We start from the raw sequence: 54,974 nt of genomic DNA, 5'->3' as shown, positions 1-54,974 counted from the left end.
CCTGGACATCAGCGATGTCACGGCGAACTGGGTCAACGCCGCGGTGCTCGCCCGTCAGATCGACGACCGGATCAAGGCGCTGGCCGACCTCAGCGACACCCCGCTGTTCTTCGGCCGGCTCGACTACCTGCACGCACCGGGCGCGGAGCAGGCCGAGGGCGCCGAAGGGGAGCAGTTCTACATCGGGCGGCGGCATGTGCACGACGCCGACGGCGACCCGATGGTCATCGACTGGCGTGCGCCGGTCTCGCAGCCGTTCTACCGGGCGTCCAAGAAGGACCCCATGGACGTCGGGCTGCGCCGCCGCTTCGGTTACACCGGCGGTGAGCTGACCGCGTACGAGGACGAGCACCTCTCCGACCCGGCCGAGGCGGCGACCACCAGCAAGCTGCTCCAGCAGGAGATCGAACGGCCGCGCGTCGGCCCGATGCGGGACATCGTCGCCACCATCCAGCCGGAGCAGGACGAGATCGTCCGCAGCGGCCTCGGCGGCACGGTCTGCGTGCAGGGCGGCCCGGGCACCGGAAAGACCGCCGTCGGCCTGCACCGGGTCGCGTACCTCCTGTACGCCCACCGGGAGCGGCTCGCCCGCACCGGCACCCTGGTCATCGGGCCGAACCGATCCTTCCTGCACTACATCGAGCAGGTCCTGCCCGCGCTCGGCGAGCTGACCGTGCAGCAGGCCACCGTGGACGACCTGGTCGCGCACGTGGAGGTGCGCGGTACGGACGAGGCCGCCGCCGCGATCGTCAAGGGCGACGCCCGGATGGCCGAGGTCCTCAGGCGCGCCCTGTACTCCCACGTGACCCTGCCCACCGAGCCGGTGGTGGTCGTGCGCGGCTCCCGGCGCTGGCGGGTCCCGGCGTACGAACTGGAGGAGATCGTCCGGGAGTTGCTGGCCCGGGACATCCGCTACGGCGCCGCCCGCGAGGCCCTGCCGCAGCGGATCGCGCACGCGGTGCTGGTGCAGATGGAGCGGGCCGGGGAGGCGCCGGACGACCGGGTGCAGGACGCGGTGGCCCGCAACAGCGCGGTGAAGGCGGCCGTGAAGGCGGTGTGGCCGGCCGTCGACCCGGCCAAGCTGGTGCTGCGGCTGCTGACCGACGCGGAGTTCCTCGCCGAGCACGCCGGCGGTGTCCTGGACGAGGACGAGCAGAAGACGATCCTGTGGGCCAGGCCGGTGCGCAGCGTGAAGTCGGCCAAGTGGTCGGCGGCGGACGCCGTGCTGATCGACGAGGCGGCGGACCTGATCCAGCGCACGTCCTCGCTCGGTCATGTCGTCCTGGACGAGGCGCAGGACCTGTCCCCCATGCAGTACCGGGCCGTCGGCCGCCGCTGCACCACCGGCAGCGCGACCGTGCTGGGCGACCTCGCGCAGGGCACGACCCCCTGGGCGACCCGGAGTTGGGCGGAGGCCCTGAGTCATCTCGGCAAGCCGGAGGGGGCCGTCGAGGAGCTGACCGCCGGTTTCCGTGTGCCGACGGACGTCATCGCGTACGCCTCCCGGCTGCTGCCGCACATCGCGCCCGGCCTCACCCCGGTCGCCTCCGTCCGGGAGAACCCCGGCTTCTTCGAGGTCCGTACGACCACGGAGACGGCCGAAGTCGTCGCCGCGTGCGAGGAGTTGCTGCGCAACGAGGGCTCGACCGGCCTGATCGCGGCCGACGCCCGCGTCCCGGCTCTCGCCGAGGCCCTGGCGAAGGCCGGGATCTCCTGGCTCGCCCCCGGTGAGGAGACCACCCGCGAGACCCGGCTGACCCTGGTCCCGGCCTCGCTCGCCAAAGGTCTGGAGTACGACTACGTGGTGCTGGACGAGCCGCAGGCCGTGGTGGACGGCGAGCCGGACGAACGCACGGGCCTGCGACGCCTGTACGTGGCGCTGACCCGGGCGGTGTCCGGCCTGATCGTGACGCACACGGCCCCGCTGCCGCCGCAGCTCGCCGGGTAGGGTGCTGTGCCGTTCCGGCATGTCCCCGTGGAAAGGCCCCTGTTGAGCACGCCGTACCCGCCGCATCCGTTCCCGCAGCAGCAGCCGGGGCCGTACCCGTACCAGCAGCCGCCCGGCCCCGGCTGCGAGGTGTGCGGTGCGATGCCCGCCGCACCGGTGACGGTGCGCGGGCATCAGGGCATGGTCGTGATCATGCGGTTCCTGCGGCGCCAGGGCGTGCTGTGCCGCACCTGCGGGCTGGCCGTCGCCCGGAAGATGCAGGCGGACACCCTGGTGCGGGGCTGGTGGGGTGCGCTGTCGATGTTCATCACCCCGGTCACCCTGCTGCTCAACCTCGGCGCCCTGTCCCGCATCCGCAGGCTCCCGCCCCCGGCGACGGCCGCCTGGCGCCCGCCGCTGGACCCGGGCCGCCCGGTGCTGCGGCGGCCGGCCGGGCTGTTCGCCCTCATCCCGCTCGCCGGGCTCGCCGTGCTGCTGGTCGGCGTACCCGTGCTCGTGGTGATCGGCACGTCGTCCGAGCCGACCGGGGTGCACTACCACCACCGGCAGAACCGCGAGCCGCTCGCGGTCGGGGCGTGCGCGCACAACGACGGCGACTGGACCAACCAGGACCTCCGAAACGTCCCCTGTGGTTCCCCGGACGCCCAGTTCGAGATCACCGAGCCGAAGGACGGCTACTGCGCGGACGGCGACTACATGGCCCGCCTCGAGTACAGCGTGAACGGCAGGACCTCGCTGTGCCTGCACCCGGTGAAGAACTAGCCGGCCACCCCGTCCAGCGTCGTACGCCACTCGGCGACCGCGGCCGCCGAGACCGGGCCCCGCCAGCCGTCGGGGCGGGCCGCGCCGCCGATGTGGAAGGCCTCGATCCCGCCGGCCCTGAGCCGCGGGACGTGGTCGAGGCGCAGTCCGCCGCCGACCAGGATCTGCTGCTCGTACCCCGGCTCGCCGTCGTGGGCCGCCTCGGCGAGCAGGGTGGGCAGGCCGTCGTCCACGCCCGAGGCGGAGCCGGCGGTGAGGTAGGTGTCGAGGCCGGGCAGGTCGGCGAGCTGTTTGCGCAGGGCGTCCCGGTCGGCGGCCCGGTCGATCGCCCGGTGGAAGGTCCACCGGCAGCCGTCGAGCGCGCCGACGACCCGCTCCACCGCGGCCAGGTCGACGCCGCCGTCCTCGGCGAGGAAGCCGAGCACGAACTGGTCGGCGCCGGCCTGCCGCAGCTCGCCCGCCACGCCGACCAGCCGGTCCACGTCACCGGCGGCGAACCCGTCCGCGAGCCGGAGCATCACGCGCAGCTCGATGTCGACGGCGGCACGGATCGCGGCGACGGTGGCGGGGGCGGGGGTGAGCCCGTCGGCCGCCATCTCGGTGACCAGCTCCAGCCGGTCCGCGCCTCCCGCCTGGGCGGCGACCGCGTCCTCGACGTCGAGGGCGATCACCTCCAGGACCGCACGCTTGCTCATGGCACCCCATTCCTCGGCGTTCTCGGGCGACTACAGGTCTAGTCCAATTCAAGAGTACGCCGGAACCGGAGCGCCATGGTGTCGCCGGTCATCCGAAGATGTTCAGCTCCTGCTCCCGCACCCCCGCCAGCTCGTAGTCCGCCGCCGTCACCGGCCGCCCCGCGTACAGCCGTACGAGGGTGGGGGCGTCGCCGATGTACCGGGCGGGCGGACCGTCCGCGGCCGGCGCGCCGAGCCGCAGCGGCTCGTCCAGGTCGTCCAGGTCGGCGTGGAGCGGCACGTGCTCCCTCAGCCGGGTGGACCGCACCAGCAGGGCCAGCGCGTCCCGCAGTCCCGCCCCGGCGTACGCCCCCGGCTCCCCCAGCACCTCCCGCACGTCCCCGGCGTGCACCCACTCCCCGAGCGCGAGCAGGTCCAGCCGCCCGTCACCCCGGGCGATCACCGGCCCGGCCTCGGTCATCCCCCGCTCCAGCTCGTCCACGACCCGCGCGTTCGTCCAGTCGGCCCGCTCGGCGATGTCCCGCTCGTTCGACTCGGGCGAGAAGACGCCCTTCTCGAACCGGTTCTCCACCACCCGCGTCAGCGCGGCGGAGCAGTGCGCCAGCACATCCCGCACCGTCCACCCCGGACACGCGGCCGTCGGCAGCGCGAAGTCGGAGTCGGGCCGGGACCGCAGCAGCGGCACGAGGGCGTCACGCTCGACGGCCAGCAGCCGTCCGGGGAGTTCGGGATCGCGCACTTCCAGCGTGTCAGTCATGACGGCCACGCTAGGGGCGACCCGGGCGGGCCGTCACGCGGGAAACGGACGGACAGCCGCCCCGGGGAAGCAGCCGGCCGCCGCCCGGCGCGGAAGAATGGTCCCCATGGCCGACCTCGACGCCCTGCGCCTCCGCTTCGCCCGCGCCCTGGAAGCAGCCCGCGCCCCCGGCGGCCCCGACCCCGCCCCGTACGCCGACAACCTGCTCGCCCGCTGGCAGGAGCCGCAGCGCCGCTACCACACGCTGGCCCACCTCACCGCCGTACTCGACCACGTCGACACCCTGGAGGCGTACGCGGACGACCCGGACGTGGTCCGGCTGGCCGCCTGGTTCCACGACGCGGTCTACCTCCCCGAGCGGTCCGAGAACGAGGAGCGGTCCGCGCGGCTGGCCGAGCGCGCCCTGCCCGAGGCCGGGGTGCCGGACGCGAAGACGGCCGAGGTGGCCCGGCTGGTCCGGCTCACCGTCACGCACGACCCGGCCGACGACGACCGCGACGGCCAGGTGCTGTGCGACGCCGACCTCGCGATCCTGGCCGCGCCCCCGTCGGCGTACGCCGTGTACACCGCCGAGGTCCGCGAGGAGTACCACTTCGTCCCGAGCGACGCCTTCCGCCAGGGCCGTTCGGCGGTGCTGCGCCAACTCCTGGACCTGCCCCGCCTGTTCCGCACCCCGTACGGCCGGGAGCACTGGGAGGCCACCGCCCGCTACAACCTCGCGTCCGAGCTGGAAATGCTGTCGACCTGAGGGCCTCGCCCCCGTACTGTGCGCGCATGCGGACCATGAGCGGGGACCAGGTGGAGGCGGCCGTCGCGGGCTGCACGGCGGCACTGCGCGCGGGGCTGGACCGGGACTGGGAGGCCGTCGACGCCGCCGGCATGGAGTGGAGTTGCCGTACCACCGCCTTCCACATCGCCGAGGACTTCGTCGCGTACGCGAGCCGCCTCGCCGGCCGTGCCCAGGACCGCCTCCCGCTGGGCATCACCCTGCCCGAGGGCACCGACAACGCGGGCCTGCTCCAGGTGATCGAGGCGACCGGCGCCCTGCTGGCCGCCACCGTCCGCGCCACCCCGCCCGGCGTACGCGCCTTCCACCCCGCCCGCTTCGGCAGCGCCGACCGCGAGGGCTTCGCCGCGATGGGCGTCGCCGAGACGCTGCTGCACACCCACGACATCGCCCGCGGCCTCGGCCTGCCCTACGAACCCCCCGCCGACCTCGCCGAATCCGTCCTGACCTGGCTCTTCCCGCACGTCCAGCCCGGCCCCGCGCCCTGGCCGACCCTGCTGTGGGCGACCGGCCGCGGCGAGCTGCCCGGCCGCGCCCCGGTCACCGACTGGAGCTGGTACAACAACCTCGTCATCCCCGCCGGACGCGTCACCCTCACCGGCATCCGCCCGGCCGCCGCCGACGATCTGCGCCTGGGCGGCACGGGCGGCTTCGACTGGCTCGACGGCGGCCCGTACGAGGGCACCCGGGAGGCCTGCTCCCACCTGATGAAGGCGTACGAAGCCGGAGTCCACCGCCCCGAGTTCGGCGTCTTCGCCCTCGTACGGCCCGACGACGGCCGGGCGGTCGGCGGCATGGGCTTCCACGGCGCCCCGGACGACGAGCGCCGGGTGGAGATCGGCTACGACCTCGTCGCCGGCGCCCGCGGCAACGGCTACGCGACCGAGGCGCTGCGCACCCTGACCGAGTGGGCCCTGGCCCGGGACGACGTCGACACGGTCATCGCCACGATCGAACGCGACAACCTCCCCTCCCAGCGCGTGGTGGACCGGGCGGGCTTCACCCGGGCGACGGTGGAGGAGGAGCGCACCGCCCGCGACGCCTACGACCTGGACGCGGGGCTGCTGCTCTACGTGCGCCGCTGAGCCAGACCCTTGGGCCGGCGCAGTCCGGAGGACCGCAGCAGCCGGACCACCTCGCGGCTGCTGACCTCCACCGCCCCGGCCGCCACCGCGTCCGCGTACCGATGGGACGGGACGTCGTAGTGGTCGCTGTCGAAGGCCCGGCGGGGGACGCCCAACCCGGCGGCGAAGAGGTGGAGTTCGTCGTAGGAGACGTCGCTCACCAGGTGGGACCACAGGCGGCCGTGGCCCGGCCAGGTGGGCGGGTCGATGTAGAGGGTCACCGGCGCCTCACGAGGACGTCATCCCGCCGGTGGCCGAGGACAGGGAGCCGACGGAGGCGACCTTCACGCCCGCCTTGTGGCACACCCAGTGCGGGTCCGGGCCCAGTTCCGGTTCCACGTCCAGGGCGTGCGGGTCGCCGGAGCCGCACACCGGGCACAGCGGCCAGCGGCCGTACCGCTCCAGCAGGGCGTCCTGCACGTCCTGGGCGACCAGTCCGGCGACGAAGGCCATGCCGTCCGGCCACTGCTCGACCCACCAGCGCCGCTGCGCGATGGACTCCTCCACCAGCGACACCACGTCCGCCTCCGCGACCTGGCCCGCGACCAGGTCCGCGAGCACGAGGGCGCGGGCGGCGTGCAACGCCTGTTCCAGGGGGCTGATGGGGTCCATGCACCCCATTGTGCGCACTCTTGACCGCGACACCGAACCGAAAATATCTTTCATTCGTGACCCAGGACGTGAAGGAAAGTTTCGGCAGCCCGGGCGGGTCCCTCGCCGCCAAGGTGCGCACGCTCGCCCCGTCCATGACCCGGTCCATGCAGCGCGTCGCCGAGGCCGTCGCCGGCGACCCGGCCGGCTGCGCCGCGCTCACGGTCACCGGGCTCGCCGAACTCACCGGCACCAGCGAGGCCACGGTCGTCCGCACCGCCCGGCTGCTCGGCTACCCGGGCTACCGCGATCTGCGGCTCGCCCTCGCCGGGCTCGCCGCCCAGCAGCAGTCCGGCCGCGCGCCCGCGATCACCACCGACATCGCGGTGGACGACCCCATCGCCGACGTCGTCGCCAAGCTGGCCTACGAGGAGCAGCAGACCCTCGCCGACACCGCCGCCGGGCTCGACACCGTGCAGCTCGGCGCGGCCGTCACCGCCCTCGCGGGCGCCCGCCGCACCGATGTGTACGGCATAGGGGCGTCCGGGCTGGTCGCCCAGGACCTCACCCAGAAGCTGCTGCGGATAGGGCTCATAGCCCACGCGCACAGCGATCCGCATCTCGCGGTGACCAACGCCGTGCAGCTCCGTTCGGGTGACGTGGCGATCGCGATCACCCACTCGGGATCCACGGGGGACGTCATCGAGCCACTCCGGGTGGCCTTCGAGCACGGGGCGACCACGGTGGCCATCACCGGCAGGCCCGACTCGGCGGTCACCCAGTACGCCGACCTGGTGCTGACCACGTCGACCTCGCGGGAGACCGAGCTGCGGCCCGCCGCGATGTCCTCGCGGACGAGTCAGCTGCTGGTGGTGGACTGTCTGTTCGTGGGGGTGGCGCAGCGGACGTACGAGACCGCGGCGCCGGCGCTCGCCGCGTCCTACGAGGCGCTGGCCCACCGGCACCGGAGCGCTTCGCGGTAGACCCTAGGGATCACACATCCCCGTACTGGAGAGAGCCACCCCCCTCATGACCTCTCAGGACCTGCGCAGTCAGCTGGCTTCCCTGACCACCGAAGCCTTCCGGCCCGACCTCGCCGAGATCGATCAGCTGCCCACCCTGGACATCGCCCGTCTGATGAACGGTGAGGACGCGGGCGTGCCCCAAGCCGTCGAGAGGCGGCTCCCGGAGATCGCCGCCGCCATCGACGCCGTGGCCGAGCGGATGAGCCGCGGCGGTCGGCTCGTCTACGCCGGTGCCGGCACCGCCGGGCGACTGGGCGTGCTGGACGCCTCCGAGTGCCCGCCCACCTTCAACACCGACCCGGACCAGGTCGTCGGCCTCATCGCGGGCGGCCCCGCGGCCATGGTCACCTCCGTGGAGGGCGCGGAGGACTCCGGGGAACTGGCCCGCCGGGACCTGGACGCGCTCAAGCTCACCCCGGACGACAGCGTGGTCGGCGTCTCGGCGTCCGGTCGTACGCCCTACGCGGTCGGGGCCGTCGAGCACGCCCGTGCGCTCGGCGCGCTGACCGTCGGCCTGGCCTGCAACGAGCACAGCGCGCTGGCCGCCGCCGCCGAGCACGGCATCGAGGTCGTCGTCGGCCCGGAGCTGATCACCGGCTCCACCCGCCTCAAGGCCGGGACGGCCCAGAAGCTGGTCCTGAACATGCTGTCGACGATCACGATGATCCGGCTCGGCAAGACGTACGGGAACCTGATGGTCGACGTGCGCGCCTCCAACGCCAAGCTCCGCGCCCGCTCGCACCGGATCGTCTCCCTGGCCACGGGCGCGAGCGACGCCGAGATCGACAAGGCCCTCACCGAGACCGGCGGCGAGGTGAAACACGCGATCCTGGTCCTGCTCGCCGGCGTCGACGGCAAGACGGCCGCCCGCCTGCTGGAGGAGTCCGACGGCCACCTGCGCGCCGCACTGACCCACGCACCTCACTGACCCGCGCGCTTCGCCGGCGCCCGCCACACCAGCGTGTACCGCCAGAAGACCCGGCGCCGTAGCCGGGCGCCGGGCAGGAGGCGGCGGGCCGCGCGGGAGATCTCGGGGTAGGTCTCCCGTGGGTCCCGGGTGCGGGCCGTCATGGACGCGGGCCGCCGCGGGACCGGCCGGCCACGGTTCTTCGCCCACCCCACCATCGGGTTGAGCGCCACGGCCACCAGCCCGAGCGCGTGGTCCAGGACGCCCGACGCCCGCGCACAGCCGACGACGACCAGCGTGCCGCCGGGCGCGAGCCGCTCCCGGAGCCGCGTGAGGGTCTCGACGAGAGGGAGGTGGTGGAGCACGGCGACGCAGGTGATCACGTCGTACGGGCCGTCGGGGAGCGCGCGCGAGGCGTCGGCGACGGTGTAGGTGACGCAAGCGGAGGCGGGCGTCGTCTCCCTTGCCCGGCCGAGGATTTCGGCGTCGGCGTCCACCCCGAGCACCTCCCGGGCCCGCCGGGCCAGCAGCCGTACCAGGTCGCCGCTGCCGCAGCCGACGTCCAGCGCGGTACCGAAGCGGCGCGGCAACTGCCGTAACAGCCAGGGGTGGTAGTGGGCGTTGTGGTCCCAGGGGTGGGCCGCGTTGAAGCGGTGCAGCGCGTCGAGGAGGCGGGGCGTAAGGGTCGTCGTCACGGCTCCCACTCCACCAGACCCGTCCCGGGCCGTCCCAGCCCGGTGGGCCAGGGCACCATGGAGGGGAGGAGGCAGCGACCGATATGAACCACGCCCAGCTCACCGCCCTCGGACGGGCTCTTCGGGTGCTCGGGGAGCACGGGGAGGCACTGAGCGCCGACACGCCGGACGCACGGCTGCACGAGATCAAGGACGATCTGCGGCGGGCCCTCGACCTGCTGGACGACACCGTCGCCGCCGGTGCGCCCGCCACCCGGTGCCCCGAGCACCCGCAGGGCCCGGTGGACGAGAGCGCGCCCGATCTGTGCCTGCTGTGCGAGACCCGGCGCCGGGCCGCCCGCCGCTCGGAGTTCCAGGGCAGCAGGCCCCGTCCGGGCGAGCCGGCTCCCACCGCCCCGTCCCGGTACGGGGTGCGCGGTGACCGTCCGCAGCCGCAGCAGCGGTGGCTGCCGGAGCTGTGGAACGGCCAGGAGTGGCAGCTGTGCGGCACGCCGAGGCGGGACCGGCACGAGGCGGAGGCGTATCTCGCGGCCCAGCGGCGCGGCTCACGGCCCGCGATGGCCTACCGGCTCGTGCACGAGTTCACCGACTACGAGGTGCTGCGGGTGTGGGGCACGCCGGTACGGGTCGACATCGAGCCGCTGGGCAACCTGTAGCGGCGGGTCAGCTGAGGGTCTTGACGGCCGCCGCGTCGTACGGCTCCAGCTCGTCGAAGCGGTCGGCGAGCACCTTGGCCGCCCACTCCGGGTCCTGGAGCAGCGCGCGGCCGATGGCCACCATGTCGAACTCGTCGGCCTCCAGGCGGTCCAGGAGGTTGTCGATGCCCTGGACCGGGGAGCCCTCGCCCTGGAACGCGTTGATGAAGTCGCCGTCGAGGCCGACCGAGCCGACCGTGATGGTCTGCTTGCCGGTGAGCTTCTTGGTCCAGCCGGCCAGGTTCAGGTCGGAGCCGTCGAACTCCGGCAGCCAGTAGCGGCGGGTGGAGGCGTGGAAGACGTCGACACCGGCCGCGGCGAGCGGGGTGAGGATGGCCTCCAGCTCCTCGGGGGTCTCGGCGAGCCGGGCGGTGTAGTCCTGCTGCTTCCACTGCGAGTAGCGGAAGATGACCGGGAACTCGGGCGAGACCGCCTCGCGCACGGCGGCCACGATCTCGGCGGAGAACCTGGCACGGGCCACCGGGTCGCCACCGTAGGCGTCCGTACGACGGTTGGTGCCCGCCCACAGGAACTGGTCGAGCAGGTAGCCGTGGGCGCCGTGGATCTCCACGCCGTCGAAGCCGATGCGCTCGGCGGCGGCAGCGGCCTCGGCGAACGCGGCGATGACGTCGTCCACGTCCTTCTGGGTCATCTCCTTGCCGGTGGGCTCGGCGCCGGCGGTCTCGATGCCGGAGGGGCCCATGGCGGGGGCGTCCGGGAAGGGGGCGTCGCCCTGCTTGCGGACCATGCCGATGTGCCACAGCTGCGGGACGATCCGGCCGCCGGCCGCGTGCACGTCCTCGGCGACCTTCGCCCAGCCCGCCAGCTGCTCCTCGCCGTGGAAACGCGGGACGCGGTCGCTCTGACCGGCCGACTCGTGGCCCACGTAGGTGCCCTCGGTGACGATCAGGCCGACACCTGCGGCGGCGCGGCGGGCGTAGTACGAGCGCACGTCCTCACCCGGGATGCCGCCCGGGGAGAACATCCGGGTCATCGGCGCCATCACGATCCGGTTCGGGACGGTGAGGCCGTTCAGCGTGATCGGCCGGGAGAGGACGCGGGCCGCGCGGGAGGCGGGGGTCGTGGTGGTCACGTGGGGGCTCCTCGTTCGGGGGGCGGACGGGCAGGGCTACCGCCTGGTATGTGCGTGCGCATTGTTGCAGCACCTTAAGCAATACCGGAAGCCAGTCCCGCATTCCCGAACCGGGCGGGGGCGCCGTGTGATCCCGGACATAGGCCGCCGCCACCGGAGCGGGCCCCGCCTTCCCCGGCGACGGCGGGCGTACCTCCATCGCCGGGGAAGGCCTTACGTCGTCAAGGGGTGTAGCCGATCCACGCGTGCGCGGGGTCGGTGGAGTCGCAGGTCCACTGGGTCGCCTGGGCGCCGTCACCGACGCCGGCCCCGTAGATGGTCAGACACTTCCCGCTGTTGCCGTTGACCAGCATCGAGCCGCCGCCCGCGCCGGCGGCACGGGTCCACTGCTGGGCAGCGCTGCCGTTGCACGTCCACTGCACGGCGTTCGCGCCGTTGCCGGTGCTGCTGCCGTAGACCGTCAGACAGCGGTCGCTGAGGAAGCTGCGGATCTCCGAACCGTTCCAGTACCAGTTCTCGCCGCTGTGGCCGTTGCACTCCCACTGGACGACGTTCGCGCCGTTGTTGAGGCTGGCCCCGTACGGCGTCAGGCACCTGCCGCTGTTGACGTTCCGGAGCCGCACGGTGGTCAGGGCGCGGGCGGTGGGGTTGAAGTCGAACACCAGCCGCTGGGGGTTCGTCTGGTCGGCCTGCGCCACCTCGTTCACCCCGCGGATCCGGCCCGTGGAGGCGTCCCAGTCCAGGTTCTGCGCCATGTCCGGCACCTGGGTGAGCACGGACGGGGCGGTGTCGACCGCACCCTTGTGCACGCAGGCGGGCTCCCGGTAGCTGTTGTCGAAGGAGGACGGGCACGCGCCGCTGATGTAGAACGTCCCCCCGGTCTGGACGACACCCTGCATCTTCCACACCGGCGAGGACCAGGCCGCGTCGGCCGTGGCGTCACCGGGAGCGGTGCCGCTGTCGGCCTTGGGCAGCCCGGCGGCCGTGTCGAAGTCCCACCGGATGATCCGGGCACCGGAACCGTCGAGGAACTCGTTCGTCGTCAGCGCCGTGTGCTCGCGGTCGAAGCTGATGCCGTTCAGGCAGGGCTCGGTACCGCTGGCGACCGCGCACGTGTCTTTGGTGTCCGCCGTCGCGGTCGTCCGGTAGGTGTAGCGCACGGGCAGGACGTACGAGAACCCGTTCGGCTTGTCCGAGTCGTACTTCAGGTCGCCCAGGTCGAAGACGTCGAGGTAGCGCCCGTGGGCGACCAGCAGGCGGTTCTCGTACCAGACGACACCGTCGGCGTGGTTGCCGGACTGCGCCTGGACCGAGCCGTCGGTGCCGGGGACGACCAGGAGGACGTCGAAGTAGGTCGGGGTGGCCGTGTCGCGGTTGGTGAAACGGAGCTTGGCCAGGTCGTTCGACGTGCCGTGGTGCCAGGAGGTCACCTCCCACCGGTGGGAGTGCCAGACACCGTCGCTGGCGGCGGTGTGCGGGACGGAGAACCCCTGAGGGGCCCAGCCGTTGCTGCCGCTGTCGTCGCCCGCGTTGTTCCAGCAGTAGCCGTCGGCGTCGACGCCCGGGTTGAAGGGCGTCGGAAAACACAGCCCGGCCTTGCCGGAGGCGCCGGTGCCGGCCAGGTCCGTCAGGTCCCGGCCGGCGAGCGACGGGTTCGGTGTGTCGGGCTTGTCGATCGCGGTGCTGTAGTTCGCCACGGCCCGCATCGTGAGCCCTGACGTGCTGACGCCGGTTATCGCGGTCGCCGCGGACGCCGTACCGCTGCCCAGTCCCACGAGCGCACCGGCGAACAGCACCGCACCGGCCGCCGCCGAGGTGACCGAACGCAGGGTGCGCCGCCGGGGGCGGTGATCTTCTCTCGTCATCCGGCACATGTTAGGGAGGCGGCTCACCCGCGCCCAGAAGCCGGGCCTCCCGGTTCAACCGCCGCACCCGCTCCCGCAACACGTCACCCGGCGGCGCGGCCCCTACCGCCTCCGGCGGACAGTCCCACTCCCGCCCGCCACCTACCGGCCGCAGCTGCACGTACCCGCCGAGGTGCCCCATCACCTCGCCGATCCGCCCGGTCCGGACGTCGACGACGTACGCCCCGGTCACAGCCCCGCTCACCCCAGCCCCCTTTGTGCCGCACCCCGCAGGGCCGCGGCCAGCCGCGAGGCCACGCCCAGGTTGCAGCGCCCCAGGTCCACCAGGGCGTACGGCTCCTCATGCGCCGCCGACACGGGATCGACCCGGAGCGAGGGCAGGCTGATGCCGACGCCGTACAGGGCGGCACGCAGTTCTTCCACGGCCTTCTCGGTCTCGTCCACCCGGTTCAACCTCCACGGTGAGTTCTCGATTCGTCACACAGGGTGTCGGGGTGCGGTCTAGCCTGGCCAGATACGACGCCCCAACAAGCTGTGCTGGTGAACCGGGAGTTGCTCATGCCTGGACCCAAGGACCTCGACCCGTCGTCGTCGCCCCGTGCGCTGCTGGGAGCGGAGCTGCGTCACGCGAGAGAGAAGGCCGGCCTGAGCCAGGAGGAACTGGGCCAACGGCTGTTCGTGAGCGGATCGTTCATCGGACAGCTGGAGGCGGGGACCCGGCGGATGCAGCCGGAGATGGCCCGGGTGTTGGATGAGGTGTTGGGGACGGGGGACTTCTTCACGCGGAACTGCACGGCGGCGGCCAAGTCGAAATATCCGGAGCACTTCGCGGAGGCGGCGGAGGCCGAGGCTCAAGCGACGGCGATCAGGCAGTACGCGTCGCTGCTCATCCCGGGACTGCTCCAGACGCCCGCTTACGCACGGGCCGTGTGCCGGGCTTACCAGCCCACGGCACCCGAGAACGAGATCGACAAGCTGGTGACCGCTCGCATAGAGCGCGCCCAGATCCTCGACCATCCAACAGACCCTTTGTTGTGGTCGGTGATCGATGAGGCTGCGCTGCGGCGGGTGACGGGTGGGCCCGACGTGATGGCAGAGGCTCTGCGCCATATCGCCGACCTGGCCCGCCGGGGGCGTGCCATCGTGCAGGTGCTGCCGTTCGGGGCGGGGGCGCACGCGGCGATGGAGGGCTCCATCAAGCTGATGGACTTCGAGGACGCCCCTCCGCTGGTGTACTTCGAGGGGGTGGGTACCGGACGGCTGGAGGACGACCCGGCCATCGTCAGGCACCAGCGGTTCACGTACGAACTCCTCACGGCGTGCGCACTCTCGCTGGAGAAGTCCCTGGTCCTCATCGAGACGATGGCGCAGGATTACGCACATGAGGACCATCCCTGAGCACCTGCTGGACACGGCCACCTGGCGCAAGTCCAGCTATAGCGGTGGTGACGGCGGCGATTGCCTGGAAGTCGCCCGCTGGCGCAAGTCGACCTACAGCGGCGGCAGCGGCGGCGATTGCCTGGAAGTCGCCGACGGCCACCCCGCCCTCGTCCCCGTACGCGACTCCAAGGTCCCCCACGGCCCGAAGCTCGTGTTCCGGGCCGAGGCCTGGGCCGCCTTCACCTCTTCCTTCAAGTGACCGTTGGGCCGCGGCCCGAAAGAGCAGTGGCCCACCCCGGCACCGGGCCCCTGGGTCGGCCGAACACACCCGGTCGGCAAGGGCGCGCGGTCGCGCCTCGCCAGCACGCCGGGGCGGCTTCGCGGCTTCCCCTGGGACTCATGGGCCTCACTGACCCTGCTCTAGGCGGTGATTGGCAGATTTGTGCCACGGTCCGCAGCAAAGGTGCAGGTCAGGGGGACGGGTGACCGGCGGAGGTGGCCCAAATCCGCCAATCACTGCCTTCGTGTGACCTAAGGGGCTGGTGGGAAACCGCAGCAGACCCCAGCGGACCCAGTGTGCAACTCCTGCCCCGCGGCAGCCCCAGCCCACAACCGCAGCGCGCCCCCAAGCCCGCAGCCACAAGCCGCCCCGGCCGCATCCCCACCGCGCCCGGCCGCTCCCACCCAGCCCCCCGGCCCACGCCCCACCCCTCGCCCCACCGGCCGCAAGCCGCTATGCCGACCCGGCGTGCAGGCGAGACGCGACCGCGCACCCCACCCACCCACCGCTCGCCGCCAAACCCACCCGGCGTGCTGGCGAGGCGCGGGCGCGCACGCCCCACCGGGCGGAAGCCGCTGAGCAGACCCGGCGTCCATGCGAGGTGCGAGCGCGTGCCCTCGCCGACGGTGCGCAGCCAGCCCACCCAAGGGCCCGGTGCCGGGCTGGGCAACCGGCTTTCCGGGCCGCTCGCTCGCTTCTTGCCCGGGCTGGAGCGAGGTGTGTCAAGGGTGGGCCGGAGGCCCATCGGCGAAGCCGACGCGCAGCGCCCTTGACTCGCCTCGCGGAAGCCCGACACTGGCCGAGAAGCGGGCGGCCCCAACAGCCACGTACCAACTCCCGGGGCTCAAGTCCCCAGCTCCGAGCGCCCTTTACAAGGAACGGGTGTGGGTCCCAACCCACCCACCCACCCCGCGAGTTGACTTCACGCGTTCGACTTGTGACGCACTGTCACGACGCTCTAGCGTGCCCGCATAACGAACAGCCCCCGCCCGGTGCGGCAACACCTGCGGGGGCTTGACCGACGAGACCGGAACGGCCCCGATCCCATGGCTGAAGCCAAGCTTAGTGCCGCCTCCCTCCCCGCGCACGCGTCCCCGCACCCCATGTCCAATCCGGGTTACGGCAAGCGCTCCGCGCCCGACCGACTTCCGCGCACGAAGCACGACTTCACGCATCTCCCGCCCCGCGAAGCCGCCATCGCCGCCTACATCGACCGGCTCCCGAACGGCGCCGACATCTCGGTGAAAACGCTGGCCAAACACCTCCCCTACGGCCAGTGCGCCCTCCGCACCGCCCTCAACCGCCTCCAGCAGGCCGGGCACTTGAGGCGGGGACGGGAGCGGCTGGAGACGAAGACAGGCGGCTCGCGCTGGATCACCCGATCGTGGTGGTCTCGTACGGCACGTGACGACAGCTGGTGGGCGAGGTTCACCCGGGGCGACGTACCGGAACCGGAGCCGCCGCCGGGGGCGCCGGGCGAGCGCGCCCGTCCCACCCGCTCCCGCGCCCACATCCTGCTCGCCGCGCTGGGGCGTACGGCCCCGGTGCTGTCCCTCTCCGCCGCCGACTGCACCGCCCTCGCCCCGCTGCTGACGGAGTGGTTCGTGCGCGGTGCCACCGACGAGGGCGTGATCCGCACGCTGACCGAGGGCCTGCCCGCCTCCGTCCACCACCCCGCCGCCCTGGTCCGCCACCGCCTCACCGCCAAACTCCCCCCCGGAACCGGAACCGGAACCCGTCCCCCGCCCACCCCGCCGCGTCCTGGAGTGCGCGGAATGCGGCGTGCCGGGGCGGCCGGAGGCGCTGCCGGGGGGCGTGTGCAGACGGTGCCGGGGTGAACGCGCCCCCGCCCACCCCCATACGCCCCTGCCAGCCCCCGCAGTCCACGCCCGCGCGGGTGAGATCCGGGCTGCGATGTCTCTGAGGCGACAAGAGAGGACACCCGTGTGACCGCACCTACGGTCCGACGACACCACTCCGGGGCACGATGGAGGGGAGGAGGCGACGCCATGACCCCCAGCACCGCCCAGCGCCCGCAGATGTCCGTCGAGGACTTCGAGGAGCTCGCCCGCAGGGCACCGGAGAACGTACAGCTCGAACTCATCAACGGACGGCTGTACGTCAAGGGCGACCGTATCTCGCCCGAGGACTTCGAGGAGCTCGCCCGTCAGGCACCCGAGGGCGTCAAGCTCGAACTCATCGACGGAAAGCTAGAGGTCAAGCCGTTGCCGGACCAGCGTCACCGGGCCATCGTCGTATGGCTCAGCCGGCTGTTCATGCAGCGACGTCCCGACCTGGCTCTGTACCCCGAACAGGGACTCAAGGTCGGGGCCTACCGCAAGGGGCACGCCTGCGCTGACGGTGCGCTGGCACCCTTCGATCACTTCATCGCCCAGGAAGGAGACTGGGCGGACCCCGACGGCGTCCTCATGGTCGTGGAAGTCACCTCTCGCGACCGCGACACCGACCGACGCGACCGCATCGACAAGGTCCGTGGCTACGCCGAAGCCGGCATCCCCGTCTACCTGCTGATCGATCGGGACGTCGACGAGCTGGTCGTACACAGCAACCCCGTGGGCGGTGTCTATCAGCAGCGCCCCTCGTACCCGTACGGCGCCACCGTCCAGCTTCCTCCGCCCGTGAGCATCGACCTCGACACCGAGAAACTCAAGGACTACGCCGACTGAGCCACCCGGAAACGCCCGAAGGCGGCACCCCCAGCCAGAAGCTGGACGTACCGCCCTCGGTCCGTAGGACAGGCGATCAACCCTCAGGTCGATCAGAAGTCCATGTCACCGCCCGGCATGCCGCCGCCGGCCGGCGCGGCGGCCTTCTCCGGCTTGTCGGCGATGACGGCCTCGGTGGTGAGGAACAGCGCGGCGATGGAGGCGGCGTTCTGCAGCGCGGAACGGGTCACCTTCGCCGGGTCGATGATGCCCTCGGCGACCAGGTCGACGTACTCGCCGGTCGCGGCGTTCAGGCCGTGGCCCGGGGTGAGGTTGCGGACCTTCTCCACCACGACGCCGCCCTCGAGGCCGGCGTTGACGGCGATCTGCTTCAGCGGGGCCTCCAGGGCGATGCGCACGGCGTTGGCGCCGGTCGCCTCGTCACCCTCCAGCTCCAGCTTCTCGAAGACCTGGGAGGCCTGCAGCAGGGCCACGCCACCACCGGCGACGATGCCCTCCTCGACGGCCGCCTTCGCGTTGCGGACGGCGTCCTCGATGCGGTGCTTGCGCTCCTTCAGCTCGACCTCGGTCGCGGCACCGGCCTTGATGACGGCCACGCCGCCCGCGAGCTTGGCCAGGCGCTCCTGGAGCTTCTCGCGGTCGTAGTCGGAGTCGCTGTTCTCGATCTCGGCGCGGATCTGGTTCACGCGGCCGTTGACCTGCTCGGAGGAGCCGGCACCGTCGACGATGGTGGTCTCGTCCTTGGTGATGACGACCTTGCGGGCGCGGCCCAGGAGGTCCAGGGTCGCGTTCTCCAGCTTGAGGCCGACCTCCTCGGAGATGACCTCGCCGCCCGTGAGGATGGCGATGTCGCCGAGCATGGCCTTGCGGCGGTCGCCGAAGCCCGGGGCCTTGACGGCGACGGACTTGAAGGTGCCGCGGATCTTGTTGACGACCAGGGTCGACAGGGCCTCGCCCTCGACGTCCTCGGCGATGATCAGCAGCGGCTTGCCCGACTGCATGACCTTCTCCAGGAGCGGGAGCAGGTCCTTGACCGAGGAGATCTTGGAGTTGGCGATGAGGATGTACGGGTCCTCGAGCACCGCCTCCATGCGCTCCATGTCGGTCGCGAAGTAGGCGGAGATGTAGCCCTTGTCGAAGCGCATGCCCTCGGTGAGCTCGAGCTCCAGGCCGAAGGTGTTGCTCTCCTCGACGGTGATGACGCCTTCCTTGCCGACCTTGTCCATGGCCTCGGCGATCAGCTCGCCGATCTGGGTGTCGGCGGCGGAGATGGACGCGGTGGAGGCGATCTGCTCCTTGGTCTCGACGTCCTTCGCCTGCTCCAGCAGGGCGGCGGAGACGGCCTCGACGGCCTTCTCGATGCCGCGCTTCAGGGCCATCGGGTTGGCGCCGGCGGCGACGTTGCGCAGGCCTTCCTTGACCAGGGCCTGGGCGAGCACGGTCGCGGTGGTCGTACCGTCACCGGCGACGTCGTCCGTCTTCTTGGCGACTTCCTTGACCAGCTCGGCGCCGATCTTCTCGTACGGGTCCTCGAGCTCGATCTCCTTGGCGATGGAGACACCATCGTTGGTGATCGTGGGGGCGCCCCACTTCTTCTCGAGGACGACGTTGCGGCCCTTGGGGCCGAGCGTCACCTTCACGGCGTCCGCGAGCTGGTTCATGCCGCGCTCGAGGCCGCGCCGCGCCTCCTCGTCGAACGCGATGATCTTGGCCATGTGAAGTGGTCCCTCCAGGACTGGGGGTGATTCCTTCGGACCGCGCCCGCGCCCGCGACGGACGGCTCGCCGGCCTCGTGGTTCCTTGCCCCACCTGGCCCGCGGGCCTCACCGACCCGGTCCTTCACTGTCACTCTCACCTTCAGAGTGCTAACGCCAATGATTAGCACTCGGCATGGTCGAGTGCAAGCGCCTAGGGGGGTACGGCGCCCCCGTCAGCCGCCCGCGAACAGAGGCGTCCGGGGACGGCGAAGGGCCCGCACCCTCTGCGAGGTGCGGGCCCTTCGTACAAGAAACGTTCAGGCGGTGACGCGAACCATGTCGGCCTGCGGGCCCTTCTGGCCCTGCGAGATCTCGAACTCGACCCGCTGGCCCTCTTCCAGGGTGCGGTAGCCGTCCATCTGAATCGCGCTGTAGTGGACGAAGACGTCCGCACCACCGTCGACCGCGATGAAGCCGTACCCCTTCTCCGCGTTGAACCACTTGACGGTGCCCTGAGCCATGCCTAACTCCCCTATTACTGGCCCTTGCACAGATCCACACTTCGCGGACCCGGGTCAGACCTCACCCCCCATTGGTCGGGGGCGTGCGCCGGAACGCGTCGACCGCGGCTGAATGTATCTGTCCAACTGCCGTCTGCAACAGGTCAATCGGACGAGAATTCTGGACGCGAGCGGTCCGGAATCTGGGGAGAATTCACCCGAATTCGGGGCAAGTCGGGCCCCATAAAAGCCGCAAAAGCCACAGAGAACCCCCACACTTTGGCTACTTCTTGTCGGGGCGCGCGGCATGTTTCCAGGGCCCGTGACTCGAAGGTCCAGCCCGTGTTCCCCAACTCTACCGCGCTCAATCACACAGAATTGCCCCCTCCGCTTCTCTCACGGAGGGGGCAATCCGATGAACAGCCGGTAATCGGCGTTACCGACGGTAATGAGCGGACATATGGACGGGCTCAGCCGCCCGCGACCGCCGGAATGATCGACACGCCGGCGCCGTCGGGCGTCGCCGTCTCCAGGCCCTGCTCGAAACGGACGTCGTCGTCGTTGACGTACACGTTCACGAACCGGCGCAGCTTGCCCTGGTCGTCCAGCACGCGCGCGGCGATGCCCGTGTGGTTCTTCTCCAGGTCGGCGATGACCTCGGCGAGCGTCGCGCCCTCGGCGGCGACCTCGGCCTGCCCGCCGGTGTAGGTGCGCAGGATGGTGGGGATGCGAACGGTCACGCTCATGCGGTGAGACCTCCGGTCGGGTTCACGGGTACGGCGGGGCAGCGCCCCAGGGGCTCGGGGCTGTGGTGAGTGTGCGGCTGCCGCCGCGCGGGCGCGACCGGCCACCACCGGTACGCGGGCCCGGTTCGGCCTTCCGGCGGAGCGCCTGTCATGCGAGGCCGGCCTCTCGGAAGGAGTCCAGGGTCGGGCGGATGGTGGCGGTGAGGCCGGTCCCGGCCACCGCGTCCAGGGTCTTCAGGCCGTCGCCGGTGTTGAGGACGACCGTAGTCTTCGCCGGGTCCAGCAGGCCCTCCTTGAGCAGCTTGCGGGTGACGCCGACGGTCACGCCGCCGGCGGTCTCCGCGAAGATGCCCTCCGTGCGGGCCAGCAGCTTGATGGCGTCCACGACCTCCTCGTCCGTCACGTCCTCCACGGCACCGCCGGTGCGGCGGGCGATGTCCAGGACGTACGGACCGTCGGCCGGGTTGCCGATGGCCAGGGACTTGGCGATGGTGTTCGGCTTCTGCGGGCGGACCACGTCGTGGCCGGCCTTGAAGGCGGTCGACACCGGGGAGCAGCCCTCGGCCTGCGCCCCGAAGATCTTGTACGGCTTGTCCTCGACCAGGCCGAGCTTGATCAGCTCCTGCAGACCCTTGTCGATCTTGGTGAGCTGGGAGCCGGAAGCGATCGGGACCACGATCTGGTCCGGGAGCCGCCAGCCGAGCTGCTCGCAGATCTCGTACGCCAGGGTCTTGGAGCCCTCCGCGTAGTACGGCCGCAGGTTGACGTTGACGAAGCCCCAGCCCTCGCCGGCCGGGTCGCCGATCAGTTCGGAGCAGAAGCGGTTGACGTCGTCGTAGTTGCCCTCGATGCCGACCAGCTCGCCGCCGTAGACCGCGGCCATGACGACCTTGCCCTGCTCCAGGTCGTGCGGGATGAACACGCAGGACCGGAAGCCGGCCCGGGCGGCGGCGGCGCCGACGGCACCGGCCAGGTTGCCGGTGGAGGAGCAGGAGAGGGTGGTGAAGCCGAAGGCGCGGGCGGCCTCCAGGGCCTGGGCGACGACCCGGTCCTTGAAGGAGTGGGTCGGGTTGCCGGAGTCGTCCTTCACGTACAGCCCGCCGGTCACGCCCAGCTCGCCCGCCAGGTTGTCGGCCTTGACGAGCTTGGTCCAGCCGGGGTTCAGGTTGGGCTTGTCGGCGACGTCCGCGGGCACCGGCAGCAGCGGCGCGTACCGCCAGATGTTCGCGGGACCGGCCTCGATGCGACGGCGCAGTTCCTCGGTGTCGTAGGCGGAGAAGTCGTAGGCGATCTCGAGTGGGCCGAAGCACTCCTCGCAGGCGAAGACCGGGCCGAGCGGCACGCGGTGACCGCACTCGCGACAGCTCAGTGCCGCGGCGGGGCCGAGGTCGACGGTGGATTCGCTGGAGGTGGCAACTGTCTGCACAGCCATGTGAGGCGAGGCCCTTTCTCCTCATCTTCCTCACGACGCATCTCGCCGTGAGACGGATTTGGCACCTTCCCTAGCCGGGAGCCTCGCTTGGAAGACGAGAATCGGCTGGAGGGTTGCCGGGGCTTCATCGGGCCGTGTCCCTCTGCCCCTCTGGATGAGCGGTATGCGGTTGTGGACGCCGGTCGACCCCCGACATGCGATGGTCATCGGCGTTGTTCAAGACTGTAACCGAAGGCCAGGACAGTTGAGATAGTCGTCCGAACCGCGAGATGGATCACACGGTGACGTGTGGTCGTGACAGTGAGGAGCCGCCGACCGTGCTGGAAGAAGTCGAGCGCTGGCTGAGCACCCGCTCCTGGTCCGTGGCCGACCGCCCGCTGCACCAGGTCCTGGCCGCCAAGCAGCGCACGGGCCAGACGATCAGCGTCGTCCTGCCCGCCCTCAACGAGGAGGAGACCGTCGGCGACATCGTCGCGGTCATCCGGCACGACCTCGTGGAGCAGGCGCCGCTCGTCGACGAGATCGTGGTCGTCGACTCCGGCTCCACCGACCGCACGGCCCAGGTCGCCGCGCGCGCCGGCGCCCGGGTCGTCCACCGCGACGACATCCTGCCCCGCATCCCGGCCGTCCCCGGCAAGGGTGAGGTGCTGTGGCGCTCGCTGCTGGTGACCAGCGGGGACATCGTCTGTTTCATCGACGCGGACCTGAAGGAGTTCTCCTCCGACTTCGTCACCGGGATCGTCGGCCCGCTGCTGACCGACCCGGACGTCGACCTGGTCAAGGGCATGTACGACCGCCCGCTCGCCGGCAGTGCGGGGCAGGGCGGCCGGGTCACCGAACTCATGGCCCGCCCGCTGCTGAACATGCACTGGCCGCAGCTGGCCGGGTTCGTGCAGCCGCTGGGCGGCGAGTACGCGGCCCGCCGCTCCCTGCTGGAGCAGCTGCCGTTCCCCGTCGGCTACGGCGTGGAGCTGGGCATGCTGGTGGACGCGCTGCACCTGGTGGGCCTGGACGCGCTGGCCCAGGTCGACGTGGGCGTGCGCAAGCACCGGCACCAGGACGGGCAGGCGCTCGGCCGGATGGCGGCGGCGATCTACCGCACGGCCCAGCTGCGGCTCGCACGCGGGCACCTCGTCCGGCCCTCCCTCACCCAGTTCGAGCGGGGCGAGGACGGGTTCGAGCCACGCACCTACTCGGTGGACACCGAGGAACGGCCGCCCATGGTGGAGATCGCGGAGTACGCCGAGCGGAAGGTGGCGTGAACAGGCCGTATACGGTCGCCCCGCCGGGCGGGCGGCACGTTTGAGTGTTTCCGGGCCGGGCTAGGTTGAGGCGTATGGCTTCCACGCGTGGTGCTGTCGACAAGGCTCAGGTGCTGGTCGCGTCGAATCGCGGCCCGGTCTCCTATCAGGTGGGCGAGGACGGTGCGCTGCACGCCAGGCGAGGCGGCGGCGGACTGGTCTCGGGACTGTCCGCCATCGGGTCGGACGCCGGCTCGGTGTGGGTGTGCGCCGCGCTCGGCGACGGCGACCGGGCGGCGGTGCGGCGCGCCGATGGCGGGCTGCTGCCGGCCGAGGACACCGGCGGGCAGCGGGTGCGGATGCTCGACATCGACGCGACCGTGCACGCCGAGGCGTACAACGGGATCGCCAACTCGGTGCTGTGGTTCGTCCACCACATGCTGTACCAGACCCCGCTGGAGCCGGTCTTCGACGCGGAGTTCCGGCGGCAGTGGGGGTCGTACGAGGCGTACAACCGGGCGTTCGCCGAGGCGCTGGCCGAGGAGGCGGCCGAGGGCGCGGCGGTGCTGATCCAGGACTACCACCTGGCCCTCGCCCCCCGGATGCTCCGCCGGCTCCGTCCCGACCTGCGCATCGGCCACTTCTCGCACACCCCGTGGGCACCGCCGGACTACTTCCGTGTGCTGCCCGACGACATCGCGGCCGAGCTGCTCGGCGGGATCCTCGGCGCGGACCGGGCGGCGTTCCTCACCCGGCGGTGGGCGGACGCGTTCACCGACTGCTGTCACGCGGTGCTCGGGCCCGGCATCCCGTCCGGCACCCGGATCGGGGTGCACGGGCTCGGCGCGGACGCCGACTTCCTGCGCGAGCGGGCGCACCGGCCGGACGTGGACGAGCGGATGGCGGCGCTGCGGGAGGAGATCGGGGAGGGCCGCCGGACGATCGTCCGGGTGGACCGCACCGAGCTGTCCAAGAACATCGTGCGCGGGCTGCTGGCGTACGAGCAGCTGCTGGAGGACCACCCCGAGTGGCGGGAGAAGGTCGTCCACGTGGCCTTCGCCTACCCGTCCCGGCAGGACCTCGCCGTGTACCGCGAGTACACCGCCGAGGTGCGACGGGTCGCGGACGAGATCAACGAGCGGTACGGCACGGCGGGCTGGACGCCCGTCGTGCTGCACGTGAAGGACGACTTCGCCCGCTCCCTGGCCGCGTACCGGCTGGCCGACGTGGCGCTGGTGAACCCCATCCGCGACGGCATGAACCTGGTCGCCAAGGAGGTCCCGGTCGTCTCCGACGCGGGCTGCGCGCTGGTGCTGTCGCGGGAGGCGGGGGCGTACGAGGAGCTGGGCGAGGACGCGTTCACGGTGAACCCGTACGACATCGCGGGGACGGCGCGGGCCCTGCACGAGGCGCTGACCCTGCCGGCCGGCGAACGGGCGGAACGCTCGAAGCGGCTGGCGGCCGCGGCGACCGCGCTGCCGCCGGCGCGGTGGTTCCTGGACCAGCTGGACGCGCTGACCGATCAGCCGAGCTGAGCGGTCAGCCGAGCTGAGCGGCCAGCGTCCTGAGCAGCTCCACGACCCCCTCCGGGCCGTTCACCACCAGGTCGGCGCGTTCCGCCAGTTCGGTGACCTCGGTGCTGCCGCTGCAGACCAGCAGGCCGGGGGTGCCGTCGGCGCGGAGTTCCTCGACGGCGGCGAAGGCGGGCAGGTCGCCGAGGTCGTCGCCGGCGTAGACGACGCAGCCGGCCTGGAGGGTGCGGGCGTGGTCGAGGAGGGCCACGCCCTTGTCCATCCCGGGCGGGCGCAGCTCCAGGACCATGCGGCCGGGCTCCACGATCAGGCCGTGCCGGCCGGCGAGGTCGGCGAGGGGGGCGCGCAGGGCCTCGAACGCGGCCTGCGGGTCGGCGGCGCGGCGGGTGTGCACCGCGAGCGCCCGGCCCTTCTCCTCGATCCAGGTGCCCTCGCCGGCGCCGGCGCGCCGGAGCAGTCCGGGCAGCTCGGCGCGGACGGCGGCGACGCCGGGGTGCGGGGGCGGCGCGGTGACGGTGCCGGTGGCCGCGTCCCAGCGTTCGGCGCCGTAGTGGCCGAGGACGGTGAGGTGCTCCAGGCCGGGGACGCCGGCGAAGCCGCCGTAGCGGACCGCGACCTCGGGCGGGCGGCCGGTGATCACGGCGACGGAGGCCACCTCGGGCGCGAGCGCGGCCAGCGCGGGTACGGCGCCGGGGTGCGCGCGGGCCTGCTCGGGGTCGGCGACGATCGGGGCGAGCGTGCCGTCGAAGTCGAGACCTACGAGGGCGGTGCGGGGCTTGGCCAGCAGTGCGGCGAGTCCGTCCCGGCCGGCTCGGGTGCGCGGGGTCGGCAGCGGGTGCCGGGGGTCCGTGGTGTGGGTGCCCATACGGCGACCCTATCCACGAGGCACCCGGTCCACTCCTCAGCGCTCGGCGCGGCGGGCCTCTCTCATGCGGCGGAGGCGGTTGACCGTGACCGGGTCGTGGGCCAGGGCCCGCTCGTCGTCCAGCAGGGCGTTGAGGAGCTGGTAGTAGCGGACGGGGGACAGGTCGAGTTCCTCGCGGATGGCCCGTTCCTTCGCGCCGGGGCCGGGGAAGGCCCGGCGCTCCAGCGCAAGGATCGCTTTTTCGCGGGTGCCCAGTTCCATGCCCGCCACCGTAGCGGCGGGCACGGACAACGGGCCTAGGGGGTTTCCCCCTAGTTCGCGTTGCTGCTGTCGGCCGCCGTGGCCGCCGACTGCAGGCGGGTCAGCACGCCGGCGGGGCTGCCGCCGGGGGCGACGGCCTGGCCGATGTCCTGCTTGACGGAGGCGCTGACCGCCGCCCAGGAGGTCTTGCCGACGGGGTACAGCTCGGAGGTGGGCAGCTGCTCCAGGAAGGGGTGCAGGGCCTTGTCGGTGGACGCGTTCGACGCGGCCATCGTGTTGGAGGCGGAGCCGGTGACCGGCAGCAGCCCGTACGTGCGGGAGAAGTCGAGGACGTTCTTCTCGGTGTAGACGAAGTCGAGGAAGTCGCCGATCTGGTCGGCGTGCCCGTTCTGCTTGAAGCCCATCATCCAGTCGGCGACGCCCATGGACGCCCTGGCCTTGCCGGTGCGGCCCGGCATCGGCACCATGCCGAACTTCACGCCCTTCTTGGACGCCTGCTGGATCAGGGTGGGGTGCCCGTTGAGCATGCCGACCTGGCCGTCGGCGAACGCGGCGAAGGCGTCCGCGCGGTTGAGCTTGCCGGGTGCGACCGGGCCGGTCAGGCCCTTGCCGACCAGCTCGTCCTTGAGCCAGGTGAAGGTCTCCACGTTCGCCGCGGAGTCGATGGTGTAGGTGCCGATCTCGTCGGTGTAGCCGCTGCCGCCGCCGAGCAGCCACTGCATGGTCTCCGCCTGGGCCTCCTCGGGCCCGAGCGGCAGGGCGTACGGGTACTTCACGCCCTTGTCCTTGAGCGCCTTCGCGTCGGCGGCGAGGTCGTCCCAGCTGGCGGGCGGGGTGATGCCGGCCTTGGCGAACAGGGTCTTGTTGTAGAAGAGCACGCGGGTGGAGGCGGCGAAGGGGATGCCGTACTGCGTGTGCTTCCACTCGCCGGCGTCGGAGAGCTGGGAGAGGAAGTCGGCCTGGGTGCGGATGGAGAGCAGGTCCGAGGCCGGGTAGAGCTTGCCCGCGGCGGCGTAGTCGGCGTAGGCGCCGATCTGGGCCATGTCGGGGGCGTGGCCGGCGTCGACCATCTCCTTGACCTTGCGGTCGACGTCGTTCCAGGAGTAGACGCTGACCTCGACCTTCACGCCCGAGTGCTGCTTCTCGTACTCCTTGACCAGGGCGTCCCAGTACTTCTTGGAGCTGTTCGCGGCCGAGTCGCCGTAGTCGGCCGCGACCAGTCTGAGGGTCACGTCGGAGGAGCCCGTGCTCCCGCAGCCGCCGAGGACCGCCGTCATGCCCAGTGCGGACACCACCGCGATCGTTCCTGCCGTACGCCGACGCACGCTCAAAGCCCCAACCCTGCTGTCTGACCGTTCAATATGTGGACACATAAGGTCTACACCACGTGAGTGGACTAGACCTCTCCCGGGTAGGAGGGTCACACTAGGCCCCGTGGTGAGACATGTCATCGCCCTCGACGTGGGCGGTACCGGGATGAAGGCCGCCCTCGTCGGCGACGACGGTGCGCTGCTCCACCGCGCCCGCCGCGCCACCGGCCGCGCACGCGGCCCCGAGGCCGTGCTCGCGGGCATCCTCGACTTCGCCGCCGAGCTGCACGCCCACGGCGTCGAGCAGTACGGCGAGAGCGCCGGCGCGGCCGGCATCGCGGTCCCCGGCATCGTCGACGAGCGGACCGGCACCGCCGTCTACGCGGCCAACCTCGGCTGGCGGGACGTACCCCTGCGCTCCCTCCTCGCCGACCGGCTCGGGGTGCCCGTCGCCCTCGGCCACGACGTGCGCACCGGCGGCCTCGCGGAGGGCCGGATCGGCGCGGGCCGCGGCGCGGACCGGTTCCTGTTCGTGCCGCTGGGCACCGGGATCGCCGGCGCCATCGGCATCGACGGGCGGGTGGAGGCCGGCGCGCACGGGTTCGCGGGCGAGATCGGCCACATCGTCGTACGCCCCGGAGGCGCCCCCTGCCCCTGCGGGCAGCGCGGCTGTCTGGAACGGTACGCCTCCGCGTCCGCCGTCAGCGAGGCCTGGGCGGCGGCCTGCGCAGACCCGGACGCGGACGCGGCGGACTGCGCCAGGGCCGTCGCGTCCGGCGACCCGGACGCCGTCCGGGTCTGGCGGGAGGCGGTGGACGCGCTCGCCGACGGACTGGTCACCGCGCTCACCCTGCTGGACCCCCGCACACTGATCATCGGTGGCGGGCTGGCCGAGGCGGGGGAAGTGTTGTTCCAGCCGCTGCGGGACGCCGTCCGGCGACGGGTCACCTTCCAGAAACTGCCGGCCATCGTCCCCGCCGCCCTCGGCGACACGGCCGGCTGCCTGGGCGCGGGGCTGCTCGCCCGGGATCTCCTCGACACCCCTGACCCCTCGGAGGTAACCGCCTGATGGCTTCCAGCTTGGTTCTCGCAGGTGCCCGGGTGGTCCTGCCCAGCGGCGTGGTGGACGACGGACGCGTGGTCGTCCAGGGTACGAAGATCGCGGCCACGGCCGCCGAAGACGCGAAGGACGCCGTGGGTGCCGGGACCCTCGACGTCTCCGGCCACTGGCTGGTCCCCGGCTTCGTCGACATCCACAACCACGGCGGAGGCGGAGCCTCCTTCTCCGGTACCGCCGAGGGCATCCTCACCGCCCTCCGCACGCACCGCGCGCACGGCACCACCACCCTCGTCGCCTCCACCGTCACCGACGAGATGGACCTGCTGGTCCGCCAGGCCGGCCTGCTCAGTGAGCTGGCCGAGCAGGGCGACATCGCGGGCATCCACTTCGAGGGGCCGTTCATCTCCCCGTGCCGCAAGGGCGCGCACTCCGAGGCGCTGCTGCGCGACCCGGACCCGGCCGAGGTCCGCAAGCTGATCGACGCGGCGCGCGGCAAGGCGAAGATGGTCACCCTCGCGGCCGAACTGCCCGGCGGCATCGACTCCGTACGGCTGCTCGCCGAGCACGGCGTCATCGCGGCGATCGGACACACGGACGCCGGCTACGAGCAGACGGTCGAGGCGATCGACGCGGGCGCCACGGTCGCCACCCACCTCTTCAACGCCATGCCCGCCCTGAACCACCGCGCGCCCGGCCCGATCGCCGCCCTGCTGGAGGACGAGCGGGTCACGGTCGAGCTGATCAACGACGGCGTCCATCTGCACCCCGCCGCGCTGGAGCTGGCGTTCCGTCACGCGGGAGCGGACCGGGTCGCCTTCATCACCGACGCGATGGACGCGGCCGGCACCGGCGACGGCCGCTACATGCTCGGCCCGCTGGAGGTCGAGGTCAGCGAGGGCGTGGCCCGGCTGGTCGAGGGCGGTTCGATCGCGGGCTCCACGCTCACCCTGGACCGCGCCTTCCAGCGGGCGGTGACCGTCGACAAGCTCCCGGTGGAGGACGTCGTGCGGGCCCTCTCCGCCACCCCGGCCCGCCTGCTCGGCCTCTCCGACCGCATCGGCTCCCTGGAACCCGGCAAGGACGCCGACCTGGTCCTGCTGGACGCGGACTTCGCGCTGAAGGGCGTGATGCGGCAGGGCGAATGGGTGGTAGCGCCCCAACTGCCCTGATCCGTACCGGTGTCGAAGAGACGGTGGCCGACCCGCGCTCTGGGCCGACCGCCGTCTCTTTGGCATGATCGTGCCCCCGGAAACCGAGACAGGCGCACAGACTTCGAGGGAGGTCGGCCCGGGTGATCCTCACGGTCACGCTGAACACCGCTCTCGACATCACCTATCGCGTACGGTCGCTGCGCCCGCACACCTCGCACCGGGTCTCGGAGGTCACCGAACGCCCCGGCGGCAAGGGCGTGAACGTCGCCCGCGTGCTGGCCGCGCTCGGACACGCGGTGACGGTCACCGGGTTCGCGGGCGGGCCGACCGGCGAGGTGCTGCGGGCCGGGCTCGCGGACGTGCCCGGGCCCGTGGTGGACGCGCTGGTGCCGGTCTCCGGGGCGACCCGGCGCACCATCGCGGTCGTGGACGAGCTGACCGGGGACACCACCCAGCTGAACGAGCCCGGGCCGCAGATCACCCCCGCGGAGTGGGGCACCTTCCTGGACCGCTACGAGGAACTGGTGCCCGGCGCCTCGGCGGTGGCCCTGTGCGGCAGCCTGCCGCCGGGGGTGCCGGTGGGGGCGTACGCGAACCTGGTCCGCACGGCCCGCACGGCCGGCGTCCCGGTGCTGCTGGACACCAGCGGCGAACCGCTGCGCCGCGGGGTGGCGGCCAGACCCGACATCATCAAGCCCAACGCGGACGAACTGGCCGAACTCACCGGCTCCCACGAGCCGTTGCGCGCCACCCAGGACGCCCGCCGGCGCGGCGCCCACGCGGTCGTCGCCTCCCTCGGCGCGGACGGCCTGCTCGCCGTCACCCCCGAGGGCCGCTGGCGCGCCGCCCCACCGGCCCACGCCCACGGCAACCCGACCGGCGCCGGCGACTCGGCGGTGGCCGGCCTCCTCTCCGGCCTGGTGGAACACCTCCCCTGGCCGTCCCGCCTGATCCGCGCGGCCGCCCTGGCGACGGCCACGGTACGGGCGCCCGTGGCGGGCGAGTTCGACCGGGCGGCGTACGAGGAACTGCGGGAACGGGTGACGGTGACCGGAGGGGTCAGCGCGGCCTAGCTGTCCTTCTTGACCTGGCCCGGCTTCAGCTTGACGTTGCTGATCAGGGCGTTGCACTTGTCGCCGGCGCCGCAGGAGATGGAGATCGTGTTGGGGCCCTGCTTCAGGGTCGGCCACACGTAGGAGTAGGTCCAGCCGTTGGCGAAGTCGCCGTCCTTGGCGTGCCGGTAGTTCTGCATGTCCAGCTTGCTGCCGAACGGGGTGCCGTTGACGGTGACCGACATCGACTGATCGTCGCCTGCCGCGCTGTAGTACACGAACAGGGTGTACGTGCCGTCCGACGGGGCGTTGACGTTCCAGGTGACCGAGGCGCCGGGCTGGTTGAGCCCCGTCACATAGCTGCCGTCGGAGGAGGTCGCGCCCTTGACGTCCGAAGCTTTCGACGCACCGCCGACCGGCGTGAGCGCCGAGGCGTCCGACTTCATCGAGTCGCTCGCCGCCGAGTTGCTGCTGGACGGGCTCGGCTTGCCGCTCTGGGACTGGGTCGGGGTCGGCTGGGCCTCGTTGCCGGACTTGTCGTCGTCCGTGTTGCCGTTGATCATCGCGACGCCGATGCCGATGACGACCGCGGCGACCACCGCGATCGCGCCGATCAGCAGACCCTTGGTGTTGGGACCGCGACGGCCGGGCGCGGGGGGCGCGGGGTGGCGGGAGGACGGGGCGCCGCCGGGCAGCGTCTCCGGGGCCTGGTAGTGGGCGTTCGGGTGGCCGTAGGCACCCTGCTGCTGAGGGGCGGTCGGCTGCGCACCGTAGGGTGCCTGCTGCGCGCCGTAGCTGCGCTCGCCGACCGTGCGCACCCTGCTGACCGAGTTCGGGTAGCCGTAACCGCCGGACGGCGGCTGGGCTCCCCGGGCCTGGCCGTCTGCGTACAGGTAGCCGAACGGGTCGTCGTCCTCGGGCGTGCTCGCGCCGTTGTCGCCGGGCGTCATCCCTTGGTACTCCTCAACAGGTGCGGGCGGATGCGGTAGGGGTTGGAATGGCGAGCCTACCCGCTCTCACTCGTCCAAACGGGTGACTGGGACCGCATCAACTCGCTGACCTGCGCTTCATCCGGCGCGGCGGTGCTGTTTGGGACGAGATCGTTTCTCTACGTACATCCGTTCGTCAGCGGATTTCAGCACCTCGTCCGCCGTCATCCCGCAGTGTGCCCAGCCGATGCCGAAGCTGGCGCCCACCCGGACGGCCCGGCCCTCGGCCCGGATCGGCTGGATGATCTCGTTGCGCAGCCGTACGGCGAGGTCCTGGGCGTCGGCCCGGCCGAGGCCGTCGGCGAGGATCACGAACTCGTCGCCGCCGAGCCGGGCGACCGTGTCGCCGTCCCGGACGCCGTTGCTCAGCCGCCGGGCGACCTCGATGAGCACGGCGTCGCCCGCGTTGTGCCCGAACCGGTCGTTGATCGACTTGAAGCCGTCGAGGTCGCAGAAGAGGACCGCGAGGCCCTTGGTGCCGTCGTCGCGGCCGTCCTCGGGGGCGACGGTGTGCACATGGTGGTCGTAGGCGTCGTACCCCTCCGTGCCCGGCGCGAAGTCGAAGCCGTGGCCGGCCGGAAGGTCGAAGACCGGGTGACTGTAGGCGGCGTCCAGGGAGTCCACGGAGTCCGGGCCGCCGGCGTGGGCGGGGCGCTGGCAGAGCCGGGCCGACAGGCGCGAGCGCAGCTCGGCGGAGTTGGGCAGGCCGGTCAGCGAGTCGTGGGAGGCGCGGTGGGCCAGCTGTAGCTCGCGCCGCTTGCGCTCCTCTATGTCCTCGACGTGGGTGAGGAGGAAGCGGGGGCCGTCGGCGGCGTCCGCGACGACGCTGTTGCGCAGGGACACCCACACGTAGGTGCCGTCGCGGCGGCCCAGGCGGAGTTCCGCGCGGCCGCCCTCCGCCGAGGTGCGCAGCAGGGTGCCGATGTCCTCGGGGTGGACGAGGTCGGCGAAGGAGTAGCGGCGCATCGCGGAGGCGGGGCGGCCGAGCAGCCGGCACAGGGCGTCGTTGGTGCGCAGGATGCGGCCGTGCTGGTCGCCGCCCATCTCGGCGATGGCCATGCCGGAGGGGGCGTACTCGAAGGCCTGCCGGAAGGATTCCTCGCTGGCGCGCAAGGCCTGCTGCTCGCGCTCCAGGCGGACCAGGGCGCGCTGCATGTTGGCGCGCAGGCGGGCGTTGCTGATCGCGATGGCGGCCTGGAAGGCGTACATCTGGAGGGCCTCGCGGCCCCAGGCGCCGGGTCGGCGGCCGTTGCGCGGCCGGTCGACGGATATGACGCCGAGCAGCTCTCCGCAGGCGCCGCCCTGTACGCCGGGGGTGTACATGGGGGCGAAAAGCCGGTCGGAGGGGTGCCACTCGTCCTCGAAGCGCGGCGCGGGCCCGTCGGTGTACCACTGAGGGACGTCGTCGTCGTCGAGGACCCAGCCCTCGGTGTGCGGTATGAAGACGAGGTCGCCCCAGCGTTCGCCCATGTTCAGCCGCCGCTCCCAGGACTCGCGGGAGCCGACCCGGCCGGTGATCAGGGCCTCGGCGGCGGAGTTGCCGGAGAAGGCGGCGACCACGAGATCGCCGTCCTGCCGTACCAGGTTCACCGCCGCCATCTCGTACCCGAGGGCGCCGACGACGCCGTCGGCGACGGTCTGCAGTGTGTCCGCCAGGCTGCGTGCCGTGTTCATGTCGGCCATGACCTGGTGCAGCTGTCGCAGGGACGCAAGACGGACATACGGCTCCGACTCGGTCTCCATGCTCGCCCCTCCCCCCGAGACCTCGCAGCGAATGAAGGGTTGTCCCGCCACTGAATCACAGCGCGCTGCCCACTCGGTACACAGGGTCAACAATTCCTGCCCCTTGTGACTCAAGTCACAGGAGAACGTGAACAATTGAGTAGAGTTTCTGCGTTTTGCCTGTGCGTTTACTGAACGCATGGCGTGCACGCGTGCCCACATCATGCACGCCTGAAGCATGCCCGTGTGCGCCCTTGGTCCTAGGACCCGGCTCAGGCGGAGGGCCGATGCGGCCGGCGCGCGGCGGAGACTAGCGTTTCCGGCGTGCTGAAGACTCCCTCCCCCACCGCCCCCCTGCCCACCGGGCATGCTGAGGGGGTGAGCAACGACGAGTTCCGGGCCGCGATGTCCCGGCTGGCCGCGGGCGTGGTCCTGGTCACCGCGCAGGAACCGCCGCTGGACCCGGACGACCCCGAGGCGCCGGGCATGGAGGACGTCGGCATGACCGCCACCGCCTTCCTGTCCGTCTCCCTCGACCCGCCGCTGGTGATGGTCAGCCTGCGCGAGGGCTCCCGCATGGACGACCTGCTGGACGAGCAGCCGCTGTGGGCGGTGTCGGTCCTCGCCGAGAGCCAGCGGCACATCGCGGGCCGCTTCGCGATGAAGGGCCGCATCAGCGACCGGCTGCTCTTCGAGGACATCCCCTACGCCCGCGGCGAGGCCACCGGCGCCCCGCTGGTCGGCGGCGCGCTGGCCACCCTGGAGTGCCGGACCGAGCAGCGGGTGACCGCCGGCGACCACACCCTCGTCATCGGCCGCGTCCTCACCGCGCGGGTGCCCAGCGCCGAGGGGGGCCCGCTGCTGTACTTCCGCGGCCGGTACCGGCAGCTGGGCTGAGCGCCCGCGACGGGTACCGGCGGCCGGGCCGAGCCGGGAAATGCCGTGGCGCGGGCGGGGCGCGCGTGCCCGCGGTGCGCGGATGAGCCCACGTCCGCAAGACGTCACCCCGCAGAACCTCGCCACCGCCGTCGGCATCCGCGTCCGCCCCGGCCACCGCGCCGCTCGGGGACTGTGGCGGCTGGACATCGCCGCCACAGTCCCCGAGGAGTTCCACCTCCGCCTGGGCCTGCTGTGGGCTAGACCTCCTCCAGCGTGAGGCCGGCCAGCCGGGACGCGTCGGTGATGATGTCGATCACCGAGATGCGGTCGGCGACGAAGGTGAAGGCCAGGACCCGCTCCGGGCGGCCGTCGGCGAACACGGCCAGGCCGGTCGCGCCGTCCACCAGCACCGGACGCGCGATGCGCGCCAGGTGGGCGAAGCTCGCCGCACCGGCGGCGACCCGGGCCGCACCGCTGTTCACGCCCGCCTCGGTACGGGCCACCACGTCCGGGTCGAGCACCGCGAGCAGCCCGTCGAAGTCACCGCCCCGCGCCGCGGCCAGGAACGCGTCGACCACCTCCCGCTGCCGGGCCAGGTCCGCCTCCGGCGCCTCCACGCCCCGCACCCGGCGCCGGGCCCGGCTGGCGAGCTGCCGGGCCGCGGGCGCGTTGCGCCCCAGGATGCGGCCGACCTCCTCGAACGGCACCCCGAACAAATCGTGCAGCACGAAGGCCAGCCGCTCGGCCGGCGAGAGCGTGTCCAGCACGACGAGCAGGGCCAGCCCGACGGAGTCGGCGAGCAGGGCGTTCTGCGCGGGGTCCGGCTCGGCGGACGGCGCGGGCTGCCAGCTCTCCAGGGGCTCCTCGCCCCGGGTGCGGCGGGAGCGCAGCATGTCGAGGCAGACCCGGCCGACGACGGTCGTCAGCCAGCCGCCGAGATTCTCCACCTCCCGGGTGTCGGACCGGCTCAGCCGGAACCACGCCTCCTGGACGGCGTCCTCCGCCTCGGCCGCGGAGCCGAGCATCCGGAAGGCGACGGCCCGCAGATGCCCCCGGTAGGCCTCGAACCGCTCGGCGAGAAAATCGTTGTCGGTCATGGGTGGCTCCGGCCTCTCCATCGTCGTTCCCGGTCGTCCTCAGTGCTGCCGCACCACCCTGACGAGTGCTGCCGCACCACCCCTGACGAACGGGAACCCGGAGTTGTGACAGGCGCCCCGCCCCCGGCCGGGCCCGGTCCCGCCCCGGCTGTCACCAGTCCCGTCCCGAACGGCCCCGCTTCGTCTCCGCGCGCTGCTTCTTCTCCCGCAGCCGGCGTTCGTTGATCCCCCGCGGGATGCGGGTCGGCTTGCGCGGCTTCGGCGGCGGCGCGCTGGCCTCGGCGAGGAGCGCGGCGAGGCGTACGGCGGCGGCCTCGCGGTTGCGCCACTGGGAGCGGTGCTCCGAGGCCCGTACGGACACCACCCCGTCCACGAGGCGGCCGGCCAGCCGCGTGAGCGCCCGCTCCTTCCACACGGGGGGCAGCGCCTCCGTGCGGGCGAGGTCGAAGCGCAGCTCCACCTGGGAGTCGCTGGTGTTGACGTGCTGTCCGCCGGGCCCCGACGACCTGGAGAAACGCCACATCAGCTCGGCCTCCGGGAGGGAGACGGAGCCACGGATGACATAGGGACCGGACATGCGGTCCATGTTCCCGGCTGTGTCCCGTCCGCGTCACTCGAATTTGGCGTGGGTAAAAAAGGTAAAGTGCGCCGGAACCTTGGGGAGCCCCTTCGACGTTCATACGGGTAGCTGTAGCTTCGACACGCACCGCGTACGCAACGAGGGAAGGACCCCCGAACCATGGCAGTAAGCCTGTCCAAGGGCGGAAACGTCTCGCTCACCAAGGAGGCTCCGGGCCTGACCGCCGTCACCGTGGGTCTCGGCTGGGACGTCCGCACCACCACCGGCACGGACTTCGACCTGGACGCCTCCGCGATCGCGGTGAACGGGCAGGGCAAGGTCTACTCGGACGCCCACTTCGTCTTCTTCAACAACAAGCAGACCCCGGACAACTCGATCGTCCACACCGGCGACAACCGCACCGGCGAGGGCGCGGGCGACGACGAGGCGATCAACGTCAACCTGTCCGCCCTCCCGGCCGACATCGACAAGATCGTCTTCCCGGTCTCCATCTACGACGCCGAGAACCGCGGCCAGAACTTCGGCCAGGTCCGCAACGCCTACATCCGCATCGTCAACCAGGCCGGCGGCGCCGAGATCGCGCGCTACGACCTGTCGGAGGACGCGGCCACCGAGACGGCCATGATCTTCGGCGAGCTGTACCGCAACGGCGCGGAGTGGAAGTTCCGCGCGGTGGGCCAGGGCTACGCCTCGGGCCTGGTGGGCATCGCCCAGGACTTCGGTGTGAACGTCTGAGCGACGAGCCGGCCGCGAAGGCCCCCGGCGCCCCGGGGGCCTTCCTCCACCGGCGTGGCTACGGGACCCGCGGGAAGCGGGCCTGGAGACTCCAGATCGCCGGGTTCTCCGCCAGGTCCTCGTGCAGGTCGGTGAGGTCCGCGAGCAGGTCGTGGAGGAAGTCCCGGGCCTCGCGGCGCAGTTCGGTGTGGGAGAAGGTCAGCGGGGACTCCTCGGCCGGCATCCAGTCGGCGGTGATGTCGACCCAGCCGAAGCGGCGCTCGAAGAGCATCCGGTCGGTGGACTCGGTGAAGTCCAGCTCCGCCCGCTGCGGCCGGGCCGCGCGGGAGCCCATCGGGTCCCGGTCCAGCCGTTCCACGATGTCGCACAGCGCCCACGCGAAGTCCAGCACCGGCACCCATCCCCAGGCTGTGGACAACTCCCGGTCGGTCTCGGTGTCCGCGAGATACACATCCCCGCAGAACAGGTCGTACCGCAGCGCGTGCACGTCCGCGTGGCGGTAGTCGGTCTGCGGAGGGTCCGGGAACCGGTTGGAGAGGGCGTAGCCGATGTCGAGCACGGGGGAGATGGTGTCACGCCCGCCCGCCGAACCCCGCCTTCGGTCCACCGGACGCCGGCCCCGGCCCGCCGAACCCCGCCCGCGGTGCACCCGGCCCGCCTAAGATCAATGACATGTCCAGATCCGTACGCCTTGTCCCGGCCCTCGCCGCCCTGCTCGCCCTCGTCCTCACGGCCACCGCGTGCGACGGCGGTGTGCGGGGCACCCCGGGCGGTTCCGGCGTGCGGGACCCGTACTTCCCGAAGGCCGGCAACGGCGGCTACGACGTCGGCCACTACGCCCTCACCCTGGACTACACCCCGGCCGGCCGCCGGCTCACCGGCACCGCGGTCATCACCGCCCGGGCCACCCGGGACCTGTCCGCCTTCGACCTCGACCTCGCCGGGCTGCACGTCGACTCGGTCCGCGTCGAGGGCAGGGACGCCCGCTGGAGCCGCACCGGCCAGGAACTCACCGTCCGCCCCCACGACGACCTCAGTAAGGGCGAGACCTTCCGCACCACCGTCCGCTACTCGGGCACCCCGCGCACCCTCACCGACTCCGACGACTCCGAGGAGGGCTGGCTGCCCACCGCCGACGGCGCCCTCGCCCTCGGCGAACCCGTCGGCTCCATGGCCTGGTTCCCCGGCAACCACCACCCCTCCGACAAGGCCGCCTACGACATCACGGTCACCGTCCCGAAGGGCCTGCAGGCCGTCTCCAACGGCGAGTTGCAGGAGCAGCGCACGCGGGGCGGCCGTACCTCCTACCACTGGCACACCGCCGAACCCATGGCGAGCTACGTCACCACCGTCGCCATCGGTCACTACGAGATCACCCGCGGCTCCGGCCCGCACGGCCTGCCCGTCGTCACCGCCGTCGACCCGGCCGAGGCCGAGGAGAGCGCCGACGTGCTCGCGAAGATCCCCGAGATACTCGACTGGGCGGAGACCAACTTCGGGCCGTACCCGTTCTCCTCGGCCGGCGTGATCGTCGACCGCCCCGGCGACGCCGGCTACGCCCTGGAGACCCAGAACCGCCCCGTCTTCCCCGCCGACCAGCTCGACACCTCGACCCTGGTGCACGAACTGGCCCACCAGTGGTACGGCGACTCGGTCACCCCCCGCTCCTGGCGGGACATGTGGCTGAACGAGGGCTTCGCGCAGTACGCGGAGTGGCTGTACAAGGAGGACCACGACGGGCCCACCGTCCAGCAGACCTTCACCCGCCTCTACGAGAGCGACCGCGAGGAGATCTGGGCGTTCCCGCCGGCGACACCGCCCAGCGCCGCGCACATCTCCGAGACCCCGGTCTACGACCGCGGCGCGATGGTCCTGCACAAGATCCGGCAGAAGGTCGGCGACGACACCTTCTACGACATCATCCAGGGCTGGGCCGCCGCCCACCGGCACGGCACCGCGAGCACCGCCGACTTCACGAAGTACGTGGAGGAGCAGGCCCCGGAGGAGGACTTCTCCGGGATCTGGAAGGACTGGCTGTACGGGGACGGCAAGCCGGACCACCCGTGACGACGGGCGGCCCGGCCGGCGTACTGCCCCGCGGACGGGGTTACTTGACGTTCACGGCCGTCCAGGCCGCCGCCACCGCCTTGTACTCCGCGCTGCCCGAGCCGTACAGGTCGGCCGCGGCCTGCAGGGTGCCGGTGCGGGCGCCCGCGTAGTCGGTGGACGAGGTGAAGTACGTGGTCAGCGCCTTGTACCAGATCTGCGCCGCCTTGTCCCGGCCGATGCCGGTGACCGTGGAGCCGTCGTAGGTCGGGGAGTTGTACGACACCCCGTTGACGGTCTTCGCGCCGCTGCCCTCGGACAGCAGGTAGAAGAAGTGGTTGGCGACACCGGAGGAGTAGTGCACGTCCAGGCGGCCGACGGTGCGCGACCAGTAGTCGGCGGAGGCGCCGTCCTTGCTGGGCTTGTCCATGTAGCGCAGCGGGGTGCCGTCGCCGTTGATGTCGATCTTCTCGCCGATGAGGTAGTCACCGGCGTCGGCGGAGTTGTTCGCGAAGAACTCCACCGAGGTGCCGAAGATATCCGACGTCGCCTCGTTCAGGCCGCCCGACTCCCGGCTGTACTTCAGGCCCGCGGTGGCCGCGGTCAGGCCGTGGCTCATCTCGTGCCCGGCCACGTCGAGCGAGGTCAGCGGGTCGGCGTTGTTCGCGCCGTCGCCGTACGTCATGCAGAAGCAGCTGTCGCTCCAGAACGCGTTGACGTAGGCGTTGCCGTAGTGGACGCGGGAGTAGGCGGCCTTGCCGTCGCCCGCGATGCCGTTGCGGTTGAACGCGGACTTGTAGAAGTCCCAGGTGACGGCGGCACCGTAGGCGGCGTCGACGGCGGCGGTCTGCCGGTTGTTCACGGTGCCGTCGCCCCAGACGTCGTCGGCGTCGTGGAAGAGGGTGCCGGTGCCGGTGGTGCCGCCGTTCAGGTCGTACGTCTTGTGGCCGCCGCGGCCGCCGTCGGTGAGGTCGTAGCCGCCGGAGGCGGCGGCGGTGGTGCCGAGCGGGACGGTGCCGCTGTACTGACTGGTGCCCGTGCCGGTGTCGACGGCCTCGAAGGAGTGCAGCCGCTTGCCGGTGCGCGCGTCCGTGATGACGTGCAGCTCGCTCGGGGTGCCGTCGTGCTGGACGCCCTTGACGACGGACTCGTAGGCGAGGACCGGGGTGCCGCCGGCGGCCCACACGACCTTGCGGGCGGTGGCGGCGGTGGCCTTCTCGGTGCCGGCGGCCTTGAGGGCGGTCTTCTCCGCGCTCGCCGCGGACACGGCCGCCGTCGTGCTCGGCACGGATATCCGGGCCTTGCTCGCCTTGCTGACGCCCTTGAGCGAGCCGTTCTTCGCGACGTGGGTGACCAGGTCGCCGCCGAGCACGGGCAGACCGGCGTACGTGCGCTCGTAGCGGGTGTGGACGGTGCCGTCCGCGTCCTTGACCACGTCCCGGACGACCAGCTTCTCCTTCGCGCCGAGCCCGAGTTCACGGGCCGCCGCACCGGCGTGCTCCTGGGCCGACTTCAGCGCGGCGGCACGGGCCGGGGCGCTGAGCGCCACCGCCTGGGCGCCGGAGGCGTGCGGTGCGGGGGCGGCGGTCGCGGCGCCGTTCTGCAGGGCGAGGACCACCATCGCCGCCGAGCCGACCAGGGCGGCGGCGCGCACGGCGGTCTTGCGGGGAGTGCGGGAGGCGCCGGTGACGTGGGGCTGCTGTCTCACTCGATCTCCTTCGGACTGGTCTCGTGGGGTGGAGACACAGATGGATCACAGGGGATGCACAGAGTTGCGGCGGGCGAGGAGAGAGTGACACCTGAACCCGCCCGTTTGACAGAGCGCCGTCAAGACTTTACGTGTTCGTATCCGAAAGCCGTGCTACGAAATCCGTTATGCGAACGCGGGGGTCTGACTCAACCCCCGTTAACCTCAGCGCAGTTGAGGCGTGAGACGTCACACCCCGCGCCGGACCCGCCCCCCGCCCGCACCGAGAGCCGGACCGGCGTCGCAGCGCAGGCGGGGGCGTGCGTCAGCTGCAGCTGCTGTCGTTCTTGTAGCTCGCGTAGTGCCAGACGTTCTTGTGGTAGAAGCGGTACTTGCCGCTCGCGGTCCGGTAGATGTCGAAGTAGTAGCGCGAACCGTGGTACCGCACCTTGTACTTGGTGGCGTCGGTCGATCCGGTGCTCCGGTACTCCAGCTCGCCCGCCCTGGTGGTGGGGTTCCACTTGTCATCGGCGGCGCCGAAGGTCTTGTTGCCGACCTTGCCGTCCTGCGTCAGGCCCCAGGCCTTCTGCAGCTGCTTGGTGGCGTACGCGGTGTTCGAGCCGAACTTGCCGTTGATGTCGTCCCAGTCGAACTGGGTGCCGTTGCTCTCCTTGACGCCCTCCGCGTACAGGATGATCTGCCACAGGCAGGTCGCGTTGCTGTCCTTGTGCGACGTGGTCGACAGCGTGCCCTCGTCGGCGAAGTCGTCGTAGAACGAGCCGCCGCCGTTGACATAGCCACTGGACGCGGACGCCGAGGCCGGCGAGGCGCTCACCGCGAGCGCGCCCGCGACGGCGGCGCTCACCGCGGCGGTGGCCAAACGGTTGCGGGTGATACGGAAGTTCATTCGGGTCCTTCCCCCGTAGAAGGCAGTTGGTGTGCTTACCCGATCATGATGACAGGGCCTCCGGCACAGTGGCCGCTCAGACCTCTCTCAGAACTCACCCCTCCACCCGGATCCCCAGCTCCGCCGCCAGCACCGGCGCCAGATCCAGCAGCTGTCCGGTACTGATCACCGCACCGGACAGCCGGTCCAGGCCCCGGGTGACCTCCAGCGGCTCGGCACCGCGCAGGTCCACGTCCTTCAGCGTGGCACCACCGAAGTCGGCCCCCTTCACCGCGCAGTCGGCGAACTCCACCCGCTCCAGCCGCGCCCCCGCGAAATCCGGCTCGACCAGCACACAGGACTCGAACACCACGTCCTTCAGCCGGGCCTCGCGGAGATTCAAGTAATCGATCTTTCCGCCCCGGACCACGACCCGCTCCAGCACGGCACCGTGCAGCTGGGTGCCGCCCAGACGCGCGTCGACCAGCTCCACATCACGGAACGTCGACTCGGCGAACTGCGTGCCGACACCGCGCAGTCCGGTCAGCACCGAGTCCAGCACCCGGGCCCGCCCCAGCGCCGTCCCGTCCACCGCGCACCCCGTCAGCGCACAGTCCATGAACCGGGCGCCCACACCGTCCTGCCCGCTCAGGTCCAGCTCCCGGAACTCCACCCCGTCATAGTCACCGTCCGGCTCCAACTCCCCCTGCGCCCACGGCTCCAGCGGAGGCAGCCGCACCTCCGGCCGCCGCGCGCCCTTCACCCCCGCCGCGTCCCGGCCCGTGCCCCTGCCCGTCGCTCGCCTCACCATGCCCCCATGCTGCACCCCACCACTGACAATCCCCCCGACCTGCGAAAACACCGGACACACACCGAGACGTACACCGGCATGTCACATCCGGCACCGCCCCCGCCGTCGTACCACCGGAACAGGTGAACCGACCCAGGGAGGCCCCATATGCACCACATCACCGTCATCGGCGGCGGCTTCGCCGGACTCACCGCCGCGATCACCGCCGCCGAGGCCGGCGCCAAGGTCACCGTGTACGAGGCCCACCACACCCTCGGCGGACGCGCCCGCACCGCGACCGGGCCCTACCGGACCAACGAAGGCCCCCACGCCCTCTACGCCGGCGGCCCCCACTGGACCTGGCTCAGCCGGCGCGACCTGATCGGCCCCCTCGCCCCCCTGCCACCCCTGGAAGCCGCCCGGCTGCGGCTGCGCCACCGCGGCGCACTGCGCCGCACCCCGCCCTTCCCCCTGCTCAAACTGCTCCGGCGCCGCATCGGCCCCGCCCCCGTCGACACCGACTTCCTCGACTGGGCGACCGGATTCGCCGGCGAGGAGGGCGCCCGGGCCGCCGCCCACTACGTCGCCGTCGCCCTCTTCCACCACGACCCGGGCAGCCTGTCCGCCGCCTTCGTCCAGGAACGCCTGCGCCGGGCCACCAAACTGCCCCCGGAGGCCCACTACCCCCGCGGCGGCTGGGGCACGGTCATCGACCGGATGGCCGCACGGGCCGCGCGACTGGGCGTGCGCATCGAGACCGGATCCCGGGTGGACGAGCTGCCGGAGAACACCCCGGTCGTCGTCGCCACCGCCCTGCCCGCCGCCGGACGACTGCTCCGCGACGACACACTGACCTGGCCCAGCGGCCGCACCGTCCTCCTCGACCTCGCCCTGCGCACCCGGCGCGGGGACCCCTTCGCCGTCTCCGACCTCGACGCGCCCGGCTGGATCGAGCGGTTCACCGCCCAGGACCCCTCCCTCGCCCCGGCCGGGGAACAACTCCTCCAGGGGCAGTTCCCGGTGGGCCCCGGCGACAGCCGCGCCGACGCCGTCACCCGCGCCGAGCAACTGCTCGACCTGAGCTTCCGGGACTGGCGGGAGCGGGTGACCTGGCGGCGCGAGGCCGTGTCGGACGGCCGTACCGGCGCCGTGGACCTGCCCGGCCGCACCTGGCGGGACCGGCCCGCCGTGGACCGCGGCGACGGGATCTACCTCGCGGGCGACCAGGTCGCGGCCCCGGGCGTGCTCTCGGAGGTCTCCTTCAACAGCGCGGTGACGGCGGTCTCCCTGATCCTCGGCCGGCCCGCCCTTGACATCAAGCGCGCTTGAGGTCGGAGGGTAGGGGGCGCCAAGAGCCGTACCGCAGCGCCCACTTCACCGCGCCGTCTCCCCGGGGGGATCCCATGCACGCCATCCGCCTCCACTCCTTTGGCCCCGCCGAGAACCTCACCTACGAGGAACTCCCGGACCCGGTCCCGGGCCCCGGCCAGGTACGGATCGCGGTCGCCGCCGCCGGGGTGCACCTGCTCGACGCGGCCCTGCGGGAAGGACACCAGGGCCCCCTGCCCGAACTGCCCGCCCTGCCCACCGTGCCCGGCCGGGAGGTCGCCGGAGTCGTGGACGCACTCGGCGACGGCGTGGACGGACTCTGGCTCGGCAGGCGGGTCGTGGCCCATCTGGGCTACAACCCCGGCGGCTACGCCGAACGCGCCGTCACCGAGGCCGAACGCCTCCACGACATCCCGGAGAACCTGGACGCCGCCGCGGCCGTCGCCATGATCGGCACCGGCCGTACGGCCCTCGGCATCGTCCAGTTCGCCGAGCCCGGACCGGACGACGTCGTGGTCGTACCGGCCGCGGCCGGCGGCATCGGCACCCTGCTCGTGCAGCACGCCAAGAACGCCGGGGCGCACGTGATCGGCCTCGCCGGCGGACCGGAGAAAACCGCCCGCGTCCGGGCGAACGGCGCCGACCTCGCCGTCGACTACACCGACCCCGACTGGCCCGCCAAGGTCCGCGCCCACCTCGGCGGCCGACCCGCCACCATCGTCTACGACGGCGTCGGCGGAACCATCGCCCGCGACACCGTCGCCCTGCTCGCCCCCGGCGGCCGCCACCTGGTCTTCGGCTGGTCGGCGGAAGGCATCGCCCAGGGCGAGGCCTACCTCATCGAGGGCCTCTCCCAGTCCGTACTCGGCCCGGCGATGCTCCAGAAGGCCGGCGGCCTGCGCGCACTGGAACTACGCGCCCTCAGCGAAGCCGCCCAGGGCCGGCTCCGCCCGGCCGTCACCCGCTACCCCCTCGCGGAAGCGGCCGCCGCCCACCGGGCACTGGAGCAGCGCCGCACCATCGGCAAGGTGGTCCTGGAACCCTGACCGGACTCAGCGACCCGACCCCAGCGCCGCCAGCGCCTCATCCGTGAGCCGGTACACCGTCCACTCGTCCTGCGGCCGGGCGCCCAGCGCCTCGTAGAAACCGATCGCCGGCCGGTTCCAGTTCAGCACCGACCACTCCAACCGCTCATACCCCCGCTCCCCACAGATCCGCGCCAGCTCGGCCAGCAACGCCCGCCCGTGCCCACCCCCGCGCGCCGACGGCCGCACATACAGATCCTCCAGATAGATCCCGTGCACCCCACGCCACGTCGAGAAGTTCAGAAACCACAACGCGAACCCGACCGGCTCCCCGCTCCCCTCATCCACAGCCATGTGCGCGAACGCGGCCGGCCGCTCCCCGAACAGCGCCTCCCGCAACTGCTCCTCACTGGCCCGCACCTCCTCCGACGCCTTCTCGTACTCGGCCAGTTCACGGATCAGGGCGTGGATGACGGGGATGTCGGCGGGGGTCGCGGTACGGATCATGGGGGGAGGGTAACCGGACCACCGGCCGTGTCTCAGTGCCGTCCCGCGATCCGGTCCGCCACCCTCGCCAGCCGGGAGGACTCCGTGCCCGGCTGGAGACGTTCGCGCTGGTCGGCGGTGCGGTAGGTGGCGTACATGCCCTGGACGCCCAGCCAGCGGAAAGGTTCCGGCTCCCACTTGCGGACCTTGTGGTTCACCCACGGCAGGTCCGTCAGCTCCGTCCGGCCACCCTGCCCGGAGTCCTGCTGGACCAGGTCGCGCAGTGTGCGGGCGGCCAGGTTGGCGGTGGCGACACCGGAACCGACGTAGCCGCCGGCCCAGCCCAGACCCGTGGAACGGTCGAGAGTCACCGTGGCACACCAGTCACGCGGCACACCGAGCACACCCGACCAGGCATGCTCGACCCGGACACCCGCCAGGGACGGGAAGAAGCGGGTCAGGATCTCCCGCAGGGCCTCGACCGTCGCCGCTTGCGTCCGGCCGTCGTTGTCGGTGCGCGAACCGAACCGGTACGGCACCCCGCGCCCGCCGAGCGCGATCCGGCCGTCCGCCGTGCGCTGCGCGTACATGTACGCGTGCGCCATGTCGCCCAGGGTCTCCCGGCCCGCCCAGCCGATCCCCGCCCACTGCTCCTCGGACAGCGGCTCCGTCGCGATCATCGAGGAGTTCATCGGCAGCCACGTCCGCCGCTGGCCCTTCAGCGAGGCCGTGAAGCCCTCGGTACAGCGCAGGACGTAGGGCGCGCGGACGGTGCCGTAAGGAGTGACCGCGTGCTTGGGGCGGATCTCCGTCACCGGCGTCGACTCGTGGATCGTCACCCCGAGCGCCTCCACGACCGCCGCGAGGCCCTTCACCAGCTTCACCGGGTGCAACCGGGCACCGTGCGGGGTCCAGGCCGAGCCGACCGCGTCCGCGATCCGGATCCGCTCCGCCGTCTCCCGCGCGCCGTACAGCTCCCGGTCCTTCTCGCCGTACGACAGCTCGTGCTCATGGAACGCCTTCAGCCGCGCCAGCTGCGCCGGGGTCGTGGCCACCTCCAGGACACCGCCCCTGTGCACGTCGGCGTCGATGCCCTCCGCCTCGGCGACCGTGATCACCTCGGCCACCGTGTCGTTCATCGCCCGCTGCAACCGAACGGCGGCCTCATGACCGTGCAGCTTCGCGTACCGGTCCCGGCCCGCGATCCCGTTGTACAGCCAGCCGCCGTTACGGCCCGAGGCGCCGTACCCGCAGAACTTCTGCTCCAGGACGGTGATACGGAGGAAAGGCGCGGCCTTCTTCAGGTAGTACGCCGTCCACAGCCCCGTGTAGCCGCCGCCCACGATCACCACGTCGGCCGACGCGTCCCCGGACAGCGGCTCCCGTACCGCCGGAAGACCGTCGTCCGCGTACCAGAAGGAGATCCCGCCGTTCACGACACTGCTCGCCGAGCTGCTCATGGCCGGGACGTTAACCCCTGAGCCCGGCCAGTGTCTCCTTCGGATTCCATGCTTTTCCCCGGCCCCTGACCAGCGGATAGCAGGCCAGACCGATCAGCACGGCGAGGAAGTGACCGAAATCGGTGAACGTCGGCCCCATGGCCAGCGGCAGCCCGAACACGACCAGCACCACCAGCAGGTACACGTATCGCCACGGCACCGCGATCCCGTACCCCAGCACCGCGATCACCCCGGCCAACGCGTAACTCACCCCGATGTCCACCGTGTCGACCGCCGTATGCGGGGCCACACCCCGGCGGATCGCCTCCAGCAGCACCCCCTCACTGATCAGCGACGCCAGGACATGCGCCAACGCGCAGACCGCCAGCCAGCGCGCCGTCCCCAGCCACCGCTCCGCCGGCGCGTGGAACACCGTGTACAGCACGGCGTACGGCACCCAGTGGCCGCTCTCGATCCACATCGCACTCGCCACCAGCGCCCGCACCGGGTTCCGGGACAGCTCATGGAGGTTCGTCGACCGCCGCCGCAGGAAATGCTCCTCGAACTCCGGCGGCATGTGGTGCAACGCCACCGTCGTGACGAACAGGATCACCAGCCACACACAGGTGCCGGGAGCACTGCGGACATACGCCCGCACCCCGCTCAGGCCCCGGAAAATTCGCATGAGCCGATTCACGCACGCCACTAACGTCCGATTCATGATTGACATCCCCGGTGAGCTGGCGGAGGCCCAGGAGACCTACAACGGCGCGGCGGGACGCGCCTTCATCGCCGCGCTCCCGGACCTCGCGGCCGGCTTCCTGGACCGCTGGCGGCTCACACTCGACGGGCCCTCCATGAACGGCGTCAGCGCCCTCGTCCTCCCCGTCGTCCGCACCGACGGCCTCCGCGCCGTCCTCAAGCTCCAGCTGCTGGACGAGGAGAGCGAAGGCGAACCCGTCGCACTGCGCGTCTGGAACGGCGACGGCGCCGTACGACTCCTCGAGCACGACCCGGCCACCGGCACCATGCTCCTGGAACGCCTGGACGAGTCCCGGATGCTCGCCGGCCTCCCCGACACCCGCGAGGCCGTCCTCGTCATCGCCCGGCTCCTGGCCCACCTGACGTCCTTCCCCGCCCCGCCCGGCCTGCGCCGCCTCGGCGACATCGCCGAGGCCATGCTGGAACAGACCCCGCGGGCCCTGCGGCGCATCCCCGACCCCGAGGTCCGCCGGACCGTCGCCGACTGCGCCGCCGCCGTACGCGAGGTCGTCACCGAACCCGGCGACCGACTCCTCCACTGGGACCTGCACGACGAGAACGTCCTCGCCGCCGGCCGCGCCGACTGGCTCGCCATCGACCCCAAGCCGCTGGCCGGCGACCCCGGCTTCGAACTGTGGCCCGCCCTGGACAACCGCTACGACCCGGCCGAGGTCCGCTGGCGCTTCGACGCCATGACCGACGTCCTCGGCCTGGACCGGGACCGGGCCCGCGCCTGGACCCTCGGCCGGCTCCTCCAGAACGCCCTGTGGGACGTGGAGGACGGCCGTCCCATCGAGCCGCGGCAGCTGGAGATCGCCCGCCTGCTGACTGCTGGCTGACATGAGAAAGCCCAGGTGGGAACGGGTCCCGCCTGGGCTGATCGAGCCCCCTGTCGGATTCGAACCGACGACCTTCGCTTTACAAGAGCGGCGCTCTGACCAGCTGAGCTAAGGAGGCGCGCACCTGGGTGCTCGTGCAGTGTACCCAGGTCTGGGTGCCGCCCCGTCGAAAATTTCCGCGAAGTTCACAAGGGCCCGGGTACTGACAGAGCCGGTGAACGCCAGGTACCGTCCTGATCCAGTTCACTCCGGTGGACTACGCCAACCACCTTCCTACAACGGATCGTCCGGCACGTTCCTGCCGGTAGAAGGGGGCCCATTCACCATGGCCACTGTCACGTTCGACAAGGCGACCCGGATCTACCCGGGTTCGACCAAGCCCGCCGTCGACCAGCTCGACATCGCGATCGAGGACGGCGAGTTCCTCGTCCTGGTCGGCCCGTCCGGTTGCGGAAAGTCCACCTCCCTGCGGATGCTCGCGGGCCTGGAGGACGTCAACGGCGGCGCCATCCGCATCGGTGACCGCGATGTCACGCACCTGCCGCCGAAGGACCGGGACATCGCCATGGTGTTCCAGAACTACGCCCTGTACCCGCACATGACGGTCGCCGACAACATGGGCTTCGCGCTCAAGATCGCCGGCGTCAACAAGGCGGAGATCCGGCAGAAGGTCGAGGAGGCCGCGAAGATCCTCGACCTCACCGAGTACCTGGACCGCAAGCCGAAGGCGCTCTCCGGCGGTCAGCGCCAGCGTGTCGCCATGGGCCGTGCGATCGTGCGTGAGCCGCAGGTCTTCCTGATGGACGAGCCGCTGTCCAACCTGGACGCCAAGCTCCGTGTCTCCACCCGTACGCAGATCGCGTCCCTGCAGCGCCGTCTCGGCATCACCACCGTCTACGTCACCCACGACCAGGTCGAGGCCATGACGATGGGCGACCGGGTGGCGGTCCTCAAGGACGGTCTGCTGCAGCAGGTGGACTCGCCGCGGAACATGTACGACAAGCCCGCGAACCTCTTCGTCGCCGGCTTCATCGGCTCCCCTGCCATGAACCTGGTCGAGGTGCCGATCACCGACGGCGGTGTGAAGTTCGGCAACAGCGTCGTCCCGGTCAACCGGGAGGCCCTGACGGCCGCCGCCGACAAGGGTGACCGCACGGTCACCGTGGGCGTGCGTCCCGAGCACTTCGACGTGGTCGAGCACAACAGCACGGTCGCGGCCTCGCTGTCCAAGGACTCCGCGGACGCCCCGGCCGGCCTCGCCGTCTCCGTGAACGTCGTCGAGGAGCTGGGCGCCGACGGTTACGTGTACGGCACCGCGGAGGTCGGCGGCGAGGTCAAGGACCTGGTCGTCCGGGTGAACGGCCGGCAGGTGCCGGAGAAGGGCTCCACGCTGCACGTCGTGCCGCGGCCGGGCGAGACCCACGTGTTCTCCACGTCCACCGGCGAGCGGCTGTCCGACTGACGGCCCGCGGCATCGGAAGGGCCCCGCGCGCTCGGCGTGCGGGGCCCTTCCCGTGATCTCGTCGTCGGATCTCGTTTTTGATCTCGTTTTTGATCTCGCTGTGGATCTTGTCGTCGGGTGCTTCGTCAACCCGTTACCCGGAAATCGACGCCTTCTCATCCCCCATAAGAGTGACTCAATGTCTCCAAATCATCACTGGGCGCTACCCTCACACGCGTGAAGCACTCCACCACCCCACAGACGCGACGCGGCCACCGGGGCGGCCCTGCCCGCCGGATCGGCCGCACTCTCGCCCTCGTCCTGCCCGTCGTCCTGGTGCTCTCCGGGACCCTCGCGGTCACCCGGGTCAACTGGACGGGCAGCCCGTCCAGCTCGGTGCTGGCCGCCTCCGACGTCTCGGTGGCGGAAGCCCCCGTCAGGAGGGTCTCCCACGCCCCGCAGGACGTGCTCCGCGACCGGCTGATGACCGAGCTGCAGAGCAGGAACCCGGGGGTGGCCCTCACCCACCTCCAGCAGGCCGTCAACGGCCACCCCGCGCTGGCCCGGCACTGCTCCTCCATCGCCCGCGCCCTCGGCCGGGCCGCGGTGCGCATCTACGGCGCCTCGCGCGCGCAGTCGTACGCCCGCCCGGTGTGCGACACGTCCTTCGCCTCGGGCGTCCTGGCCGCGCACAGCTGAGTTCCGGTGGGAAGTCGGTAACGGCTCCTCAAGAAGGGCGTTGCCGCCGACCCGCCGTGGTGGGGCGCCACGTACAGTGCGGTCATGACCCATCCGAACGCCGCGTCGCGCCCCACTCAAGCCGTGGTCCTGGCCGGTGGCCAGGGCTCACGGCTGCGTCCGTACACCGATGACCGGCCGAAGCCGATGGTCGAGATCCCCGGTACGGGCACTCCGATCATCGGCCACCAGCTCACCTGGCTCGCCGAGGAAGGCGTGACGGACGTGGTGGTCTCCTGCGGCCACCTCGCCGACGTCCTCCAGAAGTGGCTGGACTCGGCCGACCTTCCCGTCTCCGTCACCACGGTCGTGGAGACCGAGCCCCTCGGCCGCGGGGGTGGCCTGCGGTACGCCGCGGCACGTCTGCCGCACCCCGACCGGCCCTGGTACGCCACGAACGGGGACATCTGGACGCGGTTCTCGCTGCGGGACATGGCCGACTTCCACACCGAGCGGGACGCGGTGGCCACCCTGGCGCTGGCTCGTCCGCGGATTCCGTGGGGTGCGGTGAGGACCGACGGGTTCGGGCACATCACCGACTTCATCGAGGCGCCGCCGTCGACGTTCGAGATCAATGCCGGTGTCTATGTGTTCTCGCCGGAGTTCGCTTCCCTGCTGCCCGAGCGGGGGGATCACGAGCGGACGACGTTCCCGCGGCTGGCGCGGGAGAAGAAGCTGGCCGGGTTCCCCATTCCGCAGGGGGCGTACTGGCGGGCCATCGACACGGCCAAGGATCTGACGGAGGCGGCCAAGGAACTCGCTGCTCTGGGGCGGTAGCCGCAGACGGAAGAGGGGCCCTGTACCGAGGGAGGTACAGGGCCCCTCTGTTGTCTTGTTCCGTCCGGTTCCGTCCTGTTCCGTCAGCCCAGCAGGCCGCCCACCAGGCCCGGCTGGCCGGTGGAGGTGCTGCTGCCGCCCGAGGACGTGCTGCCGCCCGTGGTCGAGCCGCTGGTGCTCGTGCCGCCGCCCGTGGTCGTCGGGCCCGCTGTCGTGCTGGGGGCTCCACCGCCCGTGGGGGAGGTCTGGCGGGGCGGAACCTGGCCCGTGGTGCCCTGGGTCTGGGTGGGGGTCGTGGTGGTGGCGCCGGTGGTGCTGCGGCTCGTGCCCGGGGTCGTCGCCGGGCCGGAGGGGCTCGCGCCGGCGGTGGCGCCGCCCGTCGGGGAGGTGGAGGCCGGCGGGGTGGTCCGGTGCCGCTTGCCGGGCTCCTCCGGGAGGGGGGAGCCGGGGAGCTGGTTGCGGGGGGCCTCGCCGGGGCCGGGGACGACCACACGGCTGGAGTCGCGGACCGCGCCGCCCAGCAGGGAGCCGATGAGCAGAGTCAGGCCGACCGTGACGACGGTGACCAGGGCGCCGCGGCGCAGGACGTAGCGGCGCAGTTCCCAGATGTCGGCGCGAGGGCCGAGCCGGCGCCAGGCGCTGCCGGCGAGGCGGCCGTCCACGGAGTAGACGGGGGCGCCGGCGATGATCAGGGGCGACCAGGCGGCGAGGTAGATGATGTCCGGGGCGTCGTAGGCGGGGACGGTCTTCCAGCTGACGGTGACGATCAGGGCGGCGGAGAGCGCCGCGCCGACCACGGCGGTGACGCGCTGCCAGCAGCCCAGGATGGTCAGGACGCCGACGACGACCTGGAGGAAGGCGATGACCAGGCCGGAGCCGACCGGGTGGTGCAGGGCGAACTGGCGCAGCGGCTCGGCGACGTCCCAGGGGTGCAGGGTGTTGAGCCACTTGACCATGGAGCCGCGTTTGCCGCCGTCGAAGTAGACGGGGTCGCACAGCTTGCCCATGCCGGCGTAGAGGGAGATGAAGCCGAGGAAGATGCGCAGCGGGAGGAGGACGACGCCGAGGTTGAGCCGGCGGCCGGGGTAGTAGGCGTGCCGGGCGGGGTCGTCGCCCTGGCGCCTGGCGGGGCCCGGGTGGTCGGGGTCGGTGTCGAGGTCGGCCGGGTCGTCGTAGCCGTCGTAACCGTCGTAGGTGTCGTACGGCTCGTGGCCGGTGTCGGGGTGGGGCGGGTCGTCGTAGGCGCCGGTGACCGTGCGCATGTGCGGCAGGAGGCGGGTGCCGTCGGCGTCGGGGGCGGTGCGCTGGTGGCCGACGACGGGGGTCTCGACGGTCTGGTCGAGGGCGTCGTAGGTGTCGGCGTAGCCCGTCTGGACGCGCGGGATGACCTGGGTGGCGCCGGCCTCGGGCTCGTCGGCGTGGCGGACGCTGCTGCCCCGCACGGCCTGGAGGAGCCGGTGGGCGCCGGTGTCGTCGGGGGCGGACTTGCCGCTCCACACGACGGGGCGGCGGCGGCCGGTGGCGCCGGCCCGGCCCGCCGTGCCCACGACGGGCATCCGGGCGGTGTCCTGGCCGGCGCTCAGGTGCCGGGCGATGCGCGGGGATTGGGTCCGACTCGCCGCCGCGCCCAGCTGTACGCGGAAGCTGGCGTGGTTGACGATGACCTGCGCCGGATCGCTCGGCACCTTCACCATGCTCAGCGCGGGAGCGTCGTCGTATCCCGACGAGCGGTCCCCCGTGGGTGTGCGGGGTGTTCTGGTGTCCACACTCATCTAACCGAGTGACGTGGCGTTAGGACACTGCTTTGACCGGCCGGATGTGTCCGGACTCCGTCAAAGCCGTCCCGAACGCCCCATGGACGCGCGAATGCCCCCGCAGGGGTGAGGTTCCGGACGGGTGTTCAGCCCGTCCGGACCGTTGTTCAGCTCCGCCTGCGCGACGCCTCGTACAGCACGATGCCCGCCGCGACACCGGCGTTGAGCGACTCGGCGCCGCCCGGCATCGGGATGCGGACGCGGAAGTCGCAGGTTTCGCCGACGAGGCGGGACAGGCCCTTGCCCTCGCTGCCGACGACGATGGCGACCGGGCCTTCCAGGGCTTCCAGGTCGCCGAGTTCGGCCTCGCCGTCCGCCGCGAGACCGACCACGGTGAGGCCGGCCTTCTTGTAGGCCTCCAGGGTCCGGGTCAGGTTGGTGGCGCGGGCGACCGGGGTGCGGGCGGCCGTACCGGCGGAGGTCTTCCAGGCGCCGGCGGTCATGCCGGCCGAGCGGCGCTCGGGCACGACCACGCCGTGGCCGCCGAACGCGGAGACGGAGCGGACGACGGCGCCGAGGTTGCGCGGGTCGGTGACCCCGTCCAGGGCGACGACCAGCGGATCCTCGCCCTCCTCGGCGGCGGCGTCGAGCAGGTCCTCCGGGTGCGCGTACTCGTACGGCGGGACCTGGAGGACGAGCCCCTGGTGGTTGAGGCCGTTCGTCATGCGGTCCAGCTCGGGGCGCGGGGCCTCCATGAGGTTGATGCCGCCACGCTCGGCGGCGAGCTGGAGGGCCTCGCGGACGCGCTCGTCGTTGTCGATGAACTGCTGGACGTAGAGGGTGGAGGCGGGGACGCCCTCGCGCAGGGCCTCGACGACCGGGTTACGGCCGACGACCAGCTCGGAGGCGGACTTGCCGCCGCGGCCCCGGGCCACGGGGCGGCGCACGGCCTGCTTCGCCTTCGCGTTGGCGATGCGGTTCTTCTTGTGGCCCTTGCGCATCTCGGCCGGCGGGGTCGGCCCCCGGCCCTCCAGCCCCTTGCGCCGCTGGCCGCCACTGCCGACCTGCGCGCCCTTCTTGCCGGACATGCGACGGTTGTTCGCGGCCATGACCTACCTGTCTTCGTGATGCGTGCGGATACGTACGTCTATGCAGTGTGCCGCCCGGGAGGCCGGGCGGCACAATCGATCACCGGATCGAAGAGGGATCAGCGCGCGCCGAGGCTCCAGCGCGGGCCCTGCGGGCTGTCCTCGATGACCAGCCCGGACTCCTTGAGCTGGTCGCGGATGGCGTCGGCGGTGGCCCAGTCCTTGCGGGCGCGGGCGGACTCGCGCTGGTCGAGGACGAGGCGTACGAGGCTGTCGACCACGCCGTTCAGGTCCTCGCTGCGGTCGCCGGACTCGCCGGCCCAGTGCGGGTCGAGCGGGTCGAGGCCGAGGACGCCGAGCATGGCGCGCACCTCGGCGAGCCGGGCGACGGCGGCCTCCTTGTCGTCGGCGGCCAGTGCGCTGTTGCCCTGCCGGACGGTGGTGTGCACGACGGCGAGGGCCTGCGGGACGCCCAGGTCGTCGTCCATCGCCTCGGCGAAGGCGGGCGGGACCTCGTCGGACGGCTCGACCGTCTTGCCGACCAGCTCGGTGACGCGCTGGACGAAGCCCTCGATCCGCGCGAACGCGGACTCGGCCTCGCGCAGCGCCTCCTCGCTGTACTCGATCATCGAGCGGTAGTGCGGGGTGCCCAGGTAGTAGCGCAGTACGACGGGGCGCCACTGCTTGACCATCTCGCTGACCAGGACGCTGTTGCCGAGCGACTTGGACATCTTGTCGCCGGCCATGGTGACCCAGGCGTTGTGCACCCAGTACCGGGCGAAGTCGTCGCCGTAGGCCTTGGCCTGGGCGATCTCGTTCTCGTGGTGCGGGAAGATCAGGTCCAGGCCGCCGCCGTGGATGTCGAAGACGCTGCCCAGGTACTTGTGGGCCATCGCCGAGCACTCAAGGTGCCAGCCGGGACGGCCGGGGCCCCACGGGGTGGGCCAGGACGGCTCGCCCGGCTTGGCGGACTTCCACATGGCGAAGTCGCGCGGGTCCCGCTTGCCGGTCTCGCCGGTGCCCGAGGGCTGCTGGAGGTTGTCCAGCTCCTGCCGCGACAGCTGGAGGTAGCCGGGGAAGGAGCGCACGTCGAAGTAGACGTTGCCGTCGGCCTCGTAGGCGTGCCCGCGTTCGATGAGGCCCTGCATCATCTCGACCATCTCGGTGATGTGGCCGGTGGCGCGGGGCTCGTAGGTCGGCGGGAGGCAGCCGAGGGCGGCGTAGCCCTCGTTGAACGCGCGCTCGTTCTCGTACCCGATCGACCACCACGGGCGGTTCTGCTCGTGGCTCTTGGTGATGATCTTGTCGTCGATGTCGGTGACGTTGCGGATGAACGTCACCTGGTAGCCGCGGTACTCGAACCAGCGGCGCATGATGTCGAAGTTCAGGCCGGAGCGGATGTGGCCGATATGGGGTGCGGCCTGCACGGTGGCGCCACACAGGTAGATCGAGACACAGCCCGGCTTGACCGGGGTGAAGTCACGGATCTGCCGGGCGCTGGTGTCGTACAGGCGAATCGTCACCACTCCAGAGTAGTGGGCGTGACAGAGTGCCTCACGCCCTTCCCCGCAATGCCGGGCCTCAGAGGCGCCCGAGGCCCCCCGGCGCTCTCACAACCGCCCGACAACCTTCCGCGGCCGGATGCGGACGACCACACGCTCGGCGTCCTGGGCGGCTGCGGGGTTACCCCATCCGACAGCGGGCTCCGCCCGCGGGCCGCGCAGTCCTCGCCCGTGCACCTCCGGCT

At 71.9% G+C, this 54,974-nt stretch carries 53 protein-coding genes, 1 tRNA gene, 1 pseudogene and 1 riboswitch (1 of these 56 running past the window's edge); of the genes and pseudogenes, 25 read left to right on the top strand and 30 right to left on the bottom strand.

Annotated features, from left to right (window positions below; genetic code table 11):
• Both ACZ4U1_RS09730 and ACZ4U1_RS09725 read left to right on the top strand, forming a co-directional pair.
• Positions 1-1,948, top strand: partial view of a HelD family protein gene (locus tag ACZ4U1_RS09730; RefSeq protein WP_467901682.1) — the 3' portion only. It extends 107 nt beyond the left edge of the window; 1,948 of the gene's 2,055 nt are visible here — the last part of the coding sequence; the start codon falls outside the window, past its left edge; the stop codon is at positions 1,946-1,948.
• Between the two features lie 42 nt (positions 1,949-1,990).
• A complete protein-coding gene (locus ACZ4U1_RS09725) occupies positions 1,991-2,710 on the top strand; it encodes an LppU/SCO3897 family protein (protein WP_467901680.1) in 720 nt (239 codons plus the stop codon).
• On the opposite strand, the gene ACZ4U1_RS09720 is transcribed toward ACZ4U1_RS09725, so the two are convergent.
• Together ACZ4U1_RS09720 and ACZ4U1_RS09715 are read right to left on the bottom strand one after the other, a co-directional pair.
• A complete protein-coding gene (locus ACZ4U1_RS09720; protein WP_467901678.1) occupies positions 2,707-3,405 on the bottom strand; it encodes a copper homeostasis protein CutC in 699 nt (232 codons plus the stop codon). The genes ACZ4U1_RS09725 and ACZ4U1_RS09720 overlap by 4 nt on opposite strands.
• Before the next feature lie 88 nt (positions 3,406-3,493).
• Positions 3,494-4,162, bottom strand: coding sequence for a maleylpyruvate isomerase family mycothiol-dependent enzyme (locus ACZ4U1_RS09715; protein WP_467901676.1), 669 nt, complete (start codon positions 4,160-4,162; stop codon positions 3,494-3,496).
• Positions 4,163-4,268: 106 nt separating this feature from the next.
• On the opposite strand from ACZ4U1_RS09715, the gene ACZ4U1_RS09710 reads away from it, so the two are divergent.
• Together ACZ4U1_RS09710 and ACZ4U1_RS09705 are read left to right on the top strand one after the other, a co-directional pair.
• On the top strand, positions 4,269-4,910 hold the full coding sequence (locus tag ACZ4U1_RS09710; protein ID WP_467901674.1) for an HD domain-containing protein: 642 nt from the start codon (positions 4,269-4,271) through the stop codon (positions 4,908-4,910).
• Between the two features lie 35 nt (positions 4,911-4,945).
• Positions 4,946-6,034 (top strand): GNAT family N-acetyltransferase, encoded by a 1,089-nt coding sequence (locus tag ACZ4U1_RS09705; RefSeq protein WP_467902258.1) that lies wholly within the window; start codon positions 4,946-4,948, stop codon positions 6,032-6,034.
• On the opposite strand, the gene ACZ4U1_RS09700 is transcribed toward ACZ4U1_RS09705, so the two are convergent.
• Positions 6,019-6,294: a DUF4031 domain-containing protein gene (locus ACZ4U1_RS09700; RefSeq protein WP_467901672.1), complete on the bottom strand. Its 276-nt coding sequence runs from the start codon at positions 6,292-6,294 to the stop codon at positions 6,019-6,021. The genes ACZ4U1_RS09705 and ACZ4U1_RS09700 overlap by 16 nt on opposite strands.
• A 7-nt stretch (positions 6,295-6,301) precedes the next feature.
• Positions 6,302-6,685, bottom strand: coding sequence for a hypothetical protein (locus ACZ4U1_RS09695; protein ID WP_467901670.1), 384 nt, complete (start codon positions 6,683-6,685; stop codon positions 6,302-6,304).
• A 56-nt stretch (positions 6,686-6,741) separates the two neighbouring features.
• Here ACZ4U1_RS09695 and ACZ4U1_RS09690 point away from each other — a divergent pair, with 56 nt between their 5' ends.
• Both ACZ4U1_RS09690 and murQ read left to right on the top strand, forming a co-directional pair.
• Positions 6,742-7,647, top strand: a complete 906-nt coding sequence (locus tag ACZ4U1_RS09690) for a MurR/RpiR family transcriptional regulator (RefSeq protein ID WP_467901669.1) — start codon at positions 6,742-6,744, stop codon at positions 7,645-7,647.
• Positions 7,648-7,693: 46 nt separating this feature from the next.
• The gene (gene murQ / locus ACZ4U1_RS09685; RefSeq protein ID WP_467901668.1) at positions 7,694-8,617 is read left to right on the top strand and encodes an N-acetylmuramic acid 6-phosphate etherase; all 924 of its coding nucleotides are present in this window, start codon (positions 7,694-7,696) and stop codon (positions 8,615-8,617) included.
• Here murQ and ACZ4U1_RS09680 read toward each other — a convergent pair.
• Positions 8,611-9,291, bottom strand: coding sequence for a class I SAM-dependent methyltransferase (locus ACZ4U1_RS09680; protein WP_467901666.1), 681 nt, complete (start codon positions 9,289-9,291; stop codon positions 8,611-8,613). The genes murQ and ACZ4U1_RS09680 overlap by 7 nt on opposite strands.
• An 83-nt stretch (positions 9,292-9,374) precedes the next feature.
• Between ACZ4U1_RS09680 and ACZ4U1_RS09675 the strand changes: the two genes are divergently transcribed.
• The gene (locus ACZ4U1_RS09675; RefSeq protein WP_467901665.1) at positions 9,375-9,947 is read left to right on the top strand and encodes a hypothetical protein; all 573 of its coding nucleotides are present in this window, start codon (positions 9,375-9,377) and stop codon (positions 9,945-9,947) included.
• 7 nt (positions 9,948-9,954) lie between these two features.
• Here ACZ4U1_RS09675 and ACZ4U1_RS09670 read toward each other — a convergent pair whose 3' ends face one another.
• The 3 genes from ACZ4U1_RS09670 to ACZ4U1_RS09660 form a co-directional block, all read right to left on the bottom strand.
• Entirely contained in the window at positions 9,955-11,079 is a 1,125-nt protein-coding gene (locus ACZ4U1_RS09670; RefSeq protein WP_467901663.1) for an NADH:flavin oxidoreductase, read from the bottom strand.
• Between the two features lie 221 nt (positions 11,080-11,300).
• Entirely contained in the window at positions 11,301-12,944 is a 1,644-nt protein-coding gene (locus ACZ4U1_RS09665) for an RICIN domain-containing protein (RefSeq protein WP_467901661.1), read from the bottom strand.
• 240 nt (positions 12,945-13,184) lie between these two features.
• The gene (locus ACZ4U1_RS09660; protein ID WP_467901659.1) at positions 13,185-13,388 is read right to left on the bottom strand and encodes a hypothetical protein; all 204 of its coding nucleotides are present in this window, start codon (positions 13,386-13,388) and stop codon (positions 13,185-13,187) included.
• Positions 13,389-13,502: 114 nt separating this feature from the next.
• Here ACZ4U1_RS09660 and ACZ4U1_RS09655 point away from each other — a divergent pair, with 114 nt between their 5' ends.
• The 4 genes and pseudogenes from ACZ4U1_RS09655 (at position 13,503) to ACZ4U1_RS09640 (ending at position 17,291) form a co-directional block, all read left to right on the top strand.
• A complete protein-coding gene (locus tag ACZ4U1_RS09655) occupies positions 13,503-14,342 on the top strand; it encodes a helix-turn-helix domain-containing protein (RefSeq protein WP_467901657.1) in 840 nt (279 codons plus the stop codon).
• Complete coding sequence (locus tag ACZ4U1_RS09650; protein ID WP_467901655.1) at positions 14,326-14,583, top strand: DUF397 domain-containing protein; 258 nt, start codon at positions 14,326-14,328, stop codon at positions 14,581-14,583. Before ACZ4U1_RS09655 ends, ACZ4U1_RS09650 begins: the two co-directional genes overlap by 17 nt.
• A gap of 1,067 nt (positions 14,584-15,650) precedes the next feature.
• A pseudogene (locus ACZ4U1_RS09645) lies at positions 15,651-16,554 on the top strand (hypothetical protein).
• Positions 16,555-16,613: 59 nt separating this feature from the next.
• The gene (locus tag ACZ4U1_RS09640; protein ID WP_467901653.1) at positions 16,614-17,291 is read left to right on the top strand and encodes a Uma2 family endonuclease; all 678 of its coding nucleotides are present in this window, start codon (positions 16,614-16,616) and stop codon (positions 17,289-17,291) included.
• A gap of 92 nt (positions 17,292-17,383) precedes the next feature.
• Here ACZ4U1_RS09640 and groL read toward each other — a convergent pair whose 3' ends face one another.
• The 4 genes from groL to thrC form a co-directional block, all read right to left on the bottom strand.
• A complete protein-coding gene (gene groL / locus ACZ4U1_RS09635; RefSeq protein ID WP_014673417.1) occupies positions 17,384-19,006 on the bottom strand; it encodes a chaperonin GroEL in 1,623 nt (540 codons plus the stop codon).
• Between the two features lie 299 nt (positions 19,007-19,305).
• On the bottom strand, positions 19,306-19,509 hold the full coding sequence (locus ACZ4U1_RS09630; protein WP_004986573.1) for a cold-shock protein: 204 nt from the start codon (positions 19,507-19,509) through the stop codon (positions 19,306-19,308).
• Positions 19,510-19,958: 449 nt separating this feature from the next.
• Entirely contained in the window at positions 19,959-20,234 is a 276-nt protein-coding gene (locus ACZ4U1_RS09625) for a MoaD/ThiS family protein (protein ID WP_004000249.1), read from the bottom strand.
• 148 nt (positions 20,235-20,382) lie between these two features.
• The gene (thrC, locus tag ACZ4U1_RS09620) at positions 20,383-21,666 is read right to left on the bottom strand and encodes a threonine synthase (RefSeq protein WP_467901651.1); all 1,284 of its coding nucleotides are present in this window, start codon (positions 21,664-21,666) and stop codon (positions 20,383-20,385) included.
• An 18-nt stretch (positions 21,667-21,684) separates the two neighbouring features.
• A riboswitch (SAM riboswitch) is annotated at positions 21,685-21,827 on the bottom strand.
• A 156-nt stretch (positions 21,828-21,983) separates the two neighbouring features.
• Here thrC and ACZ4U1_RS09615 point away from each other — a divergent pair.
• Both ACZ4U1_RS09615 and ACZ4U1_RS09610 read left to right on the top strand, forming a co-directional pair.
• Positions 21,984-22,928, top strand: coding sequence for a glucosyl-3-phosphoglycerate synthase (locus ACZ4U1_RS09615; protein ID WP_467901650.1), 945 nt, complete (start codon positions 21,984-21,986; stop codon positions 22,926-22,928).
• Between the two features lie 74 nt (positions 22,929-23,002).
• The gene (locus tag ACZ4U1_RS09610; RefSeq protein ID WP_467901648.1) at positions 23,003-24,442 is read left to right on the top strand and encodes an alpha,alpha-trehalose-phosphate synthase (UDP-forming); all 1,440 of its coding nucleotides are present in this window, start codon (positions 23,003-23,005) and stop codon (positions 24,440-24,442) included.
• A 4-nt stretch (positions 24,443-24,446) separates the two neighbouring features.
• Here the strand turns inward: ACZ4U1_RS09610 and otsB are convergent, their stop codons facing one another.
• The 3 genes from otsB to ACZ4U1_RS09595 are packed head-to-tail and all read right to left on the bottom strand — an operon-like array spanning position 24,447 to position 26,890.
• Positions 24,447-25,304, bottom strand: coding sequence for a trehalose-phosphatase (gene otsB, locus ACZ4U1_RS09605; RefSeq protein WP_467901646.1), 858 nt, complete (start codon positions 25,302-25,304; stop codon positions 24,447-24,449).
• Positions 25,305-25,340: 36 nt separating this feature from the next.
• Positions 25,341-25,565 carry a DUF3263 domain-containing protein gene (locus tag ACZ4U1_RS09600; RefSeq protein WP_467901645.1) on the bottom strand — a complete coding sequence of 75 codons (225 nt, stop codon included), beginning with the start codon at positions 25,563-25,565 and terminating at the stop codon, positions 25,341-25,343.
• Positions 25,566-25,615: 50 nt separating this feature from the next.
• The gene (locus tag ACZ4U1_RS09595; protein WP_467902256.1) at positions 25,616-26,890 is read right to left on the bottom strand and encodes an ABC transporter substrate-binding protein; all 1,275 of its coding nucleotides are present in this window, start codon (positions 26,888-26,890) and stop codon (positions 25,616-25,618) included.
• A 112-nt stretch (positions 26,891-27,002) separates the two neighbouring features.
• Between ACZ4U1_RS09595 and ACZ4U1_RS09590 the strand changes: the two genes are divergently transcribed.
• From ACZ4U1_RS09590 to ACZ4U1_RS09580, 3 genes are all read left to right on the top strand, one after another.
• A complete protein-coding gene (locus ACZ4U1_RS09590) occupies positions 27,003-27,944 on the top strand; it encodes an ROK family protein (protein WP_467902254.1) in 942 nt (313 codons plus the stop codon).
• Positions 27,944-29,104: an N-acetylglucosamine-6-phosphate deacetylase gene (nagA, locus tag ACZ4U1_RS09585; protein ID WP_467901643.1), complete on the top strand. Its 1,161-nt coding sequence runs from the start codon at positions 27,944-27,946 to the stop codon at positions 29,102-29,104. The genes ACZ4U1_RS09590 and nagA overlap by 1 nt, the downstream gene beginning before the upstream one ends.
• A gap of 122 nt (positions 29,105-29,226) precedes the next feature.
• Complete coding sequence (locus tag ACZ4U1_RS09580) at positions 29,227-30,159, top strand: 1-phosphofructokinase family hexose kinase (RefSeq protein WP_467901641.1); 933 nt, start codon at positions 29,227-29,229, stop codon at positions 30,157-30,159.
• Here the strand turns inward: ACZ4U1_RS09580 and ACZ4U1_RS09575 are convergent.
• Both ACZ4U1_RS09575 and cdgB read right to left on the bottom strand, forming a co-directional pair.
• Positions 30,156-31,088, bottom strand: coding sequence for a CBM35 domain-containing protein (locus ACZ4U1_RS09575; protein ID WP_467901639.1), 933 nt, complete (start codon positions 31,086-31,088; stop codon positions 30,156-30,158). The two genes, ACZ4U1_RS09580 and ACZ4U1_RS09575, sit on opposite strands and share 4 nt — an antisense overlap.
• A 117-nt stretch (positions 31,089-31,205) precedes the next feature.
• Positions 31,206-32,870, bottom strand: a complete 1,665-nt coding sequence (gene cdgB / locus ACZ4U1_RS09570) for a diguanylate cyclase CdgB (protein WP_467901637.1) — start codon at positions 32,868-32,870, stop codon at positions 31,206-31,208.
• Positions 32,871-33,173: 303 nt separating this feature from the next.
• On the opposite strand from cdgB, the gene ACZ4U1_RS09565 reads away from it, so the two are divergent.
• Positions 33,174-33,746, top strand: coding sequence for a flavin reductase family protein (locus ACZ4U1_RS09565; RefSeq protein ID WP_467901635.1), 573 nt, complete (start codon positions 33,174-33,176; stop codon positions 33,744-33,746).
• Between the two features lie 239 nt (positions 33,747-33,985).
• Here ACZ4U1_RS09565 and ACZ4U1_RS09560 read toward each other — a convergent pair whose 3' ends face one another.
• On the bottom strand, positions 33,986-34,825 hold the full coding sequence (locus ACZ4U1_RS09560) for a sigma-70 family RNA polymerase sigma factor (protein WP_467901634.1): 840 nt from the start codon (positions 34,823-34,825) through the stop codon (positions 33,986-33,988).
• Between the two features lie 151 nt (positions 34,826-34,976).
• On the bottom strand, positions 34,977-35,411 hold the full coding sequence (gene arfB / locus ACZ4U1_RS09555; RefSeq protein WP_467901633.1) for an alternative ribosome rescue aminoacyl-tRNA hydrolase ArfB: 435 nt from the start codon (positions 35,409-35,411) through the stop codon (positions 34,977-34,979).
• A gap of 153 nt (positions 35,412-35,564) precedes the next feature.
• On the opposite strand from arfB, the gene ACZ4U1_RS09550 reads away from it, so the two are divergent.
• On the top strand, positions 35,565-36,140 hold the full coding sequence (locus ACZ4U1_RS09550) for a TerD family protein (protein ID WP_467901632.1): 576 nt from the start codon (positions 35,565-35,567) through the stop codon (positions 36,138-36,140).
• Positions 36,141-36,198: 58 nt separating this feature from the next.
• Here ACZ4U1_RS09550 and ACZ4U1_RS09545 read toward each other — a convergent pair whose 3' ends face one another.
• Positions 36,199-36,699 (bottom strand): hypothetical protein, encoded by a 501-nt coding sequence (locus ACZ4U1_RS09545; RefSeq protein WP_467901631.1) that lies wholly within the window; start codon positions 36,697-36,699, stop codon positions 36,199-36,201.
• A gap of 113 nt (positions 36,700-36,812) precedes the next feature.
• Between ACZ4U1_RS09545 and ACZ4U1_RS09540 the strand changes: the two genes are divergently transcribed.
• A complete protein-coding gene (locus ACZ4U1_RS09540) occupies positions 36,813-38,207 on the top strand; it encodes a M1 family metallopeptidase (RefSeq protein WP_467901629.1) in 1,395 nt (464 codons plus the stop codon).
• Positions 38,208-38,247: 40 nt separating this feature from the next.
• Here ACZ4U1_RS09540 and ACZ4U1_RS09535 read toward each other — a convergent pair whose 3' ends face one another.
• From ACZ4U1_RS09535 to ACZ4U1_RS09525, 3 genes are all read right to left on the bottom strand, one after another.
• Entirely contained in the window at positions 38,248-39,807 is a 1,560-nt protein-coding gene (locus ACZ4U1_RS09535; RefSeq protein WP_467902252.1) for a M4 family metallopeptidase, read from the bottom strand.
• A 391-nt stretch (positions 39,808-40,198) separates the two neighbouring features.
• Entirely contained in the window at positions 40,199-40,780 is a 582-nt protein-coding gene (locus tag ACZ4U1_RS09530) for a peptidoglycan-binding domain-containing protein (RefSeq protein WP_467901628.1), read from the bottom strand.
• A 94-nt stretch (positions 40,781-40,874) separates the two neighbouring features.
• Entirely contained in the window at positions 40,875-41,570 is a 696-nt protein-coding gene (locus ACZ4U1_RS09525) for a pentapeptide repeat-containing protein (protein ID WP_467901626.1), read from the bottom strand.
• Between the two features lie 147 nt (positions 41,571-41,717).
• On the opposite strand from ACZ4U1_RS09525, the gene ACZ4U1_RS09520 reads away from it, so the two are divergent.
• Both ACZ4U1_RS09520 and ACZ4U1_RS09515 read left to right on the top strand, forming a co-directional pair.
• Positions 41,718-42,878 (top strand): FAD-dependent oxidoreductase, encoded by a 1,161-nt coding sequence (locus ACZ4U1_RS09520; RefSeq protein ID WP_467901625.1) that lies wholly within the window; start codon positions 41,718-41,720, stop codon positions 42,876-42,878.
• Positions 42,879-42,952: 74 nt separating this feature from the next.
• The gene (locus ACZ4U1_RS09515; RefSeq protein ID WP_467901624.1) at positions 42,953-43,924 is read left to right on the top strand and encodes a zinc-binding dehydrogenase; all 972 of its coding nucleotides are present in this window, start codon (positions 42,953-42,955) and stop codon (positions 43,922-43,924) included.
• Between the two features lie 6 nt (positions 43,925-43,930).
• On the opposite strand, the gene ACZ4U1_RS09510 is transcribed toward ACZ4U1_RS09515, so the two are convergent.
• From ACZ4U1_RS09510 to ACZ4U1_RS09500, 3 genes are read right to left on the bottom strand one after another with little or no spacing between them, the layout of a single operon-like run.
• Positions 43,931-44,410: a GNAT family N-acetyltransferase gene (locus ACZ4U1_RS09510; RefSeq protein ID WP_467901622.1), complete on the bottom strand. Its 480-nt coding sequence runs from the start codon at positions 44,408-44,410 to the stop codon at positions 43,931-43,933.
• A gap of 32 nt (positions 44,411-44,442) precedes the next feature.
• Complete coding sequence (locus ACZ4U1_RS09505) at positions 44,443-45,849, bottom strand: NAD(P)/FAD-dependent oxidoreductase (RefSeq protein WP_467901620.1); 1,407 nt, start codon at positions 45,847-45,849, stop codon at positions 44,443-44,445.
• A 10-nt stretch (positions 45,850-45,859) separates the two neighbouring features.
• A complete protein-coding gene (locus ACZ4U1_RS09500; protein WP_467901618.1) occupies positions 45,860-46,513 on the bottom strand; it encodes a rhomboid-like protein in 654 nt (217 codons plus the stop codon).
• A 34-nt stretch (positions 46,514-46,547) separates the two neighbouring features.
• On the opposite strand from ACZ4U1_RS09500, the gene ACZ4U1_RS09495 reads away from it, so the two are divergent.
• Positions 46,548-47,429 carry an aminoglycoside phosphotransferase family protein gene (locus ACZ4U1_RS09495; protein WP_467901616.1) on the top strand — a complete coding sequence of 294 codons (882 nt, stop codon included), beginning with the start codon at positions 46,548-46,550 and terminating at the stop codon, positions 47,427-47,429.
• Between the two features lie 44 nt (positions 47,430-47,473).
• Here the strand turns inward: ACZ4U1_RS09495 and ACZ4U1_RS09490 are convergent.
• A tRNA-Thr gene (locus tag ACZ4U1_RS09490) sits at positions 47,474-47,547 on the bottom strand.
• A gap of 207 nt (positions 47,548-47,754) precedes the next feature.
• On the opposite strand from ACZ4U1_RS09490, the gene ACZ4U1_RS09485 reads away from it, so the two are divergent.
• From ACZ4U1_RS09485 to ACZ4U1_RS09475, 3 genes are all read left to right on the top strand, one after another.
• Complete coding sequence (locus ACZ4U1_RS09485; protein WP_467901615.1) at positions 47,755-48,891, top strand: ABC transporter ATP-binding protein; 1,137 nt, start codon at positions 47,755-47,757, stop codon at positions 48,889-48,891.
• Positions 48,892-49,107: 216 nt separating this feature from the next.
• The gene (locus ACZ4U1_RS09480; protein WP_467901613.1) at positions 49,108-49,569 is read left to right on the top strand and encodes a hypothetical protein; all 462 of its coding nucleotides are present in this window, start codon (positions 49,108-49,110) and stop codon (positions 49,567-49,569) included.
• A gap of 84 nt (positions 49,570-49,653) precedes the next feature.
• Entirely contained in the window at positions 49,654-50,385 is a 732-nt protein-coding gene (locus tag ACZ4U1_RS09475; RefSeq protein WP_467901611.1) for a nucleotidyltransferase family protein, read from the top strand.
• Positions 50,386-50,468: 83 nt separating this feature from the next.
• Here ACZ4U1_RS09475 and ACZ4U1_RS09470 read toward each other — a convergent pair whose 3' ends face one another.
• From ACZ4U1_RS09470 to cysS, 3 genes are all read right to left on the bottom strand, one after another.
• On the bottom strand, positions 50,469-52,157 hold the full coding sequence (locus ACZ4U1_RS09470) for a DoxX family protein (protein WP_467901610.1): 1,689 nt from the start codon (positions 52,155-52,157) through the stop codon (positions 50,469-50,471).
• A 149-nt stretch (positions 52,158-52,306) separates the two neighbouring features.
• On the bottom strand, positions 52,307-53,248 hold the full coding sequence (gene rlmB / locus ACZ4U1_RS09465; RefSeq protein WP_467901608.1) for a 23S rRNA (guanosine(2251)-2'-O)-methyltransferase RlmB: 942 nt from the start codon (positions 53,246-53,248) through the stop codon (positions 52,307-52,309).
• A gap of 98 nt (positions 53,249-53,346) precedes the next feature.
• Entirely contained in the window at positions 53,347-54,750 is a 1,404-nt protein-coding gene (cysS, locus tag ACZ4U1_RS09460; RefSeq protein ID WP_467901607.1) for a cysteine--tRNA ligase, read from the bottom strand.
• Between the last annotated feature and the right edge of the window lie 224 nt (positions 54,751-54,974).

Source organism: Streptomyces sp. NPDC028928 (assembly GCF_055564915.1).
The sequence above is the reverse complement of the archived record's forward strand: the minus strand, read 5'-3'. Positions and strand labels throughout refer to the sequence as shown.

What these genes read in the sequence shown, in the direction of transcription:
- ACZ4U1_RS09625 (WP_004000249.1), bottom strand. Translation starts at nt 20,234, where the DNA reads ATGAGCGTGACCGTTCGCATCCCCACCATCCTGCGCACCTACACCGGC.
- ACZ4U1_RS09720 (WP_467901678.1), bottom strand. Translation starts at nt 3,405, where the DNA reads ATGAGCAAGCGTGCGGTCCTGGAGGTGATCGCCCTCGACGTCGAGGAC.
- ACZ4U1_RS09485 (WP_467901615.1), top strand. Translation starts at nt 47,755, where the DNA reads ATGGCCACTGTCACGTTCGACAAGGCGACCCGGATCTACCCGGGTTCG.
- ACZ4U1_RS09550 (WP_467901632.1), top strand. Translation starts at nt 35,565, where the DNA reads ATGGCAGTAAGCCTGTCCAAGGGCGGAAACGTCTCGCTCACCAAGGAG.
- ACZ4U1_RS09715 (WP_467901676.1), bottom strand. Translation starts at nt 4,162, where the DNA reads ATGACTGACACGCTGGAAGTGCGCGATCCCGAACTCCCCGGACGGCTG.
- ACZ4U1_RS09575 (WP_467901639.1), bottom strand. Translation starts at nt 31,088, where the DNA reads ATGACGCCCGGCGACAACGGCGCGAGCACGCCCGAGGACGACGACCCG.
- ACZ4U1_RS09530 (WP_467901628.1), bottom strand. Translation starts at nt 40,780, where the DNA reads ATGAACTTCCGTATCACCCGCAACCGTTTGGCCACCGCCGCGGTGAGC.
- ACZ4U1_RS09500 (WP_467901618.1), bottom strand. Translation starts at nt 46,513, where the DNA reads ATGCGAATTTTCCGGGGCCTGAGCGGGGTGCGGGCGTATGTCCGCAGT.
- arfB (WP_467901633.1), bottom strand. Translation starts at nt 35,411, where the DNA reads ATGGACCGCATGTCCGGTCCCTATGTCATCCGTGGCTCCGTCTCCCTC.
- murQ (WP_467901668.1), top strand. Translation starts at nt 7,694, where the DNA reads ATGACCTCTCAGGACCTGCGCAGTCAGCTGGCTTCCCTGACCACCGAA.
- ACZ4U1_RS09470 (WP_467901610.1), bottom strand. Translation starts at nt 52,157, where the DNA reads ATGAGTGTGGACACCAGAACACCCCGCACACCCACGGGGGACCGCTCG.
- ACZ4U1_RS09475 (WP_467901611.1), top strand. Translation starts at nt 49,654, where the DNA reads ATGACCCATCCGAACGCCGCGTCGCGCCCCACTCAAGCCGTGGTCCTG.
- ACZ4U1_RS09705 (WP_467902258.1), top strand. Translation starts at nt 4,946, where the DNA reads ATGAGCGGGGACCAGGTGGAGGCGGCCGTCGCGGGCTGCACGGCGGCA.
- ACZ4U1_RS09540 (WP_467901629.1), top strand. Translation starts at nt 36,813, where the DNA reads ATGTCCAGATCCGTACGCCTTGTCCCGGCCCTCGCCGCCCTGCTCGCC.
- ACZ4U1_RS09525 (WP_467901626.1), bottom strand. Translation starts at nt 41,570, where the DNA reads ATGGTGAGGCGAGCGACGGGCAGGGGCACGGGCCGGGACGCGGCGGGG.
- ACZ4U1_RS09650 (WP_467901655.1), top strand. Translation starts at nt 14,326, where the DNA reads ATGAGGACCATCCCTGAGCACCTGCTGGACACGGCCACCTGGCGCAAG.
- ACZ4U1_RS09610 (WP_467901648.1), top strand. Translation starts at nt 23,003, where the DNA reads ATGGCTTCCACGCGTGGTGCTGTCGACAAGGCTCAGGTGCTGGTCGCG.
- ACZ4U1_RS09665 (WP_467901661.1), bottom strand. Translation starts at nt 12,944, where the DNA reads ATGACGAGAGAAGATCACCGCCCCCGGCGGCGCACCCTGCGTTCGGTC.
- ACZ4U1_RS09510 (WP_467901622.1), bottom strand. Translation starts at nt 44,410, where the DNA reads ATGATCCGTACCGCGACCCCCGCCGACATCCCCGTCATCCACGCCCTG.
- ACZ4U1_RS09505 (WP_467901620.1), bottom strand. Translation starts at nt 45,849, where the DNA reads ATGAGCAGCTCGGCGAGCAGTGTCGTGAACGGCGGGATCTCCTTCTGG.
- ACZ4U1_RS09520 (WP_467901625.1), top strand. Translation starts at nt 41,718, where the DNA reads ATGCACCACATCACCGTCATCGGCGGCGGCTTCGCCGGACTCACCGCC.
- rlmB (WP_467901608.1), bottom strand. Translation starts at nt 53,248, where the DNA reads ATGGCCGCGAACAACCGTCGCATGTCCGGCAAGAAGGGCGCGCAGGTC.
- nagA (WP_467901643.1), top strand. Translation starts at nt 27,944, where the DNA reads ATGGCTTCCAGCTTGGTTCTCGCAGGTGCCCGGGTGGTCCTGCCCAGC.
- cdgB (WP_467901637.1), bottom strand. Translation starts at nt 32,870, where the DNA reads ATGGAGACCGAGTCGGAGCCGTATGTCCGTCTTGCGTCCCTGCGACAG.
- ACZ4U1_RS09640 (WP_467901653.1), top strand. Translation starts at nt 16,614, where the DNA reads ATGACCCCCAGCACCGCCCAGCGCCCGCAGATGTCCGTCGAGGACTTC.
- ACZ4U1_RS09495 (WP_467901616.1), top strand. Translation starts at nt 46,548, where the DNA reads ATGATTGACATCCCCGGTGAGCTGGCGGAGGCCCAGGAGACCTACAAC.
- ACZ4U1_RS09710 (WP_467901674.1), top strand. Translation starts at nt 4,269, where the DNA reads ATGGCCGACCTCGACGCCCTGCGCCTCCGCTTCGCCCGCGCCCTGGAA.
- ACZ4U1_RS09630 (WP_004986573.1), bottom strand. Translation starts at nt 19,509, where the DNA reads ATGGCTCAGGGCACCGTCAAGTGGTTCAACGCGGAGAAGGGGTACGGC.
- otsB (WP_467901646.1), bottom strand. Translation starts at nt 25,304, where the DNA reads ATGGGCACCCACACCACGGACCCCCGGCACCCGCTGCCGACCCCGCGC.
- ACZ4U1_RS09675 (WP_467901665.1), top strand. Translation starts at nt 9,375, where the DNA reads ATGAACCACGCCCAGCTCACCGCCCTCGGACGGGCTCTTCGGGTGCTC.
- ACZ4U1_RS09560 (WP_467901634.1), bottom strand. Translation starts at nt 34,825, where the DNA reads ATGACCGACAACGATTTTCTCGCCGAGCGGTTCGAGGCCTACCGGGGG.
- groL (WP_014673417.1), bottom strand. Translation starts at nt 19,006, where the DNA reads ATGGCCAAGATCATCGCGTTCGACGAGGAGGCGCGGCGCGGCCTCGAG.
- thrC (WP_467901651.1), bottom strand. Translation starts at nt 21,666, where the DNA reads ATGGCTGTGCAGACAGTTGCCACCTCCAGCGAATCCACCGTCGACCTC.
- ACZ4U1_RS09600 (WP_467901645.1), bottom strand. Translation starts at nt 25,565, where the DNA reads ATGGAACTGGGCACCCGCGAAAAAGCGATCCTTGCGCTGGAGCGCCGG.
- ACZ4U1_RS09515 (WP_467901624.1), top strand. Translation starts at nt 42,953, where the DNA reads ATGCACGCCATCCGCCTCCACTCCTTTGGCCCCGCCGAGAACCTCACC.
- ACZ4U1_RS09655 (WP_467901657.1), top strand. Translation starts at nt 13,503, where the DNA reads ATGCCTGGACCCAAGGACCTCGACCCGTCGTCGTCGCCCCGTGCGCTG.
- ACZ4U1_RS09535 (WP_467902252.1), bottom strand. Translation starts at nt 39,807, where the DNA reads ATGGTGGTCCTCGCCCTGCAGAACGGCGCCGCGACCGCCGCCCCCGCA.
- ACZ4U1_RS09695 (WP_467901670.1), bottom strand. Translation starts at nt 6,685, where the DNA reads ATGGACCCCATCAGCCCCCTGGAACAGGCGTTGCACGCCGCCCGCGCC.